A 56,525-nucleotide genomic window follows, 5' to 3' on the forward strand; every position below is an offset into this window, starting at 1 on the left:
ATGCGTGCTTTTGGCCAACGCTCTATCACTTCTCTCAGGAAAGTGAGAGAGCGCCGGCCGAAAAGGCACATTAAGTGAGAGAGCGTCCCATCATGCGGGAGGGTCTATGGCGGGACGGTGGGCGGACGACGGCGGCGGTGCGGCTTGCCCGGGGGAGCGGCACCGGGGCGGGCCGCCAAGCTGCCGTGCGTGACGCCGTCGTCCGCTTCGACCCTCTCTCACTTAATGCGTGCTTTTGGCCAACGCTCTATCACTTCTCTCAGGAAAGTGAGAGAGCGCCAGCCGAAAAGGCACATTAAGTGAGAGAGCGTCCCATCGTGCGGGCGGGTTTATGGCGGGTAGGCGGGCGGACGACGACGGCGGTGCGGCTTGCCCGGGGGAGCGGCACCTGGGGCGGGGCAACACGCTGCCCGGAGTAACGCCGTCGTCCGTCTTGCGGGGGAGCCCAGGCGGTGATATGGGGATGGGCGGAAAACGTGCTAAGATTTTGAGTTTGTATGGCGCCTTTCGCGCGCCGTCATCAAACCTCGTAAACAAGCGTGCCAAGGCATAGTGCCTCCTTGCGCCCGGGATTAACCCGGACCGGATGGAAGCAACTGCTGTTGGCACGGGCGTTTAGGCCTGGTCTGGCAAAATCCAGGCAGGTCAAGAGACACCCCGATCAACCGTTCCGCAAGGCTCATTCCGTAGGAAGATTTTCGGTCTGAGAACCGGCGCGACGCAAGGAGTAAATAGTGATTCAGCAGGAGTCGCGACTCAAGGTCGCCGACAACACGGGTGCTAAGGAAATCCTTACCATTCGCGTTCTCGGTGGATCCGGACGTCGCTACGCAGGCATCGGTGACGTCATTGTCGCCACCGTCAAGGACGCAATCCCGGGCGGCAACGTAAAGAAGGGCGATGTTGTCAAGGCAGTCATCGTCCGTACCAAGAAGGAACGCCGCCGTGCGGATGGTTCCTACATCAAGTTTGACGAGAACGCAGCTGTGATCCTGAAGGGCGACGGTGACCCCCGCGGTACCCGTATCTTCGGACCGGTTGGTCGTGAACTGCGTGACAAGAAGTTCATGAAGATCGTTTCTCTGGCTCCGGAGGTGCTCTAGTCCATGGCTGCAAAGATCAAGAAGGGTGACCTCGTTCAGGTCATCACTGGCGCCAAGGCTGAGCGCGGCGGCGACCGCGGCAAGCAGGGCAAGGTCCTGCGCGTGTTCACCGACACCAACCGTGTGCTGGTCGAGGGCATCAACCGCGTAACCAAGCACACCAAGGTCGGTCAGTCGCAGCGCGGCACCAAGACCGGTGGCATCGAGGTTGTTGAAGCCCCGATCCACATCTCCAACGTGGCACTGGTTGACCCGTCCACCAAGAAGCCCACCCGCGTTGGCTTCCGCACTGAAACCGTTGAGCGCAACGGCAAGCAGCGCGAAGTCCGCATCCGCGTGGCCAAGAGCTCAGGGAAGGACATCTAATGACTGAGACTCTCGAGACTCCGGCAACGAAGATCGTTCCTCGTCTGAAGACCAAGTACGCCGAATCCATCAAGAGCACGCTCATTGAGGAATTCAAGTACGAAAACGTCAACCAGGTTCCCCGCCTCGTGAAGGTCGTTGTGAACATGGGTGTTGGAGATGCCGCCAAGGACTCCAAGCTGATCGACGGCGCTGTCCGCGACCTCACCCAGATCACCGGCCAGAAGCCGCAGGTAACCAAGGCCCGCAAGTCGATCGCACAGTTCAAGCTGCGCGAAGGCATGCCCATCGGTGCACACGCTACCCTGCGTGGCGACCGCATGTGGGAATTCCTGGACCGCCTGGTCACGCTCGCACTGCCCCGTATCAGGGACTTCCGCGGCCTGTCCGGCAAGCAGTTCGACGGCAACGGCAACTACACCTTCGGTCTGACCGAGCAGGTTATGTTCCACGAAATCGACCAGGACAAGATCGACCGCACCCGCGGTATGGATATCACGGTTGTTACCACTGCAAAGACCGATGACGAAGGCCGCGCGCTGCTCAAGGCGCTTGGTTTCCCGTTCAAGGCCGAAGACTAATCTAACTACGTAAAAGGTCCGGCGGTACGGCTCCCATTTGTGGAAGCGGCACCGCGGAAACCGTTATGAGGAAGGGCAAGAGCCCACAATGACAATGACAGATCCTGTCGCAGACATGCTTACGCGTCTGCGCAATGCAAACTCGGCATACCACGACACCGTGTCCATGCCGTACAGCAAGCTCAAGGCACGCGTTGCCGACATCCTGAAGGCAGAAGGCTTCATCGCCAGCTGGAAGGAAGAGGACGCTGAGGTCGGCAAGAAGCTGACCATCGAGCTCAAGTTCGGACCGAACCGCGAGCGTTCCATCGCTGGCGTTCGCCGTATCTCCAAGCCGGGCCTGCGTGTTTACGCAAAGTCCACCAACCTGCCGCACGTGCTCGGTGGCCTGGGTGTCGCAATCCTGTCCACCTCTTCCGGCCTCCTGACTGACAAGCAGGCCGGCAAGAAGGGCGTGGGCGGCGAAGTCCTCGCGTACGTCTGGTAACGGGAAAGGAAGAGAATAATGTCACGTATTGGACGTCTCCCCATCACCGTTCCTGCCGGCGTTGAGGTCAAGGTTGACGGCTCTGTCGTCAGCGTCAAGGGATCCAAGGGCGAGCTGAACCACACTGTGGCCAGCCCGATCGAGGTCACCCTGGATGCAGACACCCTGACTGTCGCCCGCCCGAACGACGAGCGCGCCTCCCGCTCTCTCCACGGCCTGACCCGCACCCTGATCTCCAACATGATCGAGGGCGTAACCAAGGGCTACGAGAAGAAGCTTGAAATCGTCGGTACCGGTTACCGCGTTCAGGCCAAGGGATCTGACCTTGAGTTCGCTCTCGGCTTCAGCCACCCGGTCAATGTCTCCGCACCGGAGGGCATCACCTTTGCAGTTGAGACCCCGACCAAGCTCTCTGTTTCAGGTATCAACAAGCAGCAGGTCGGCGAAGTTGCTGCCAACATTCGCAAGCTGCGGAAGCCGGACCCCTATAAGGGCAAGGGCATCCGTTACGCCGGCGAAGTCATCCGCCGCAAGGTCGGAAAGGCTGGTAAGTAACCATGGCCATCTCAATTAACAAGAAGCGTACGAACAAGAGCAAGTCTGCTTCGCGCAGCCGCCGCCAGCTTCGTATCCGTAAGCGCATCTCCGGTACAGCTGTACGTCCTCGCCTGGTCGTCAACCGTTCCGCACGCCACGTATTTGTCCAGGTTGTCGATGACAGCATTGGCCAGACCGTAGCGAGCGCCTCCACTCTGGAAGCCGACCTTCGTGCATTCGACGGCGACAAGACTGCCAAGGCCAAGCGCGTTGGCGAACTCGTCGCAGAGCGTGCCAAGGCTGCCGGTATCGAAGCTGTTGTCTTCGACCGCGGTGGTAACAAGTACCACGGCCGGATCGCCGCCGTCGCTGACGGTGCACGTGAAGGTGGGCTGTCACTGTGACGGAAGCAAACAAGGAAAAGGACACTGTGTCTGCAGATCAGAAGGCTACCGAAACCGTAGCTGCCGCTGAGACCACTGCTCCCGCAGCTGCCGACGACCGCCGTGGCGGCGCTCGTCGCGGCGAGCGTGGCGACCGTGGCCAGGGCCGCGGCGACCGTGGTGGCCGTGGTGGCCGCGACGGCGGCCGTGAAGCCGAGAAGAGCCAGTTCGTAGAGCGCGTTGTCACCATCAACCGCGTCTCCAAGGTGGTCAAGGGTGGTCGTCGCTTCAGCTTCACCGCCCTGGTCGTCGTCGGTGACGGCAACGGTATGGTCGGCGTTGGCTACGGCAAGGCTAAGGAAGTTCCTGCCGCAATCGCGAAGGGCGTAGAAGAGGCCAAGAAGTCCTTCTTCCGCGTTCCCCGCGTTGGCAACACCATCCCGCACCGCGTTCAGGGTGAGGCCGCTGCAGGCGTTGTTATGCTGCGTCCGGCTTCCGCCGGTACCGGTGTTATCGCCGGTGGCCCGGTCCGTGCAGTACTGGAGTGCGTGGGCATCCACGACATCCTCTCCAAGTCGCTCGGTTCCTCCAACGCCATCAACATCGTTCACGCGACCGTTGATGCCCTCAAGCGCCTCGAAGAGCCGGCAGCAGTGGCAGCACGCCGCGGCCTGCCCCTCGACGAGATCGCTCCGGCGGCACTGGTGAAGGCCCTCCTGGCTCCGAAGGCAGGTGCATAGTCATGGCTAAGAACCTGGTCCCCTCCGACGCACAGTTGGAGATCACTCAGATCAAGTCCGCCATTGGCGGCAAGCAGAACCAGCGCGACACCTTGCGGTCCCTCGGCCTGAAGCGGATCGGACACACCGTTGTCCGCACTGCCGACGCCGTGACCGTTGGAATGCTCAACACGGTTCCGCACCTGGTTCAGGTAGAGGAGGCGAAGTAACAATGGCAGAGAACACTCCTGCAAAGGCTCAGGACGCCGCTGCTGAGAAGCAGAACGCACTGAAGGTTCACCACCTGCGTCCCGCCCCGGGTGCAAAGACCGCCAAGACCCGTGTTGGTCGTGGTGAAGCATCCAAGGGTAAGACCGCTGGTCGCGGTACCAAGGGTACTGCAGCCCGCTACCAGGTAAAGGCTGGCTTTGCCGGCGGCCAGCTGCCGCTGCACATGCGCCTGCCCAAGCTGCGCGGCTTCAAGAACCCGTTCCGCGTTGAGTTCCAGGTTGTGAACCTGGACAAGCTCAACGAGCTGTTCCCGGAAGGTGGCTCTGTCACCGTCGAGAACCTGGTCGAAAAGGGTGCCGTTCGCAAGAACCAGCCCGTCAAGGTGCTGGGCACCGGCGACATCACCGTCAAGGTAGACGTCACCGCCCACGCATTCTCGGCCAGCGCTGCTGAAAAGATCGCTGCAGCAGGCGGAAGCACCACCGCTCTCTAGAGCCGGTGGGTGAAAGCCCGTTGTTGAACTCCCGGTACCGGGGCCCAGGGCCCCGGTACCGGGAGTTTTTCACATCCGTCGGGCGTGTTTTTCCCGCCACCTGGCGCACGTGGACTTCCACGGATTGTTCGCATGGCGCATCCAACCGTTAGACTCGGTTGTTGGGATTCTTAGATCCCCATCACACACTCTTATCCACATCACCAGGAGGACGCTTGCTTAGCGCATTTGGCCGGGCCTTTCGCACGCCTGATCTGCGACGCAAGTTGTTGTTCACGCTGGGAATCATCACCATCTTCCGCTTGGGTGCTTTCATTCCCTCGCCCGGTGTGAACTACCAGAATGTCCAGCAATGCTTGCAGAACGGTCAGACCGCAGGCGGCCTGTACCAGCTCGTTAACCTGTTCAGCGGCGGCGCGTTGCTCCAGGTGTCCATCTTCGCGCTGGGCATCATGCCGTACATCACGGCGAGCATCATCGTCCAGCTGCTCCGGGTGGTTATTCCCCGGTTCCAGGAACTGTACGAAGAGGGCGCGTCCGGTCAGTCCAAGCTGACCCAGTACACCCGGTACCTCACCATCGCCCTGGGCCTGCTCAACGCCACCACACTGGTGTCCCTGGCGCGGTCCGGCCAGCTGCTTCCCGGCTGTAACCTGCCGATCATCCCTGATGACAGCGTGATCACCACCATCCTGATCATCATCACCCTGACAGCCGGCACCGGCCTGATCATGTGGATGGGCGAGCTCGTCACCGAGAAGGGTGTGGGCAACGGTATGTCCCTGCTCATCTTCACCTCGATCGCAGCCCAGTTCCCCACCTCGCTGGGCGCCATCTGGACCTCGCAGGGCCCGGGAACCTTCTTCATCGTTCTGGCCGTAGGCCTGCTGACGGTGGCACTGGTGGTCTTCGTTGAGCAGTCGCAGCGCCGGATCCCGGTGCAGTATGCCAAACGGATGATCGGCCGCCGCACCGTGGGAGGTACCAGCACGTACATCCCGATCAAGGTCAACATGGCCGGCGTTATCCCCGTTATCTTTGCTTCCTCCATGCTTTACCTGCCTGGACTGATTTCCCAGTTCAACCAGCCGAAGCCGGGCGAGCAGCTCCAGCCGTGGGTCGAATGGATCAACAACAACCTGACCCGCGGCGACCACCCGATCTACATGGCGATCTATTTCGTCCTGATCGTGTTCTTTACCTACTTCTACGTCGCGATCACCTTCAACCCTGAAGAGGTCTCGGACAACATGAAGAAGTACGGCGGCTTCATTCCAGGTATCCGCGCCGGTAAACCGACCGCTGACTACCTGCAGTACGTGCTCTCCCGGATTACGCTGCCCGGTGCCCTCTACCTGGGCTTCGTGGCACTGATTCCGCTGGTGGCACTGGTACTGATCAACGCAAACCAGAACTTCCCGTTCGGTGGCACCTCGATCCTGATCATGGTGGGCGTTGGCCTGGAGACCGTCAAGCAGATTGATGCGCAGCTACAACAACGTCACTACGAAGGGCTTTTGCGATGACGAGAATGCTGATTATTGGACCTCCCGGTTCCGGAAAAGGAACGCAGGCGGAGCGGATTTCAGAGCGCCTTGGCGTTGTGGCCATCTCCACCGGCGATATCTTCCGTGCAAACGTGAAGGGCGAAACACCGCTTGGCATCGAAGCCAAGAAGTACATGGACAACGGGGACTTCGTTCCGGACAGCGTCACCAACAAGATGGTGCGTGACCGCCTGAGCGAGTCCGACGTCGAAAGCGGCTTCCTGCTGGACGGTTACCCGCGCACCACGGCGCAGGTTGACTACCTCGACGAGATCCTCGCCAAGGGCGACGAGAAGCTCGACGTCGTCCTGCAGCTGACGGCCGATGACGAGGAACTGGTCCACCGGCTCCTGGGCCGGGCCAAGGAAACGGGCCGGAGCGACGACAACGAAGCCGTCATCCGCCACCGCCTTGACCTGTACCACGAGCAGACCGAAGCAGTGGTGGCCAAGTATGCCGAGCGCGGCATCCTCACCCAGGTAGACGGCATTGGGCCGATCGACGAAGTGACGGACCGCGTCATGCAGGCCATTAAGACCGCACAGGCGGCCTGATCCAGGCAAGTTTTTCCGAGGCTCCTCCCGGTACACGGGAGGGGCCTCAGCCATTTGAAAGGAAGCACCATGGCCTTTGGCCAGCCCCGCATCGAATACAAAACCAACGCCCAGATGCGCACCATGCACGAGGCGGGCCTGGTCCTGAGCCGTGCCCTGGATGCCGCTGTTGCAGCCGCCGTCCCTGGCGTCACCACCAAGCACCTGGACGACGTGTTCGCCGCTGTCCTCAACGAGGCCGGCGCCAAGTCCAACTTCCTCGGCTACCACGGGTTCCCGGCCACCATCTGCACCTCCGTCAACGAGGAAGTAGTCCACGGCATCCCCGGCAGCCGGGTCCTGAACGACGGCGACATCATCTCAATCGACGGCGGCGCCATCGTGAACGGCTGGCACTCCGACTCGGCGCGGACAGTCATCGTGGGCACCGCAGACCCCGAGGACCAGCGGCTTTCCGACGTGACCCACGCGGCCCTGTGGCGGGGGATCGCCGCGCTGGCCACCGGTAAGCATGTGGGCGATATCGGTGCCGCCATCGACGACTACGTATCCTCCGTGCCCGGCAAGCCGCTGGGCATCCTCGAGGACTACGTAGGCCACGGCATTGGCTCCGAAATGCACATGGCGCCGGACGTCCTGAACTACCGCACCAGCCACCGCGGCCCCAAGATCCGGCCGGGCCTCTGCCTGGCGATCGAGCCCATGCTGGTCCGCGGCGGCATCGACACCGCCGTGCTGGAGGACGACTGGACCGTCATCACCACCGACGGCGCCCGCTCCTGCCAGTGGGAGCATTCCGTCGCAGTCCACGAAAAGGGCATCTGGGTGCTATCCGCGCCCGACGGCGGTGCGGAGCACCTGGTGCCCCTCGGCGTCACCCCGGTGCCGATCCCGTAGGTTCCGCTCTCCCAGCCCAACCAGGTAGCGCCAAGTGTCGTTTTGACCCTTCAAAACGACACTTGGCGCTACTCAGTTGGGGGAGGGGGAACAATGGGTGCCATGGGAGCAATCACCGACGTGCCCGGGATCCGGGTTGGCCACGTACAGAAGACCGACGACGGCTGGCTGAGCGGGGTAACCGTGATCCTGCCGCCGCCGGGCACCATCGGGTCAGTTGACGTCCAGGGCGGCGGACCGGCCACCCACGAAACGGACGCGCTCGACCCCACCACCCTGGTCAGCGCTGTTCACGCCGTGGTCCTCACCGGCGGCAGCGCCTACGGCCTGGCTTCGGCAGCCGGCGCCCAGCGCTGGTGCGAGGAGAACGGCCGCGGGTTCCCCGTCCCCGGGGGAGTGGTGCCCATCGTCCCGGCGGCGGCGATCTTCGACCTGGGCCGCGGCGGCGACTTTTCGGCCCGCCCGACGCCGGACATGGGCTACGCGGCAACCGCCGCCGCTGCCGCCGAGAAGGACGGGCACGACATCGGACGCGGCAACGTGGGCGCCGGCACCGGAGCAGTCATCGCCCGGACGTACAAAGGCGGGGTCGGCACCTCATCGGTCACGCTCGATAACGGCGTTGTGGTGGGCGCGATCGCTGTCGTCAATGCTCTTGGTTTCCCGGTGGTTGACGGCGGGCGGGCTCCGCAGCCCTCCGCGCGCTCGGTCGTTCCGCCCCACGAGCCCCCTAACCTCGCAAGCTCGGCCAGGGAACCCGGCTCGCGTGGGCCCACCTTAGACGCGCCGTTGAATACGACCTTGGTCGTCGTCGCAACCAATGCCGTTCTCGACGTGGCCGAGTGCAAGCGGACTGCTTCGGCTTCGCATGCCGGGATTGCGCGGGCTTTGAATCCTTCGCATACTCTTGGCGATGGGGACACGGTCTTCTGCTTGTCCACCCAAGCTGTAGCACTTGACCGCAGCGACGAAGTTGCCCGGCAGATCAGCCTTATCACGCTGCAGAGTGCGGCAGCCGACGTCGTCCGTTTGGCCATCCTCGACGGCGTGGCCAGCGCCCGGGCCGTGAGCACTCCGGCGGGGGATTATGGTGTGTACGGCACCGGGTAGGTTACTATGGCCGATTTAACTTTTACGGCGATACAGAGTAGTGTTGTTTGTTGGTTGTCTGGACTGCCACGCCCTTTTGGGGCCTGAAGCTGACAATCGATCCAACAAAAACGTTCGTGGTCATGCCCGGTGCAATCCGGCGGGACTGCGGCAACAACAGTTAGCGGAGGGTATGGCCAAGAAGGACGGGGTCATTGAGATCGAAGGCGTTGTGACTGAGGCGCTGCCTAACGCGATGTTTCGCGTTGAGCTCACCAACAAGCACATCGTACTGGCACACATCTCTGGAAAGATGCGTCAGCACTACATCAGGATTCTCCCTGAGGACCGCGTAGTGGTGGAGCTGAGCCCGTACGACCTCACCCGTGGTCGTATCGTCTACCGCTACAAGTAAATTGCTGGGCGGCCTCAGTGTGAACTGAACGCCGCTCCAGTTGACCAACTGTTACACGCAAAGGAATGCCATGAAGGTCAAGCCGAGCGTCAAGCAGATCTGCGAAAAGTGCAAAGTGATCCGCCGTAATGGCCGGGTCATGGTGATCTGCGAGAACCCGCGCCACAAGCAGCGCCAGGGCTAAATTCCCTTCATCGGGAATTCCTGGGTTGCTAACCCACGCAAGTAAATAAAGGCAGCACAAGCTGATCTGGGACGTATGGAGCCCGGACAGCTAACCCCCGGTCGGAGGCTGGGGCCGCATGGAACATGCGGGTGTACTGCCTACGACCTCCGGTTTATCAAGGAGTACTGCCACTATGGCTCGTCTCGCTGGCGTAGACATTCCCCGCGAAAAGCGGCTGGAAATTGCGCTTACTTACATCTACGGCGTGGGCAAGACCCGTGCACACGAAACCCTGGCTGCCACGGGCATCAGCGCTGACGTTCGCGTCAAGGACCTGACTGATGCCCAGCTGGTTGAGCTGCGTGACTACATTGAAGGCAACTACAAGGTTGAGGGTGACCTTCGCCGCGAAGTAGCAGCAGATATCCGCCGCAAGGTTGAAATCGGCAGCTACGAAGGCCTGCGCCACCGCAAGGGCCTGCCCGTACGCGGACAGCGTACGAAGACGAACGCACGTACCCGCAAGGGCCCGAAGCGCACCGTCGCCGGCAAGAAGAAGGCCCGTTAAAATCCCGCACGGGATTTACGGACTTCCCCCCAATAACTTTCTGTAGGAGAAATAATGCCCCCGAAGACTCGTGGCGCGGTTCGCAAGCCGCGTAAGAAGGACAAGAAGAATATCGCGCTTGGCCAGGCGCACATCAAGAGCACGTTTAACAACACCATCGTTTCCATCACGGATCCGAGCGGCGCTGTTATCTCTTGGGCTTCCTCAGGTGAGGTTGGCTTCAAGGGCTCGCGTAAGTCCACCCCGTTCGCTGCCCAGATGGCTGCCGAGGCTGCTGCAAAGCGCGCCCAGGAGCACGGCATGCGCAAGGTTGACGTTTTCGTGAAGGGCCCGGGCTCGGGACGCGAAACCGCGATCCGTTCGCTGCAGGCTGCCGGCCTCGAGGTTGGCTCCATCCAGGACGTCACCCCCGCCGCCCACAACGGCTGCCGTCCGCCGAAGCGCCGCCGCGTCTAAGGCTTCCAGCGCCGCTTGAGCTTGCCCGGACCATCGATGGCCCGGGCAAGCCCAGCGCGTTAAGTCTTCAGACCGAATTTCCACCACCTGTGTTGCGTCATATAGCGGATGCTCGCCGAAAGGAAACCTAAGTGCTCATTGCACAGCGCCCCACCCTCTCCGAAGAGGTAGTCTCCGAAAACCGTTCGCGTTTCATCATTGAACCGCTGGAACCGGGCTTCGGCTACACCCTCGGAAACTCCCTCCGCCGTACCCTGCTCTCCTCCATCCCCGGTGCTGCCGTAACCAGCATCCGGATCGATGGCGTGCTGCACGAGTTCACCACGGTTCCGGGTGTCAAGGAAGATGTCACTGAGATCATCCTGAACATCAAGAGCCTGTCGGTCTCCTCCGAGCACGATGAGCCGGTTGTTGCTTACCTGCGCAAGCAGGGCCCCGGAGTCGTCACCGCAGCGGACATCGCTCCGCCGGCCGGCGTCGAATTCCACAACCCGGATCTGCACATCGCCACGCTGAACTCGAAGGGCAAGTTCGAACTCGAACTGACCATCGAGCGCGGCCGCGGCTACGTTTCGGCAGCTCAGAACAAGTCCGGCGACGCAGAGATCGGCCGTATCCCGGTCGACTCCATCTACTCGCCGGTGCTGAAGGTTACTTTCCGCGTGGAAGCAACCCGTGTTGAGCAGCGCACCGACTTCGACAAGCTGATTGTCGACGTCGAGACCAAGCAGGCCATCGCCCCGCGCGATGCTGTTGCTTCCGCAGGCACCACCCTGGTGGAGCTCTTCGGTCTGGCACGTGAGCTGAACACCGCAGCTGAAGGTATCGAGATCGGCCCGTCGCCCACCGACGCTGCCCTGGCAGCCGACATGGCACTGCCGATCGAGGATCTGGACCTCACCGTCCGTTCCTACAACTGCCTCAAGCGTGAGGGCATCCACACCGTGGGTGAACTCGTTGCCCGCTCCGAGGCTGACCTGATGGACATCCGCAACTTCGGTGCAAAGTCCATTGACGAGGTCAAGGCAAAGCTGGTTGAACTGGGCCTGTCCCTCAAGGACTCGCCTCCCGGTTTTGACCTCGCAGCACGCGCCGCAGCAATCGAAGAGGACGACGCCGCCTTCGGCGACGACGAACTCTAAACCAGACCTTGGCCGGCGGGCAGGCACCATGGTGTGCAGGGCCCACGGCTTCCATTTGAGGAGAAACAATTATGCCTACCCCCACTAAGGGTCCGCGCCTCGGAGGCGGCCCGGCTCACGAGCGCCTCATGCTCGCGAACCTGGCAGCATCCCTGTTCGAGCACAAGCGGATCACCACCACGGTGACCAAGGCCAAGCGCCTGAAGCCGTACGCAGAGCGCCTGGTGACTTTCGCCAAGCGTGGCGACCTCGCTTCCCGCCGCCGGGTCCTCGGCCTGATCAGCAACAAGGGCGTCGTCCACGAGCTGTTCACCGACATTGCCCAGGCAGTGGAGAATCGCGACGGCGGCTACACCCGCATCACCAAGATCGGCAACCGCAAGGGCGACAACGCTCCCATGGCTGTCATCGAACTGGTTCTCGAGCCGGTTTCCGCCAAGCAGGCTGTTGTAGCTGAGGCTACCGTGGCTGCCAAGCGCGATGCAGAGAAGGCTGCTCCGGCCGCCGAGGGAGCTCCCGAGGCTGAGGTCGCCGAGGCTCCCGCTGCTGATGAAGCTACGGAGGCTCCCGCCGCTGAAGAAGCTGCGACCGAAGAGGCTGCTACCGAAGAGGCTCCGGCCGCTGAGGAAGCTGAAGCTCCGGCAGCCGAAGAGAAGGACGCGAAGTAATTCGCTGATTTTCTTCGCATAGACTTGAGTCTATGAACGACCAAAAACCCGCGGCCCCCGTATTGGGGGGCGGCGGGTTTTTGCGTGTCCGGCTGGATTTGTCGTACGACGGCGGCCCCTTCAGCGGGTGGGCCCTGCAGCCGGGCCTGCGGACCGTCCAGGGCGCCCTTGAAGAGGCCCTGCAGCTTCTGATCCGGCGCCCCATCCGAGTGACGGTCGCCGGACGCACCGACGCCGGCGTGCACGCCCGGGGCCAGGTGGTCCACCTGGACCTCACGGAAGCCGAGTGGCAGGGACTGCCGCGAGGGCACGAACTGGATCCCGCCGTCGCCATGCTCCGAAGGATCCGCGGCGCCCTCAGCCGCATCCTCGGCGACCTGACCGGGGCAGTGGAGGTGCACCGCATCTCGCTGGCGCCGGAAGGTTTTGACGCCCGGTTCTCGGCGCTCTGGCGCCGCTACAGCTACCGCATCGCGGACGGGCCTGCGCTCTGGGATCCGCTGGGCCGGTACTCCACGCTGTGGCATAAAAACCGGTTGGACGTGTCGCTGCTGAACGAGGGCGCGTCGAAGCTGTTGGGGCTGCAGAACTTCCTGTCCTTCTGCAAGCCGCGGGAGGGCGCCACCACCATCCGTGAGCTGCAGCGTTTTGAGTTCGCGCGCGGGGAAGACGGCGTCATTGTGGCCACCGTCCAGGCCGACGCCTTCTGCCACAACATGGTGCGCGCCCTGATCGGCTCCGCCCTGTACGTGGGCGAGGGCGTGGAGGAGCCGGGCTGGTTGCATGAGCGGCTGTTGGCGCAGAAACGCGATGCCAAGTCCGTGCTGGCCGCCCCGCACCCGCTGGTGCTCGAGGAAGTGGCCTACCCGTCCGACGACGAGCTCCTGGCCCGCGCCGAGCTCACCCGGGCGCTGCGGGAGTACTAGTCCCCTGGATTTCGGCAAGCTCAATCACCGGTGGTTGAGCTTGTCGAAGCCTAGAAGGACGGCGGCGGACCCTCGGCCGGCAGGGTCAGGGTGAAGGTGCTGCCTTGTCCCTCGCCGCTGACGCAGGAGATCTGCCCGCCGTGGCGTTCCACAATCATCTTGGTGATCGACAGGCCGAGCCCGGCGCCGCTGATGGCCGCGTCCCGGGCGGAATCGGTCCGGAAGAAGCGCTTGAAGACCCTCTCCCTGTCCTCGCTGCTGATGCCCATGCCAGTGTCGCTGACGCTGAGCTGCACCCACTCCCTGGTGCTGCGGGCGCTGATGCTGACGTTGCCGCCGCCGGGGGAGTACTTGATGGCGTTTGATACCAGGTTGTCCAGGGCCTGGCCGATCCGGAGCGGGTCCGCGTACGCCCAGAGTGGCGAGGGAACATCCGCTGAAAGGTTGATGTTGGCCAGCTCGGCCTGGGCCTGGGCAGAGCCGATGGTGGTTTCCACGAGGCTCGCCAGGTCCGTCCGCTTCGGGTGGACATTGAGCGCCGCCGACGCCGACGCCGACAGGTCAGCCACCAGGGCCAGCAGCCGCTCGGCATTCCGCTGGACCACCAGGAGGCGGCGGGCCACCTGCGGCGGCAAGGCTGCGTCGTCTTCGAGCACCAGGTCAACGTTGCCGATGATGGAGTTCAGCGGCGTCTTGAACTCGTGGGTCACGTTGGAGACCAGCTCATGGTTGGCCGCCAGCGACTCCACCCAGCCGGTCACGTCGGTGTAGACAACGACGGCGCCGGTAAGCTGGCCGTCCTCATTCACCAGTGGGCGGGCGGCCGTGGACACTGCACGCTGGTCAGCTCCCTCGCCGGCCCACACCAGGTAGTCGGCGAAGGATTCACCGGCGATGGCACGGCTGATGGGCCGCTTTTCCGGAGGCAGCAGGGTCCTCCGGTCCGGTCCGAAAATCAGCTGGTGGCCCTGCCCGGGAACGGCGTCGTCGGCGCGGGTGGCCTGGCGGAAGTTCCGCTGCCGGCTGTTGGACACCAGGAAGTGGCCGGACCGGTCCACGGCGGCGATTCCGACGTCGGTGGCGTCCAGGACTGTCTCGAGCAGCTTTTCGCGCTCCCTGCTCGCCCGCAGCAGTTCGCGCAGTTCCCTGTCCTTCTCCGCCAGCTCACGCTGCTGCAGGCGGACGTGCGCACTCGCGAACCTGATGGCCAGGGACACCGCGAGCGTCATGAGGGGAAAGAGGAACGTACTGGTGATGTCCGAGGCGGTCAGGTTTGGGAACCGTCCGGCGAGGGTGGGGACCATGATGAACATGGGACCAAAAAAGCTCAGGACCAGGCTGCTGCGGGTGAGCATCCCCGAGGCGGAAAGCCAGATCACCGGGAATACAGCCAGGACGGCCAACCCTGGGAGCAGCGGGGCGGCGCCGTTCCGGAGCAGCCCGATGGAGACGAAGTCCAGGACGGGAATCAGCAGGTAGGGGCGGTGCGCCAGCCGCTCCCACGGGACCAGGAGGCAGCCGAGGAACAGTCCGCCGGACAGGATGATGCCGGCCAGATATAGCGGGCTGTGCAGCAAGGTGGGCCACGCAAAGGGCGTGGCTACAGCGAGGGCAGCAACGATCAGGGTCAGGGGCAGCTGGCACAGGGCCACTTGCGAACGTGGCCCAAGCCGCTGGAAAATCCTGGCTGACCGGCGGGGAAAGAGGCGGTCAGCCATTAACTATGCCTGGGCCATGCCGGACGATAATAGGACTTTCGGGCGCAGGTGCATACAAATTCCTGTAAGGCACCTTGGCACACATCCTCTCTGACTCGTAATCCACATGTTCTGTCATAATAATTGACTTTTCAAATGCCATGTTGAAACAGGTGTCATCAGCCTCGGTTACTTGTAGCGTATAAAGGGTTGGAGCGGGAATGGCATTGGCGCTGGGCCAATGGGGGGCCATCACCGCCTGGCGCAGGGATATCAATGGACGATCTTGGTGTGGCTGTAGTTATCGAAGACGACGCCGATGTGCGGAACCTCCTCGAGGGAGTGTTGAGCCAGGCGGGCTTTGAGGTGCATACAGCAGTTGACGGGCGGGCCGGTGTGGAAGTGGTCCGCAATAAGCAGGCCAACGTGGTGACGCTGGACATCGGGCTGCCGGACATCGACGGCCTCGAGGTGCTGCGGCGGATCCGCAACTTCAGCAACGCCTACATAGTGATGCTCACTGGCCGCACTGAGGAGCCGGACCTGTTGTCCGCCCTCAATGCCGGCGCCGATGACTACATTGCCAAGCCGTTCCGGCCGCGGGAGCTGCGGGCCCGCGTATCGGCAATGATGCGCAGGCCCCGGCATGAGATCACCGGGGAAAAGCCCGCGTTGGCGGGGTGGGGAGCCGCGCCCGCAGCGGCAGCCCGTCCCGATGACGCGGCAGTGCTGCACCATAATGGCCTGGAGCTGAACCACCGCACGCGCACCGTGGAAATCAAGGGGGAACCGCTTGGCCTCACCCGCAGCGAGTTCGACCTGCTGCACGTGCTCCTGCGCGGCGGCGGGGCAGTCTGCACGCGCCAAGACCTGGTGCGGGCAGTCCGCGGCGACTTCTACGAGGAAGATACCTACATCAGCGAGGCCGACGAGCGGGCTGTTGAAGTCCACATCGGCAACTTGCGGCGAAAGCTGAAAGAAGACCCCGTTGCACCCCGCTGGCTGCAGACTGTCCGCGGCGTGGGGTACCGACTGGCCCCCAGCAGGCAGGACGCGGCGCAGGGCTGACTTGGTGCCGTTCAGCCGTTCTTGAGAATGTACGTGGATTGGAGCTCGGACACTGTTTGGACCCCGTCCTGGGCAACCCGCGCCATCAGGACCTGTCCCTGGCCGAAGTCACCCTGCCGGATGAGCGTCTCCAGCAGCTCCGCAAGTTTTGCCAGCCGCACTCCGCCCACCATGGCTGAGCTGATCTTCAGGCTGATGGCGGCGTCCAGGGCGGATTCACTGTCCTGGCTGTGGACCGCGGCGGCCAGCCGGGCGCAGCGCTGGTCCCACATGGCCGCATAGTCGCGGGCGAACCTCTGGGCGAGCCCGGAGCCGGCCAGTTCGTCTTCGAGCTCCTCAAGCACGGCGGCGTCAACGAGCGGCAAGCGCCCGGCCGCTTCCTGTGAGAGCACGGAACCGGTTAGTGCTGTGATCCCGGGCCGCGGTGGCTCCGCAGCTGTGCTCCTGTCGCTGGAGCCGGGATCTGGACTTTGCATTCTTCAAGGCTACTTCCTGCAATTCGATGGTTGTCCTATTTCGGGTGATCCTGTGTAAACCTTGAGGGATCCTTGGGCCTGGTTCTGGGGCCCCTATTGTCCGCTGAATGTCGCGATGGTATTGATGACGGCCGGTCCGAGAATTGCGATGAACAGCACCGGGAAAATGAAGAACAACAGCGGGAACAGGATCATCACCGGAAGTTTCATGGCCTTTTCCTCGGCGCGCTGGCGCCGCTTTACCCGCATCACTTTCGCCTGCACCCGCAGCACCCTGCTGATCGCGATGCCGTATGTGTCCGCCTGCACCACTGCCTGCACAAAGCTGCGCAGCTCCGGTATGTTGGTCCGCTCGGCCAGGGCGAGGTAGGACTCGCGGCGGCTGCGGCCCACCTGCATGTCCTGCAGCGTCCGTACCAGTTCCTCGGCCAGGGGTCCTTTGCCGTTGTCGCCGGCGCGGGCCATGGCACCCTCAAAGCCCAGCCCTGCCTCAACAGAGATCAGCATTTGGTCCAGGGTGTTGGCCAGTTCCAGCTGGATGACCTTCTGGCGCTCCAGCCCCTTGCTGTAGAGCAGCAGGTCCGGGATGAAGTAGCCCAGGAACAGCAGGAACAGCCCCGCCAGCTTCATCAGGGGCGTGCTGCCCACCGAGCTCAGGTAGATACCGGCGGCAACGCCCGCCGCCCCGATGCCGAGCTTGGACCCCAGCACTTTGCCCAGTGGCATGGACACTGGCCTGCCGGCCAGGGCCAACAAGCGGTCAAGGAACGCGACATAGGCAGGAGGGGTGAGCCGGCGGCCGATGCCTTCGAGCAGGCCCGGTTTGGCGGCGGGAGCGGCGGCCAGCGGTGCGGCCCCGCGGGACAGCAGATCGCTGACCGCCATGCGGCCCTGCCTGTCCACCGTGAGGGCGGACCAGGCGAGGCCGGCCACGGGGACGCAGACCAGCAGGACGGAGAGGAGAACTACCAGGTTCATGGCGTCCTCAAAACTTCAGGTCGATGATCTTGCGCATCCAGAGTGCGCCGATGGTCATGAGGACAAACGATGCACCGATCATCACCCAGCCCAGGGGATGGGTGAACATGGAGTTCATGTAGTTCGGGCTGACAGCCAGCAGCATGGCCACGATGCCGAAGGGCATGGCAATGAGGATGTAGGCAGAGAACTTGCCCTCAGCCGCCAAAGCCTTGATGTGTCCCTTGATTTCAGCGCGCTCGCGGATGGTTTCGTTTACCTGGTCCAGGACGTCCGCCAGGTTGCCGCCCACCTCGCGGTTGATCTGGATGGCTTGGGATATCCAGACGAAGTCCTCGTTCTTCATCCGGTCAGCGGTGTCGTTGAGGGCAGCCAGCAGGTCCCGGCCCAGGCTGGTTTCGGTAATCACCCGACGCATCTCTTCCGACGTCGGCTTCTGGGACTCGGCGCCGGCTGCATCGATGGCGCGCAAAATACTGTGGCCCGCGCGGAGGCCGCCCGAGAGGAGCTGGAGGGTGTCGCCGAGCTGGCTGTCGAACGCGGCACGGCGTTTTCCGGCGAGGAATCCCAGGACCAGTTTCCCCACGAAGGGCGAAAGCAGCGCCAGCAGGATTCCCACCAGCGGTCCCACAGTGACCACACCCACCAGCATTCCGACGCAAGCGCCAATCCCCACCAGCAGGAAGAACTCGGCCTGGCTCAGGCGCAGCCCGGCGTTCTCGAGTTCGGCCCGGGAGAAGAGGCGGACGTTCCGCCCCTGCAGGAGCCGTTCGAAGGACCGCACACCGGAGACCGCCAGGCGGGAGATCGACGACGGCGGCTCGGGTTCGAAGGGCCGGCGGCGGTCCAGCGGCACGTCCGGAGTGCTGGGCAGCAGTACGGCCACGCCCAAGAGGGTGACGGCGAGCAGCAGGATAACTGCTCCAACAGCGAGGATCACGGCTGTGCCTATCTTCCGGGTGGTTGGTGTGCGGGGTTTTGGGGGCCGGCGAAGACGCTGGGGGAGACGTGGATGCCCAGGTCCTCGAACCGGTCAATGAAGCGGGGCCGGATACCGGTAGCAACGGGCTTGCCCAGGAAGCGGCCGTGGGCGTCCACTCCGGCCGAGTAGTCGAAGACGAACGCATCCTGGAGGGTCACAATGTCCCCTTCCATGCCCTGGACTTCGGTGACGTGGGTGATGCGGCGGGAGCCGTCACGAAGCCGGGAGATCTGGACGATGAGATTGACGGCGGAGGCGATCTGCTCGCGGATGGCCCGCAGGGGAAGGTCCATGCCGGCCATCAGCACCAGCGTCTCAAGTCGGGCAACGGCGTCGCGGGGCGAGTTGGAGTGGACTGTGGAGAGGGAACCGTCGTGGCCGGTGTTCATAGCCTGGAGCATGTCCAGCGATTCCCCGCCACGGACCTCACCCACCACGATCCGGTCCGGCCGCATACGCAGGGAGTTGCGCAGCAGCTCGCGGATGGTGACTTCACCCTTGCCTTCGGTGTTCGGCGGCCGGCTTTCGAGACGGACCACGTGCTGCTGCTGGATCTGGAGTTCCACGGCGTCCTCGATGGTGACGATGCGTTCGTCGGACGGGAGGAAGGAGGACAGGACATTGAGCAGCGTGGTCTTGCCGGTGCCGGTACCGCCGGACACGATGATGTTGAGCTTGGCCTTGACGCAGGCGTTGAGAAGCTCGGCCATTTCCGGGGTCAGGGTTCCGAAGTCGATCAGGTTGCGGACCGTTAGCGGAGTCTTGCTGAATTTTCGGATGGTCAGCGAGGAGCCGCCGACGGCCAGCGGCGGGATCACGGCGTTCACACGGGAGCCGTCCTCGAGGCGCGCATCCACCAGAGGCGAGGATTCGTCAATGCGGCGGCCCACCTTCGAGACGATGCGCTCGATGACTTTGCGGAGGTGCTCTTCGGAGCTGAACCGGGATTCGGTGAGGGTCAGCTTGCCTTTGCGCTCCACGTAGATCTGATCCATGCGGTTGACCATGATTTCCGTGACGGCGGAATCGTCCAGCAGGCGCTGGAGGGGTCCGTAACCCAGCACGTCGTCCGCGACGTCGCGGACCAGCCGGGTGCGTTCCTCGGGGGAGAGGGGTACCTGCTCGGCGTCGATGATCCGGGTCAGTTCCTCCTTGGCGGTGGCCCGGAGTTCCTGCTCGGTGACGGCCGCGTCGTTGAAGCGCGTTCCCATCCGCTCGAACAGGGCGGTGGCTGCCCTGTCCTTCATGGCTGCGAAGACATCCACCTTCGGTGAGGTGGGCACTGAGGGGGTGCCGGCGTCGTAGGTTGGCGTCAGGGGAGCCTGTTGGGCCGGAGTGTGCCGCACCCCGCCGTCTTGAGAGGGGGGCACGACGGCGGGACGCGGCGGCTCGAGCACGGCAACGTTGCTGCCGCTCGCCTGGGCGCGGTCCTGGACTGCGCTGATCCGTTCGGAGAGCTTCATCAGATGACCACCCTTCGGTGAAGTTTGCGCTGGGCCTGGGCACGCCAGGCCGGGTTGAACCTCTCCACGAGCTGGCGGAGGCTTTTCACGGCCGGGTCCTTTTTGGATTCCTGGAGGACGGGGATGCCGCGGTTGGTGGACAGTGCCACGGCGCGGGACCGGGGAACGCTGACGTCCACGGGCGCGCCGATGGTGGATTCGACGTCGCGGACGTTGAGCCCTGCCTTGGGGTCCGCCATGTTCAGGACAACGTGGCGTGATTCGGGCATGATCTCGAGCTGGCGGAGCACCTCGAGGCCGGAGCGGAGGCCGCGCAGGCTGGGGATGTCCATGGCGCTGACCCACACCACGTCTGTGCACTGCTCCATCGCGGCGAGGCCGATTTCGGGCATGCCGGGGGCGGTGTCCAGGACCACGTACTGGAATTCGTGGGACAGTTGTTCCACCAGGCGGCTGACCTGTTCCGGGGTGATGTGGTCCGCGTCCACCGGGTTCGGCGGTGCGCAGAGGGCGTAAATGCCGGCCGGGTGCACGGTGAGGAAGGCCTTGAGGACCAGGGAGTCCTGGGCTGCTGCCGGCGTGACGGCATCCGTAACGGTGTGCTGGGGGTTGAGGTAGAGGCCGGAGGCGACGTCGCCGAACTGGAGGTCCAGGTCAACGATGACCACGCTCATGGGCGCGATCTGCCCCAGGCCGATGGCGATATTCGTGGCCAGCGTGGTTTTGCCGACGCCGCCTTTGGGGGAGAAGACGCCGATCACCAGGCCCTTGCCGTTGGTTTCCTGGTTGCTTTCGGGGCCGCGGTGGCGGGTGGCGAAGGACTGGCAGGCCCGTTCGAGCAGCACCCGGATTTCTGCGGCGTCCGCCTGCGGGCTGAGGATGTCCCGGATGCCGGCGCGCATGGCATTGAGGAGGTGCCCGGGATCCACGTCGCTGACCAGCACCAGGCTGAGGCCGGGGACCTGGACGTCGAAGACCTTGGCGAAGCGCAGAGCTTCCTCGTAGGGCACGTCCGGTCCGATGATGAGGACTTCGGGCTGTTCCTGGTTGAGGAGGGCGAAGAGTTCATGCGGGCCGGCCGGGAGGATGTCCGAGGCGATGGTTTGGACGGAGCCGCGCAGGCCGTTGGCGACGGCGGCGCGCAGCTTCTGGTCAAAGTCTCCGTTGGGGGAGAGCAGGACGAAGCGGCTCACTTGTACACCACTTCCTTGCGTTCGATCCGGGGGCCGTTGTCCTGGGCGTCCAGGGGTTCCTTGGTGAGCCAGAGGCTGCCGTTGATGGAGGTGAAGATGATCTTGCTGGCGTCAACATCGCTGACTGCGACGGTGAGCATGAGGGAGCCCTCCGGGAGGGTGGTGTCTGCGGGATCCGTTCCGTCCGCCGGCTTTTCCGCGCTCGCGGCCTGCGGAGCACGCTGGACGGCGGTGACCAAGACCTTGCGGAGGGTGAGCTGGGTGGAGGCGTCTCCTGCGGCGGCCTTTACGGCGCCGTTTTCGAAGTTGAGCGAGATACCCACGTGGTCACCCACGTTGATGCGCCCGCCCACGACGCGCTTGGGCTCTACCTCGAACGAGACTTCCTGAAGACCGGCCGGTACCTCGACCGCCCCCTTGGCTTTCACATCCGCCGGCGCGACGAGTCGTTCTGCCAGGAGCTGTTCACCGGGCACGAGGTCCACAGCGCTGACCGTGCCAGCCTTGTTGTCCAGGGTGCTGAGGGCACTGACCGACACTCCTGCTGAGGGGATCTTCTCTACAACCAGGGAGGCGGTCATGTCGTTTACTGGCGTGCCGGCCGGGATAGCGTTCTTTACTACCAAGACGTTCTTGGGTTCCGTGGAGGCCAATGCCCGGGCGTCCGCGCCTTGGGCGTAGAAGACGATGAGGAGGGCTCCTACAATCGCCAAAGCGACCGCGGCCGTTCCGGCGAGCAGGCGAGACTTCACTTTCAACTCCTGGATAAGGGGTGGTTCTAGGTGATCAGAGGGTGAGGCGGGCAATCGAAGCCCCGTAATCCGGGGTGCTGCCAAGTTCAAAACCTTCGGCCAGGGAAACGAACTTCACGAAGTAGCCCCTGATGGCCTTGTTTGCCACAGCCGTCCCGGTTGTCCAGCTGATGGATGCGAAGTGGTATCCGGTGACGTGGAACGCTGCAAAACCTTTGATGTAGTACTTGCCGCTGGACCCGGTTCCCGTAGCTATGTCGTACAAGGGCAGGAGGACGGTCTGGTCGTTCATCTGGGTGAAATCAGCTGCGGCGCACGTTGAGGGGACGCTTGCTCCTGTGTCACTGGCGAACCAGATGCCCGAGTTGGTAGATACGCCCGCTGTGGCGGTTATGGAGCATTTTGCTGAAGTGGTCTGGATCCAGCCGAATCCGCCAGGTATTCCACCGCATCCGTTCACTGACTGCTCCAGCACCTGCTCGGGGCCCTTGACGCCCCCGGCAGGAATGTTCAATTTGCAGTGAGCGATGGCCAACGGCAGGATAATGGGTCCTTTGGACGGAGTTCCCCACACGGCCGACGAACGGGCGCCGACTTCCTTGGTTGGGATGCCGATCGCCTTGGCGAAGAAGAGGGAAACGGAGTTGTCCTTGCCCCCGGCTTCCTTGGCAGTGGTGGTGACGCTGACCTTCCGGGCTGTCTTATCGAGCTCGATGCTGTACACCTTGCTCAGGCCGTCCAGGGCGTTCTGGTTCGCGAGGCTGGTCGCGAGGCTTGACGTCGTAGCGCAATCCGCATCGGCAGCGTTCCGCGCGCATTTCTGTGCGAGGGCGACGGCGGCTGCGTCGGCTCCGTTCTGGAGTTGCGCGCGTTCTGAATAAATGACTCCGACGTCGACGGCGATCGCCACGAAGCCTAGGAGAGTTACCAGAAGGATGGCGACGATGACCGAGACGGCGCCGTGCTCCCGCCCTGCCTTGTCTGTCTTCAGCCGCCGCACAACATGACTCCCTTGCCTGTCATGGGGAAGGGCCCGGCGATGCCGGTGATGGTAGGCAGCGTGTAGCTGATGGTGAAGGTGGTCTGCGGGCTGGCCCCGGCGGGAATCATTGAAGGGCACGCTGTGCCGAACTGTATGTTGGTGTCCTTTAACCCGGGATTCAAAGAAGCTGCAGCGCTCTTCGCAGCCGAACGTGCGGCTGCCTGGTTACCGGAAATGGCCATGACCCGGGCGCCGTCGCGGGCAGCGTTGGTCAGGGTGATTTGTGCGTTGTAGGCGCGCCCGAATTCGATGGTGCCCAGAACAAGCATTAAGAGGAGGGGCAGCAGGATTGCGAATTCGACGGCGGCCGCGCCGCGCTCCGAATCGTGTGACACCTGCTGCACCTCCTCTTCAATGTCTCGTTTTGTCGCCCCCGTTTGAGGCGGTGCGGTTCCGATATGGGGTCCGAAACCGGACTTTCTGCTTTACTACGGGGAGGGGATGGCGGTGGTGGTGGGGTGAGCGATGTCGCTCGTGACACCGGTGAAGAGGGTGCCGAGCTGGCCGCCGAGGGTGCTGACAGCGACGATGATGACAACGGCGATCAGGGCGACCATGATGCCGTATTCAACGGCGGTGGCGCCCTTTTCTTCGTTGCGAAGGCGGATCATGAGGTTGGTGTAAAGAGAAAGCATTTTGTACTCCTGAGCGAGACGGATTGGCTGGCCCTGCACCAGCACTGATACGAAGTTAGCAACCAGAATTGGCCCTAAACCTGGATCTTGGAGCATCCTGCGCAAAGGCTTTCCGCGGTGTTCTTTTCCTGCGTTTTCGCTTGGTTTTTGCTGCGCCTACGCTGGGAATTGAATTCTCGTGGGCACACAAACGGACCCCCTCGGTTCTGGGTGCCGAGGGGGTCCGGTCTTTGGGGCGCCGAGTAGGCGCGAGAGGCATGGGACGGCTAGGGGATGCCTAGTGCCGTGGTGATGCCGGTAGAGAGAAAACCGAAAAAGGAGTTGAGCGCGACACCGAAGAGACCCACGCCGGCAACAATGACAATGGCAATGAAGCCGGCCAGAATGCTGTACTCAGTGGCAGTGGCGCCGCGTTCCTGGTTGTGGAAGGCGGTAAGTAATGCAGAAGCGCCTGCCAGAAGCCGCGTCAGATACTTCACGAATCCTCCTAGGAGAATGCTGCAACGATGTTCATGACTGCCGGCCCCAGCAAGATGATGAAGAGGGTCGGGAAGATGAAGAAGATGAGCGGAAAAAGGATCTTTACTGGAATCTTCATCGCATGTTCCTCCGCTCGCTGACGGCGCTTAAGTCGCATCTCGTGGGCCTGAACCTTCAGAACTTTAGCGATGGCAATGCCGTACGCGTCTGCCTGAACAATGGCCCGGATGAAAGATCGCAGGTCCGGGACATCAACACGGTCAGACATCGACAGGTAGGCCTCCTTCCGGGAACGTCCAACTTGCATATCCTGCAAAGTCCGGGTCATTTCGTCCGCGAGCGGCCCGCTTCCATTCTGCGCCGTGCGGGCCATCGCGGCCTCGAACCCCAAACCGGCCTGTACGGAAATCAGCATTTGATCCAGGGTGTTGGGCAGTTCCTGCCTGATCTTGGCCCTTCTTTTCTCGGCATTGGTTCGCACCAGGAGATCCGGCGCGAAGTAGCCGAACGCAATTGCGGCGAGGAGAATGGCAAAGCGAGCTGGTTCCGGGGACGCGAGGAAGAAGAACAATCCGAAGGCCGCTGCTCCCAGCGCCAACATCGGTTTGACCACCAGGAGGCGCTCCAGCGGCCACTCTTTCGGCCGCCCCACCGCCGCAAGCTGCTTGTCCAGCCAAGCGACGTAACCCACTGGAGTGATTTTGCGGGCGATGGCGCTCGCGTCTATAGACACGCCCTGCTGGGACGCGTTCCTGGCCCTTTGTCCCAAGTTTGCCTGGATGTTGCGAATGGCAACCCTGTCGACAGCGAACACGGACCAAACCAAATAAGAGATGGGAATAACGATTGCCAGCATCGCGCCTAGTGCTATCGGTGACATGTCATTGCTCCTAGTACTTAGGTTTGATCAGACGGCTGAGCCAGAAACCCCCGGCGGTCAGCATGACAGCGGCGGCCCCCAACATCAGATAACCGGGCACAGTGCTCGTAAAAGTCTTCGAGTACGAGGGATTGATAAAGATCAACGCGAAGAAGAGCACTACTGGAAGGCCCATGAGGACCGCGGCAGACATTTTGCCTTCAGCGCTCAAAGCCTTTACTTGCCGTCTAATTTGGTTGCGGTCTCGAATTGTCTCGCCAACATGATCCAATACCTCCGCCAAGTCTCCGCCCACTTCACGGTGAATCTCGATCGCTTGTGAGATCCAGGAGAAATCCTCGCTGCCAGTGCGCGCGGACACGTCCAGCATGGATTCGCCGAGGTCCCGGCCGATCCTGGTCTCGTTGACGATTCGGCTCAGCTCTTCGGACATCGGAGCGTCAGATTCGCGGGCCGAAGCATCAATGGCCCTAAGCAGGCTGTGGCCGGCACGCATGCTGCCGGTGAGCATCTGCAGAGTATCGGGCAACTGTTCGTCAAACTTGCTCTTGCGGCGTGATGTCAAGACGGTGAGATAGGCGAGCATGCCCCCGGGAACGATCGCGAACGCCAGGATTGCGAAGAAGAGGCCACCCAACATGAATGCCAAGACGGCGCCGACCAGTGAGCCGGCCCCCATCATCAAGAGGAAGTCGGCCGGCTGGGCCTTCAGCCCCGCACGCTCAAGCCGTTCCCGACTGACAAGGAAGTCATTCTTCCCTTTCAACTTCTTGTTGATCGCGCCGACAGCAGTATCGGTGAGAAGGGTTAGCTTGGAGGCGGCTGCCGCGACGTCCGGGCGGCGCCTCTCGATCGGAATCACGTGCTTGGATTTGAGGACCACGGTGAACAGGAGGATGACTGCCGCGAAAAGCAGCAGCACTCCCAACAGCATGGGTGCTACTGAGTCCTCTGGTACGGTCATCACCGGCTCCTGACTGCCTGGGCACCGAACACGGCGGGAGAAATCTTGATGCCAAGTTCCTCGAACCTGTCAGTGAACCGAGGACGGACTCCTGTGGGTATTGGCTTCCCCATGAAGCGACCGTTGGCATCGATGCCGGCAGAGTAATCGAAGACAAAAGCGTCTTGCAGTGTGACGATGTCCCCTTCCATCCCCTGTACCTCGGTCACGTGTGTTACTCGTCGGGATCCGTCCCTAAGCCGGGAGATATGCACGATGAGGTTTACCGCCGAAGCAATCTGCTCCCGAATAGCCCGTAGGGGAAGATCCATACCGGCCATCAGCACGAGAGTTTCCAAACGGGCTACAGCATCTCGCGGTGAATTGGCGTGAACAGTTGAGATCGAGCCGTCATGACCGGTGTTCATCGCTTGAAGCATGTCCAGCGACTCACCTCCACGGACTTCGCCGACGACGATCCGGTCAGGCCTCATACGCAACGAGTTGCGGACCAGGTCGCGAATGGAAACTTCGCCTTTCCCTTCAATGTTGGCCGGCCGGCTTTCAAGCCTGACGACGTGATCCTGTTGAAGCTGCAGCTCGACTGCGTCCTCAATAGTGACGATTCGGTCCGAAGCCGGGATGAAGGAGGACAGAACGTTCAACATGGTTGTTTTGCCTGTGCCGGTACCGCCGGAGACGATGATGTTCATCCTGGCCAGCACACATGCTCTGAGGAGCTCCGCCATCTCGGGGGACAAGCTTCCGAAACCAATGAGCTTCTCTACTGTGAGTGCTTCGCGCGAGAATTTCCTGATCGTCAAGGAAGCACCGTTCACAGCCAACGGCGGAATGATGGCGTTCACACGGGAACCGTCAGGGAGCCGGGCGTCTACCAGTGGCGATGATTCGTCAATACGGCGGCCAATGCGCGTGACGATGCGCTCGATGACCCGCCGCAGGGCGTCTTCGCTGGTGAACTTGGTATCTGTAAGGAACAGCTGGCCGTGGCGCTCCACGTAAATCTGGTCCGCCCGGTTCACCATAATTTCCGTGACGCTTGGATCGTCGAGATAGCGCTGCATGGGACCGTGACCGAGGACGTCGTCAATGATTTCGCGGGTCAGCCGCTGGCGTTCGCCCTGTGACAGGGGGACCTGTTCTTCATCGACGACTGCCCGCAGCTCATCCTTGACGAACTGATGAAGCTCAGTTTCTTCCAATGACGAGTCAGTGATCCTGGAGCCGAGCCGTTCATACAATGCCTGGCTCGCCCGCTCCTTAAGCCCAGCCAGCGCTTCACTCGCGCTTCCTTCTGTGAGCTGCACGTGTGTCGAAACCTGAGACTGTTCGGCCGCTTGCGCCTGCTGTAAAGCGCTCAGGGTAGCTGTCGGGGCCTGCGGGGCCGAGGAAATTGGCTCGCTCACTTCGGGCGAGTTGCTTCCATCGGAGCGCAGCCTGGCAAATCGGTTTGAGAGTGTCACTGCACTACCGCCCTTCGGTGGAGCTTCTTGCGGGGAGCTTCCCAGTTTGGTTTGAAGCGCTCGACCAGGTGCCGGAGGCCTTTGGCTGCAGCGTCACGGCTGCCGTCCTGCAGGAGAGGAACGCCCTTGTTTGTTGAAAACGGAACTGTCCGCGAACGGGGGAGCACGATGTCGACGGGAGCACCGATGGTGGCCTCTACGTCCTGAACGGTGAGGCCGGTCTTGCGGTCAGCCATATTGAGGACAACATGCCTGTTATCGGGGAGGAGGTCGAGCTCCGAGAGGATCTGGAATCCCGTCCTTAGGCCGCGGATGCTGGGAATGTCCATTCCGCAAACCCACACTGCATCTGTGGCCTGCTCGAGGGTTGCCAGGACGTGCTCGCCAAGACCTGGGGCCGTGTCCACTACTACATACTGGAATTCAGCCCGCAGTTGACGCAGGAGATGGCTTACGTGTTCCCCTGTAATTCGGTCCATCTCAATCGGGTTGCGAGGGGCGCACAATACGTAAATGTTTCCAGGGTGAAGAGACAGATACGTCTTGAGAACCATCGCGTCCTGGCTCGCTGCTCCCACTACGGCATCGGTGATAGTGAAATCGGGGTCAAGCATGAGGCCACTGGCGATGTCTCCAAACTGGAGATCGAGGTCCACCACCACTACGCTCATCGGAGCTATCTGGCCCAAACCGATGGCGAGGTTGCTGGCGATTGTGGTCTTGCCAACGCCACCCTTGGGTGACATGACCGCCACCACCCGGCCGCCTTCGGTAGTTGGACGCTCTGCAGTATTGGGGCTGAGCCCACGCCTGCGCCCCGCGGCTGCCAGGCTCGCCCGCTCTACCAAGGCGCGGACCTGATCCATATCTGCCGAAGGTGGGATGAGGTCCCGGATACCGGAGCGCATGGCATTCAAGGCCAGTTCGCCGTCGTCATCCGCGGCTAGCACGATGCTGATTTCCGGATACTGGAGGTCCATTACTGCGGCGAACTTGAGTGCCTCGTCCTGCGGTAGGCCAGGGCCCAGAATCAGTACCTCGGGCGGTTCACCAGCCTGCTGCCGAAGGATGTCGTCGGGAGATTCGGGCAGGTATGCGGCCTGGAAGAACTGCAGCGATCCGCTAAGCGGAGCAACAGAGGCCCGGACCTTCCGCTCGTAGTCAACGGACGGGGAGATCAATATGAAGCGGCTCATTTGAATACCTTTGTCTGATTGACAACTCCGTTGGTGCCCTCAGTGGCATCAGCCGGCTCCTTGGAGAGGTAGACCTTTCCGAACTCCGCTGCGTAAACCAGCTTCTCGGTGTCGACAGCGTCACGTGCGAAGGTGATCAGGTAGGCATCGCTGGAAGTTTGCGCGTCCTTGTTGGCGTTCAATGAACCAGTGGAGCTCGCTTGCGTGGCCTGCGCCTGTGTCTGGGCGGCGGCCCCCGAACTGAACTGGACAGCTGTCACGAGGACCTTATGGAAAGTCAGTTGCGTCCCGTTTTCGCCAGCGGCGCCAGCCATGGAAATGAAGATGCCCACCGTGTCACCGGCCTGGATCTTGCCACCTACCACTCGTTCAATTCCAAGGCGGAGGGTGATTTCCTGTAGTCCCGCAGGTACCGCAACCCGTGATGGCCCGAGGTACGCGTTTGCGTCGACCAAACGGCTGCTGAGCAGTTGCTCGCCGGGGACGAGTGCGACTGAGGTGACCATTGAACCTACGGCGCCCAGATCTTGGACGCCGTCAGCCGCGACGGCGGTGCGCGGCACCGGCTTTGTGGTGACGTACTGCGAGAGTTGACTGGCCGGCGTTCCCGCCGGCACTTCCTGTTTAACAACCAGGACGTCCTGAGTTTCCGTATTCGCCAGGGCGCGGCGGTCGGCGCCCTGAACGTAATTGAAAAGGAGTACAGTGCCTAGAACTGCTACAACCAGCGCGGCGATGCCTCCCAGTAGGCGTGCTTTCATTACTTTCCCCTTAGTTGGAACTACTTGATGAGTCGGATTTCCGAGGTGCCGAGGTCCTCGCCGCCCGGAATGTAGTTTCCGGAGCCAATGACCGTGTACTTGACGAATTGACCGATAACGCAGCGGTCGTTGCCGCCTGTGCAGGCCAGAGAACTTGTCATCCCGGGGTCGCTGCCGGTGTTCCGGAACTCGTAGACTCCGTTATTGCCGAATTTCCAGCCCCATATCTTGAAGGTGGCGTAACCAATGACATGGAAGGAGCCGCCCTGACCGGTACCTGAAGAAGTGTCGAAAACGGGAAACTCGACCTTGACTTCTCCCCCTGCCAGCAGCGTCGTCTTCCAGGTGCCAAGGATGGTGGCGCAGCCACTTGGAGGATTGTTACCGGGGTCGGAGCCCATGTCGTTGGTGCCCACTTGCGTATTGGCGACACAGGGCGAATCTTCATCAAGCCAGCCCCAACCACCTGGAATCTGTGTACCGGAGGGTCCCGTGCACGTTCCCCCGGGTTTGTAGGAAATTTTCTGGGCCTCTGCCGTCTGGCTCCCTGAGGCCAGGTTGTAGCAGTTGTCCGATAGAGCAAGAGGGAAACCAGAACCGCCACCAGGGGGACCCACAGCTGCCGTCGCCTGGGCTCCCACAGTTACGGGGCCGGCGTTGATGGCATTTGCAAAAAGGTTGGTCAGGAAACTGGATGAACCGTTCTTGGTTGACGTTGTCACTGTCACCTGGCCGGGGACGGAAAGGTCTACGGAGGCGGTGCTCGCGGCATCATTGGAGTTCGAGTTTGCCAATCCGTCAGCTAAGGCAGGAAGGCATGTGCCGTCTTTGCAACTTTTGGCGACAGCCAAGGCACCCGCGTCGGCCCCGTTCTGCAGCTGTGAGCGTTCAGCATAAATCTGGCCAACGTCAACTGCCATGGCGCCTGCGCCTATGAGAACAAGCATCATGACGGCGACTGTTACGCCCGCCGCTCCGCGCTCGCCTTCCGCGACCCTTGCCTTCTTAACTAGCCGCCACATTGCATGGCCCCTTTGCCTGTAACTGTGAGTGTGGATCCGAAGAAGCCTGTCAACGATGAGCCGTTGTACTTGACGGTCACAACGGCGGTCGATGCCGGCGTTGCTGCTGGGCAAGTCGCCGCGGTGTAGTCGAAAGTAAGTAGCGAAGAGTTGATAGAAGGAGCCCCGGCTTTGCCGGCGGCAGTTGCCTTTGTCGCGTCCTTGGTGATGGCCATGGTGCGGGCAGCCTCGCGGGATGCCTGAGTCACCGACACCTGGACGTTGTAGGCGTTGGAGAACTCGACGATCGCGATGATCAAAGCGATCAGGATCGGAGCAACAAGGGCGAATTCGACGGCTACTGCGCCTCGCTCGTCATGCTTCCGGGTTTTATGGCTGCGTTTCAACGGGTCCCCCTGGACGGTTGCAGCGTGGACTTTAAGTGCGGTGTGCCGCGCTGATAAGGCGCGGCACACCGGTTGGGACTGGGCTCTACCAGGTGCCTACGGTCATGGCAAGGCTACTGAAGAAGATTTGCAGATTTCCTCCGAAGAGGGTTACGCCAGCGACAATCACCAGTGCAATGAGACCTACCAACAGTGAGTATTCGGTCGCCGTGGCGCCCTTCTCGTTGGAGAACATCGCTCTGACTGTGATTGCAATTTGCTGGAATGCTGACTTGAAAGAAGACATGAGTCCGGCCTTTCTGATCCGACAGTTGGCTCTACCAGGTTCCGACCTTCATGGCGAGGCTGCTGAAGAAGGTCTGAAGGTTGCCGCCGAAGAGTGTTACGCCTGCGACGATTACGAGGGCGATGAGTCCCACGAGCAGTGAGTATTCGGTCGCCGTTGCGCCCTTTTCGGAGGAGAATCGATCCTTGATGCCGGCGACGAAAGCCATCATCGAGACCATGAGAGAAGTCATTGTATTTTCCTTAATTCGGTGAAATGGATTGAAATGATTTCAACGAATTTCCAGCTGCCCCCATAATTCCTTAGCGGCTGGACTTCGCTAAGAAGAGATTGTCAGTAGGGGTGCAGAGGCAACAATGCGTAGTGGTACTCGACTTTTTCAAAGCGCAGCAGAAGTACGTACTCGGAGGAGGGCAGTAGTACTCAGCAGGCGAGCTGAGTACACGGCTGACTACTTAGAGCGAGCGTTTGGCGCACTGGGCATAGGGGAAGCCCGGTCGTGGACGAGCTAAAGAAGTAAGAGGGTGACGGCCGCGGTAGCGCCCAGCATTGAGGGGCCGTGGGCCACCTCTGCCACTGTTTTTCGACCTTTTTTGTTGAGAAGTGCAGCAGTGACCAGGCCGTTGAGTATGAACCCGAGGAGGCCGCCATATAGCAGCTGACTCCAACCTAGGTACCCGAGGTAAAGGCCGATGGGCGCGGCAAGCTTCACGTCACCCATCCCGATGCTTCTTGGGGAAATTAGACCCAAAATGAGGTAGCTTCCGAACAAAATAACGGCACCAGCCAGTGCGCGCAGCAGATCGTCAGCATACCGATTAAGAATGGCTGGCGTTATAAACAGCAAGAGCCCGCCGGCTAGGAGCATTAGAACGAGTGGATTCGGCAGCAAGTGCAGTGAAATATCGATGCGGGCGAGCTGTACGCCGACTACTGCAAGGAATAGAAATGCGGGGAAGTCAAAAGCAATTCCCAAACGCAGTGCAAAAGCTAGGCATGAGATTCCGGTGACCGCCGCCGTCGTAATCCGCACTGGCGGGCCGGGAAGTCCGCCAAGTCTCGGAAGGCATTTGGCGATGAGGATCTCAGCTGCGGGGGAGAGCATCAAGCCTAGAAGGCCCGCCCCAAGGGCGAGGAGCCACTCGGAACCGACATTACCTGCTGCAAACACCGCGACCCCCTGCGTCCATGCCGGCGGGAGCTGAGACGCCGTCCGGCTACCCCATTTTGACCCTGAACGCCTTAACGCGCTAATCTTGGTAGTCGTTGTGCGTGTCCTATTCCGATGGTGCGTGCCCGCTTGAGAATCCGGTTGCAGGATGACTACTCAACGTGCACATTCGGAACCTCAGGATGACTGGTTACATAGAGCCCTCACCTCTGTTCCGGTAGCGCGCAGACAGTAGGTGCACGAGCTAGTGACACCTAAAAAAGAACGCCAGAACAAGAACGAGGCAAACACCGTGCGTACGTACACCCCGAAGCCCGGCGATATCAACCGCCAGTGGCACGTCATTGACGCCACAGACGTTGTCCTTGGTCGTCTTGCAAGCCAGACCGCAATCCTGCTGCGCGGCAAGCACAAGGCCACCTTTGCGTCCCACATGGACATGGGCGACTTCGTCATCATCATCAACGCTGAGAAGGTAGCCCTGACCGGCGCCAAGCTGGAGCAGAAGCGCGCATACCGCCACTCCGGCTACCCGGGCGGCCTGACCTCCGTCAACTACGCGGAGCTGCTGGAATCCAACCCGGTCCGCGCCGTGGAGAAGGCCATCAAGGGCATGCTCCCCAAGAACTCCCTCGCTGCCCAGCAGCTGGGCAAGCTGAAGGTGTACCGCGGTGCAGAGCACCCGCACGCCGCACAGCAGCCCAAGACTTTCGAAATCACCCAGGTCGCCCAGTAGTCCTGGCCACCAACAACTTATCTATACAAGGAGAATCGTGGCTCAGAACGAAGAGACCACCGAGGCCGTCGAGGCCGAGGAAACCCTGACCAGCTACACCTCTGAAAGCTCAGCTGCCGAAGCTGCGCCCAAGAAGGAGCGTCCGGCACTGACCGTTGCCGGTGCTGCAGTTGGCCGTCGCAAGGAAGCCGTTGCACGCGTTCGCGTTGTCCCCGGCTCCGGCAAGTGGACCATTAACGGCCGCGCGCTGGACAACTACTTCCCGAACAAGCTGCACCAGCAGGACGTCAACGAGCCCTTCAAGATCCTCGATCTCGAAGGCGCCTACGACGTCATCGCCCGCATCCACGGCGGCGGCATCTCCGGCCAGGCTGGCGCCCTGCGTCTGGGCATCGCCCGTTCGCTGAACGAGATCGACGTCGAGAACAACCGCGCCACCCTGAAGAAGGCCGGTTACCTCTCCCGTGACGCCCGCGTCATCGAGCGTAAGAAGGCCGGTCTCAAGAAGGCCCGCAAGGCTCAGCAGTACTCCAAGCGCTAAACCCGCTTGCACAGAAGCCCGCCCCGCCGTTTGGCGGGGCGGGCTTTTTAGTTAGGCGTTGGGTTACAAGTCCTTGAGCCGATATACGGTGGTAGTCCCAAGTACTTCTGGAGCATAATTCTCGCGAACCCAAGTTGAGATGGCAGTGACTGGAGCGCCAGGTGCTTGGACGTCGAGGAATGCCTCTTGCTGTACCAGATAACAAATGTCCCCTCTTGCGACCATACGCTTGAAGTCCTCGAGCGTTGGAGAAGGATCGCTTCCCGCGAAGCCCCCGATAGGCATCACAGGGCGCCCTGACTCCAATTGCAGTCGCGCAGCTGTTTGGCTCGCGTAGCTGGCTGCAGCCCACTTGCAGTGGCTGGCTTCTGTCAAAACGTCCACCACCCCAATTTCGGGGACTCGTCCGTAGGCAATGTCGTGCGCCCACGGTAGGTCGTTCTTGCGCAGTGAATTCAGAAGGTGACTGATGCTGCCCGGATTTTTTGACAACCCGCCAGAGAGAGGATTGGATCCGTTGAAACCCACAGTGACATTATGAATTGATGTCATGCCCTGCCCAAACAAGAGGCTAGCTCCCAGGAGTAGCGCAGCTACAGCTTCAACCTTGCGGTTGGGAGGCCGGATTGCGAGAGCAGACACAGAAGCGATGCCAGCACCCAGAACTATTGTTGGCAACCAGTCAGGCCACAATATTGTGCCCCCCATGATAAGCCATGAGGTCAGCAATCCTGTCAGTGCAACAGCTGCCCCGATAGCGCGAACCAGCCGTGAGCTGCGCGTCCGAGTAAAGGCTGCAAGAGCAATTCCTAGGACTAACGCCATCGCTGGCCCTAAAGCAGCAGTGTAGTACGTGTGAATTTGATTACCCATAAAACACAACAACAGGAATGTTGTCAGCAGCCACAGTCCCGACAGGAGAATAAGCGCACGGGTTGCACCCGTTTTGGCAATACTGCGCCAAGTAACGGCTAGCAGAACGAGGGCCAGAAGCGCTGCGAAAAGCAACCAACTTGCTTCCTGATTGTAATTTGCGTTTAGTAGCCTAAATATGCCCGCGTCGCTATCAACGCTACGGAACTGATCGGGAATTTGCTGGGTTGTCGGGTCTTGCTCACTCCCGGCGATGCGCTCGATGCCGTTATAGCCGAGAGTAAGCTGCAGAAAACTGTTCACCTTGGATCCACCCACATATGGGCGATGTTCGGGGGATACAAGATCAACTACAGTCATCCAAAGACCGCCCGTAACGGCCAAAGCGCATAGTCCGACAGATATCGTTCCCAGCCTGCTGAGGAGTCGTTGCGGACTATATAACAGGTAGGCAAGACCCAAGGCGGGCAGACCTAGTAGTCCCTGTAGCTGTTTCGTCATGAATGCCAAGCCGAGGAGCGCTCCGGCCATTACAAAGAAGCGTCCTTTCCCCGTCTCGATGCTTCTTAAGACAAACCAAACAGAGGAGGTCATCAATAGCAGCATCAGAGGATCGGGATTGTTGTAGCGGGACATAAGCGTGACGATAGGCGTTGTATAGAAGACGAATCCAGCAAACAGTGCGGCCGGTGTGCCGAAATGCTTTCGAATAATTTTGTAGATAAGCCACGTGGTAAGGACGCCCATGACGGCCTGGGGGATAACCACGGCTCCAGGGTTGAAACCGAACAGCCGAACGGATAGCCCCATTACCCATAGGCTGAGAGGCGGCTTGTCCACGCTGATGGAGTTGCCCCAATCCGAGGAACCGAAGAAAAAGGCCACCGGGTCCTTGCTCCCGGATTGAACCGCCGCGCTGTAATAGTAGTTTGCCCACCCGTTGATACCAATGTTGTAGACGTAAAGTACGGTATTCGACAGTAGAAGTAGTAATAACGCCAGACGTTCCCGCGCAGCAGAAGCCGGTGGTCCAGTGGGGCTGACTCCACCTGCCCAGGAAGGTTTCAACAACGAGGGTAGCCGGAGGCTACTGCCGGAGGTCGTAGATGCGGACGCCGTCAATGGTCTGCTCCTCGAAGTTGTCCTGCACCCATTTCGAAATGCTCATCGTCTCCGTGCTCAGCTCTGCCCTGTCTAAAAGATCTTGTTGCCAGATGAAATATCCAATCCTGCCATTTGACACCAGAGCCTTGAACTCAGAGGCCGTGGGCGTCGGATCTGTACCGAGCCAGCCGCCCACGGGAATTACAGGTCGCCCTGACTCAAGTTGATACAAAGCTGCGTTCTGCGCTGAGTACGTTGCCGCCGCCCATTCTGGTGCGCCGGCTTCACGAAGGAGGGTGACGACGCTAGGTGAGGGGGGTGCGCCAAATGCAGTCTGGGTGGCCCACGCGGGCGTGCCGGCTTTGACTCCGACCATGTGCCTTGAAATAGCCCTGGGATCATTGGCCACTGGTCCCGACTGTGGGTTCGTCCCCTTCTGCGAAGTGGAAATCGTATAGGCGTTGGCACCAATAGGCCCCAGGAGCAGAGTTGCCGCTACAAGAGCCAGCGAGAGTCGTTTGGACCCGTGCCCCTTGCTGAGGAACCATCCAGCCGCAGAGGCTGCACTACAACAGATCAGTAGAGCGCGGAACCAGTTCGGCCATTCATCGCTGTAAGAAAGGATCCTAACCGCCATGTACCCTGACGCCCCGATTAGCACTGCTCCGGTGAGACGGAGCACCCACCTTTCTCTGGAGCGCCATAGTACCGAGAGGCCGATGGGCACGACTAAAGAGATAGGGGCAGCAAGAGAGTAGGTGTAGTAGGTGTGAATCGCTGTTCCCATAAAGGAAAGTAATAGAAAGGCCGTGAAAAGCCATATGAGCGATAAGAGTGCGATCTGTTTTTGGCCCGGATCGAGGGACATCGCTCGATTGAGTGCCAAAAGGATGAGCCCGACAGCAATAGCTGAGAACAACAACCACGCTATTTCTGGAGCGAAGTTGCCGTCGAACATTCGAGGAAAGCCGCCATTGTATGGCGCCAGTTCGTCGTTACTTGAAGTCGGTCGGTCGCCGGCTACGGTGATTGGAACCTGAATGAAACGGCCAAGTCCGTTGTAGTCGAGAGTTAATTCGAGCGCGCTGTTGGTCCACGATCCCCCAATATATGGCCGTTGCGAAGGTGGTGTGAGTTCAACCGCCGCAATCCACGCCGCTGCAGTCATGACGAGAGTTGACGCTGCCAAGGCTATCCGGCGAAGACGTGCTCCAGCGCTTCCTTGCCCGAAGACAATGATGGTGGCGAATAAGGCAGGAATGACTACGAAGGCCTGAGCCTGTTTCGTCATGAAGCCTAGCCCCAGAAGGATCCCGACCGCCGCGAAGGAGATCATCCTCCAGCTGGACATTGCGCGTAATGAAACATAGACAGCAACGAGGGTAACCAGACCCATCAATGGCTCTGGGTTGTTGAACCTTGACATAAGGAAAACAACTGGCGTGGTGGCGTAAATTGCACCACCCAGAAGCGCAGGTGCAGGGCCATATCCCCGCCTGATAATGCGGTAGGTGAAATAGGTGCTTGCCACGCCCATGACAGCTTGGGGTGCCAGGATCGCCCACGAGTTCAGACCGAACAGCCTCACACTCAGCGCCATGATCCAGATGCTAAGTGGTGGTTTGTCAACCGTGATTAGGTTTCCCCATTCAAACGATCCGAAGAAGAACGCCTTCCAGTCTTTAGACCCCGCCTGCGCCGCAGCGGAGTAGTAGGGGTTTGCCCACCCATTGTTGTCCAGTGCCCAAAGGAAAGAAGCTGCCGTCGTGGTCAGGAGGACCAGTAGGCCAACCCGTTCCCAGCTAATGGTCCTCCGAGAACGGGTCCCAGGCCTGGGTGTGACGGTCACGGCGCTTGTAGCGATTGTCAACGTGCTACCTCCCCTACGGAAATCAGTGCGAGCAATGTGGACGGCTCGTCGGTCCGTCGGACCCGGAAGACCCAGATCCTGAGAAGGATGAACCGCATCAAGGTTGCCAGCACATTGGCGGCGGTCAGGGTGAGCAATTCAGTGCTTGGGGTGGCATCCGCAGTAATGGAATGCAAAACCAGCAGTGACGAAGAAGTGATGGTCCATGCAAGAAGAAAGACGAGGAGCCCCTGGAATTGCTGGGTGAACAGTTTTGCGGGCCCGCTGATGCCGAATGTAAACCTTCGGTTGGCCGCCGTATTGCCCATTGCTGTTAGCAGGAGGGCCAGGAAATTGGCCTCCTGCGCGCCGAAGGGGCCTTGCATGACGAGATAAAGTAGGGCAAAAGCAAGTGTTGAGATAGCCCCCACGAGTCCGAATCGGACCACTTGGCCAAAGAAGCTCGGCCGTACCTCTGGCGCAATCGGCCGGCGTCCCAGTTCCGCGTAAATCGCCTGAACTGGTATCACTCCCTTAACCAAAGACCCGGTTACCCGTACCATGCCCCGGAGATCGTCAAGGGCAGTCTGCTTGATGTCCACCCGGCTATCCGGGTCATCTACCCAGTCGACGGGGATTTCATGAATGCGGAGACCTGACCGCTCAGCAATGATTAGCAGCTCGGTGTCGAAAAACCATCCGTTGTCCTCAACGTGAGGGAGTAGACGCTTGGCAACATCAGCGCGAATTGCTTTGAAGCCGCATTGAGCATCGGAAAAACGCACCTGCATCGTCCGGCGAAGGAGGAAGTTATAGGACCTGGAAATGAATTCCCGTTTCGGGCCTCGACTCACCCGCGCGTTCTGCCCCAGACGCGTGCCAATTGATATGTCTGAGTGTCCGGACAAAAGCGGAGCGACCAAAGGCGGCAAGGCTGCAAGGTCAGTGGAGAGATCCACGTCCAAATACGCAAGAACCTTGGCTTTGGAAGCTCCCCACGCGTCTCTCAGCGCGTATCCCCGTCCTTTTACCTCGAGGCGGCGATATTCAATGTTCGGCAAGTGCTCGCTGAGTCGAGCGGCAATCACCGGGGTCCGGTCGGTGCTTGCATTATCGGCGATGGTTATTTTCCACGTCGACGGCATTTCGTGCGTCAGATATTCGGCGAGCCTTCTGATGCTGTTTTCGAGTACCGCTTCTTCATTGAAGACCGGTACAACAATTTCGAGCGCCAAGCCCCCATAGCTAGGTGTCATGCATGGATCGTAGGGCCGGCGAAACAGGACTGGCGAGGCTTTTGAGCAAAGACAGGTACTCGAACGCAAGAACCAAGTAGTGGAGTACTTGAGTCAGCCTAAAAGGTAGTGGAGTTGTTTGTTTACGGGTGCTGTACTTGCTGAGGCTTCCGAGAGGGGTATTGTTGCCGAAGCCATCGCTCCGCCGGTTTCTCCACGAACTCGTGGAGCAGCCCCGACAAGGAAACCGACATAAGAACGACCAGGGCAGCCAACACAAACCCCTCGCCCATAGATAAGCTGGCGGAGTACTGCCTCGCCACCCTGATTACCAGCTCATGAACAAGGTACAGGGCATAAGACCATTGGCCGAGTCGAACCAGTACAGATGAACGAAGCAGTCCTGTCTTACCCGACAAATCACCATCAGCGCAGGTGGCGATCAACGCCAGGAACCCGGGGACCATCACGAGGTTAGCAATCGTCACGGGTACGGGGCCTGCGAGGCCGTTTGTGATCAGTGAGGCGACAAAGAGCCCAACGGTCAGGGTGACTAGTAATAGGGTTGCGTGCCAAGTATGGAAGGGTGGACGCCAGCCCCCTTTCATGAGCTGGGCAAGGCACATCCCCAGGATGAATTCGCCAAGTCTATACAGTGGCATAGTTCCCAACAGATAATCTGCTGTGGCCACTGATGAGACCGCAGCCAGACTGCCTGCCAAGACGAGCAAGACTGCGGGTATGGTGACGAACGCTCGAGCACGCCACTGGGCGGAAGCAACTTTCTTGCACAGGAATGGGAATGTTAAGTAAAAAAATGCCTCGCATGACAATGACCAAGAGACCCCATTGAAGGCATTCAGGAACGGGCTGGCCGGAATCCATGCTTGGGTCAAGGACAGAACGAATGGAACGGCCAGCCATCCAGAGCCTGATGATGTTGGCAACTGCGGAGCCCAGATGGCGAGCATCATGGTGAAAATGTGGAGAGGCCAAATTCGTGCAAGTCGATTCCAGTAAAAGGCGCCTCGGCGCACATCTTCCCGGCCGGACCATGTCAGCACAAAGCCCGAAAGAACAAAGAAGAAGCTCACTCCGGTAAAGCCGTAACCAAACAGGGTCAGACTGTCGCCCAATGGACTGATATAGAGGCGCAAGTGATACGTCACCACCGCCAGCGCTGCGAAGAACCGAAGTCCTGTCAGGCTAGACAAATGATTGCTTCGTGTGTGCATACTCCCCCCAATTCGCGGCGCTCAGCACCGCTGGTGTGAGCATACCCAACGGCTGGCGAGGGAGCATCCTAATCCTTCTGCTATTTATCGTGGGTGCAGGAAGGAATCCAGCCTCGCGACCCCCATCCTCTAGACTTGACCGGTGTCTAGATTATTTGGAACTGATGGTGTCCGGGGGCTGGCGAACGGTCTGTTGACTGCGGAGCTTGCCATGCAGCTGGCCCAGGCGGCCGCCGTCGTGCTCGGCCACGACCGCAACTCCAACGGCTCCCGGCCGCGCGCTGTGGTGGCCCGCGACCCGCGTGCCAGCGGCGAGTTCATCGCCGCCGCCGTGGAAGCAGGGCTCTCCAGCTCCGGCGTTGACGTCTACGACGCAGGTGTCCTTCCCACGCCCGCGGCGGCCTACCTTGTGGCCGACCTGGACGCCGATTTCGGTGTGATGATCTCCGCCTCGCACAACCCGGCGCCGGACAACGGCATCAAATTCTTCGCCCGCGGCGGCCAGAAGCTCCCCGATGACGTGGAGGACGCCATTGAGGCCCAGATGACCAAGGAAGCTGTCCGTCCGGTCGGTGCCGACGTCGGACGCATCCAGCGCTTCTCCGACGCCGAGGACCGGTACATCGTCCACCTCCTGCAGACCCTGCCACACAACCTCGAAGGACTCACGGTCGTCCTCGACTGCGCGCACGGCGCCGCGAGCGGCTGCTCACCCCAAGTCTTCAAGGACGCCGGCGCGAATGTCATCGTTATCGGGGCTGATCCGGACGGCCACAACATCAACGACGGCGTCGGCTCCACCCACCTGGGTCCCCTCAAGGAGGCCGTGGTGAAGTACGGCGCCAACCTCGGCATTGCTCACGACGGCGACGCTGACCGCTGCCTCGCGGTGGACCACGAGGGCAACGAAGTGGACGGCGACCAGATCATGGCCATCCTCGCAGTCGCGCTGAAGAAGTCAGGCAAACTCAAGGACGACGTCCTGGTTGCCACCGTGATGAGCAACCTCGGCCTGAAGATTGCCCTCCGCGAAGCCGGCATCAGCATCCGTGAAACGGCGGTGGGGGACCGGTACGTTCTCGAGGAAATGCGTGACGGCGGCTTCAACCTCGGCGGCGAACAGTCCGGTCACGTCATCTTCGCTGACCACGCCACCACAGGCGACGGCGTCCTCACCGGGCTGCAGCTGGCCGCCCAAATCGCCCTGACCGGGACCCCGCTCAAGGAACTCGCCACCGTGATGACCAAGCTTCCCCAGGTTCTCATCAACGTCAAGGGCGTGGACCGCACCAAGGTGGGCAGCAACGACGTCCTCGCCCAGGCAGTAGCATCGGCGGAAGCCGCACTGGGCGACACCGGCCGCGTCCTGCTCCGCCCGTCCGGAACCGAGCCCGTGGTGCGTGTGATGGTGGAAGCCGCCGACGAAGAGACGGCGCAATCCATCGCCGAGCACCTCGCCCAGGTGGTCCGGTCCGAGCTGGCCCTGGAACTCGTTACGGACTAGCGGCCACCAAGCGTCGCTCCCAGGGATCGCGGTTCTTCGCTAAACAGAGAAATAGCAGGAAGACTCCCAAAGCCTGGACGACTGACGCAATCATCAGCGGCCATGCATAGTGGTTGCCACCAAAATAGAGAAGGTAAACCGTAAGCCCAGTCACTGAGAAAACCCACGGAATCATCCGGACGCTGCTCGCTCGTAGTAGTAGGAGCGACATGACTTCGGCCGTGAAGAAGTATCGGTCGTGCATTTGTGGCAGCAGCAGGGGGCAAACGGCGACAGTGCATACCGCGAGGAGGATACGACTTTCTGCTGTGTCTTTCCGGCGCCAGTACGCCAGGGCGATCAAGACAATGACGACAGCACACGACAGGATCCCCCACCCTCTACCCTGGGTGACGCTGGCATAAGGAAACCAGGCGAAGACGTTAGCGGCGCCTGATAGAAGGCGGTCCCCTTGGGTTTGTTCAAAGTAGACACCTAATGCGCCGCCCGCAGGACGCCCGAACACTACAGGTGGCAAGCTAAGCACGGTCCAGACAGCGGTTGCCAAGACGGGAAAGAACAGGCTGTAGCGGTTTCGCAACGAGACCATCGCGAGCACCGGCAGTAAAAAGACGGATTGCAGCTTGAATGAGAACGCAACGGCCCAAAAAAGCCATGCGCTGCGGCCATCGTCCTGGAGAAGGCTTCTTAGTGAAAACAGCAGGAACGCCGTGTAGATGGCATCACATTGGCCCCACATGCTGGCATTGAGTAGGACGGTAGGCAAGAAGAGCGCGATTAGCGCTGCCAGCTTCGGTGCGACTCTTGCCTGAGGAAACTGAGCGGCGAGTGCTGCAACGGAGAATGCAAGGAAAAAGTCGCCGGCCAGAGAAACGATCTTGATGGCGATCAAGGGGTCCGCCGGCAGCAGGCTGGCCAGGAACATCAAGAACAAGTAAGGGAAGTTGTAGTTGGAGAACTCTCCGGCCAGCGCGCCAACACCACGATCTCGGAATTCCTGCATCCAGGGCAGAAGAAAAAGTGCGGAGTCTTCACTGACATATGGCAAAAATGCCGCCCGGGCTGCTACTGCGACGGCAGCAAAACACCAGAAAACGCTGCGGGGAATTTCCCAGTTCGTATGACGGACCTGCGTGTCCTCGGCTGTTGGTGATTCCCCCATTGGGCCATCATTTGGCTCGGTGGCCGGTATGTCAATGAAGCTGGTCTCGGAAGACCACAGTGGCCCGCCTCCATCAGGAGACGGGCCACTGTGATCAGAAAAACTTACGGCGTGCGCTCCTTCAGCGCATCGCGGATTTCCGTTAGCAGTGCAACCTGCGGATCCTCGGCCGCATCCTCTTTCACGTCTTTGTTGATCCCCAGACGGCGGTTCCGGCGCTCGATCATCATGTTCATCGGCAGCACCACCACAAAATAGATGGCCGCGGAGATCAGCAGGAAATTGACGATCGCCGTCAGCAGCACGCCGAACTCGATGGCGTTGCCATTGAGCTCAACCTTGGCGAAGCTGTCAAAGTTGGGGGAGCCCACAACGGCCGCGACGAAGGGCATCAGCACCTTGTTCACCAGCGCAGTGACCACCGCGCCAAAAGCGGTGCCGATCACGACGGCCACGGCAAGGTCAACAACGTTGCCCTTCATAATGAAATTCTTGAATCCAGTCAGCATAGGAACCAAGCTAGCCCACCTGCGTTAGCGCCGCATGACCGGCCAGTAAATTCTTGCGCCGAGTTGCGACCAAAGCAGGGTTCACGGATACCCGGGCGCAGCGTCCACGCCGAAGTACTCCTCCAGCGTGTTGATGCCGCGGTTCACCATATCCGTAGCCGCCTCGACACCGACATACCGCAGGTGCCACGGCTCGTAGTAGTACCCAGTGATCGGGTGGAACATCCACGGATACCGCACCACAAACCCGAACCGGTGCCCGTTCGCTTTGGCCCACACAGCTGCGGGCTGGTCCGCAAAGCACGGCTGGAAGCTGCACGCGCCCCCGCCGTCACCGATATCGAACGCCCAGCCGGTCTGGTGTTCCGAATAGCCGGGCCGGGCGCTGGCCGTGTCAGCGTCGGCCTGGCCGCGCGAGGTTACGTACCCGTTGTAAGTCGCCACCTGCGTCGAATAGGAACGGTAGCCGCTCGCCAGGACCATCGCGACGCCGTCCTGCGCGGCCGCCGCGAACATCGCCTCGGCGGCCGCCGCCGTCGTGCTGTTCAGCAGTGCCGCCTCACCGGACGCTGTGGTCGCGACGGCGGGCTGCACCAGGTCAGCCGGCACATAGTCGGCGGGAACCAGCGGCCGGTGCTTGTTGACCACCAGCCACGGACTTGTGGGGTCGGTGAGCGAGTGCTGGCGCGGCAACGCAGAGGAGGGCGACGGCGTGGGGGACGGCTCCGAAGGTGGGGGAGCCGCCGTCGCGCCCCCCGCCGTCGTCATTGCCGAAGAGACGGAAGGCGACGGTGACGCAGTGGGGGAGGCCGACGACGGCGCCGCCGCCTCAGGTGCCGCCGGCGCGCAGGCAGCCAGGACAGTGAGCCCTGCTCCCGCCGCGAGGAAGCGGGCGAAGCTTCGCCGGCTGGTCGCCGTCCCTGCAGATCCGGCAGCAGGAGCGCACTCGTAGCACACCTGTGCTAGACCTTCCGGAGCAGCATGCGGCGGATCGAGTGGTCCGCATCCTTGGTGAGCACCAGCTGGGCCCGGCCACGCGTGGGGAGGACGTTCTCCTCCAGGTTGGGCTCATTGATGCGCTTCCAGATGTCCCGCGCGGTGCTCTCGGCCTCGTCATCGGACAGGCTCGCATACCGGTGGAAGTAGGACTCCGGCTGGGCGAAGGCCGTGGTGCGGAGCTTGCGGAACCTGTCCACGTACCACTCTTCAATGTAGGAGGTCTTGGCGTCCACATAAATGGAGAAGTCGAAGAAATCGCTCAGCGCCAGCCCCTGCTTGCCGTCATGCCGCGGCCGGGCCGGGGCCAGGACGTTGAGCCCCTCCACGATCAGCACGTCCGGGCGGCGGACCACCACTTCCTTGCCCGGAACAATGTCGTACGTGACGTGCGAGTACCAGGGCGCCCGGACTTCCTCGGCGCCGCTCTTGATTTCGCTCACAAAACGCAGCAGCGCCCGGCGGTCGTAGGACTCCGGAAAGCCCTTGCGCTCGAGCAGCTGCCGGCGTTTCAGCTCTGCCAGCGGGTACAGGAAACCGTCCGTGGTGATCAGTTCCACGTTCGGGGTGCCTGGCCAGCGCCGCAGCATCTCGCGCAGCACGCGGGCAATGGTGGACTTTCCAACGGCCACCGAGCCCGCCACGCCGATCACAAAGGGCGTGCGCTGGGTCTGCTCGCCCAGGAAGGTGGTGGTGGCGGCGTGCAGTTGGCCGGCGGCCTCAACATACAGGTGCAGGAGCCTTGAGAGCGGCAGGTAAACCTCCCGGACTTCCTTCAGGTCCAAGGGGTCGCCAAGGCCGCGGAGACGGAAGATATCCTCCTCGTTAAGAGGCTGTTCCATCTCGTCTGCGAGCCGGGACCAAGTCTGCCGGTCCAGCTCGACGAACGGGGAGACACCCTCTCCGTTCGCTTCGTTGCGTTGCACAGTCACTTTAGAGATTCTGCCCCCAGCCCGGCTGAGAGCGAAATGCGTGTGCGCTGGAGCACAGTCTCCCGCGCAACAGAAGCGGCCGGTGCGCCGCGTCCCGGTTTAAGTCCCGGGCACCCCTGCCGATAGTCTTGAGCCTATGTGTGGAATCGTAGGATACGTGGGCCGTTCTGGTAACGGCGGAAGTCACAGTGCGCTGGATGTGGTCCTTGAAGGGCTGCGCCGCCTGGAGTACCGGGGCTACGACTCCGCAGGGGTCGCTGTTGTGTCCCAGGGTTTGATTGAGTCCCGGAAAAAGTCGGGCAAGCTGAGCAACCTGATTGCCGAGCTGGAAGCCCGTCCGCTGCCGGAGACGGCCACCGGGATCGGCCACACCCGCTGGGCCACGCACGGCGGTCCCACCGACCGCAATGCGCACCCGCACCTGGCAGATGACGGCAAGCTCGCCGTGATCCACAACGGCATCATCGAGAACTTTGCCGAGCTCAAGCTTGAGCTGCTGGACAAAGGCGTTACCTTCCTTTCCGAGACGGACACCGAGGTGGCCGCGGCCCTGCTGGGCGACATCTTCCGGAACAAGCTCGGCGGCGACGCTTCCGACGGCGGCCTGACCCGGGCCATGGAGCTGGCCTGCCAGCGCCTGGAAGGCGCCTTCACCCTGCTCGCCGTCCACGCCGACCAGCCAGACGTCGTAGTGGCCGCCCGCCGCAACTCACCCCTGGTGGTGGGCCTGGGCGAGGGCGAGAACTTCCTCGGCTCGGACGTGTCCGGGTTCATCGACTACACCCGCCGCGCAGTGGAGCTGGGCCAGGACCAGATCGTCACCATCACCGCGGACACCGTGCAGATCACCGACTTCTTTGGCAAGCCGGCCGAGGGCAAGGAATACCACGTGGACTGGGACCCGGCCTCCGCGGAAAAGGGCGGATTCAGCTCCTTCATGGAGAAGGAAATCCATGACCAGCCCGACGCCGTGGCGCAGACCCTGCTGGGCCGCTCGGACATCAACGGCAAACTGACGCTGGATGAGCTGCGGATCGATGTTGAACGGCTGAAGCAGGTCAACAAGATCATCGTGCTGGCCTGCGGCACGGCCGCCTACGCCGGCACCGTGGCCAAGTACGCCATCGAGAACTGGTGCCGCATCCCCACCGAGGTGGAGCTCGCGCACGAGTTCCGCTACCGCGACCCCATCCTGGATGAGAACACCCTGGTGGTGTCCATCAGCCAGTCGGGCGAGACCATGGACACCCTGATGGCCGTCCGCTACGCCCGCGAACAGGGCGCCAAGACCATCTCCATCTGCAACACCAACGGCTCCACCATCCCGCGTGAGTCCGACGCCGTGCTCTACACCCACGCCGGCCCGGAAATCGCTGTGGCCTCCACCAAGGCCTTCCTGGCCCAGATCACCGCCGCATACCTGCTGGGCCTGTACCTGGCACAGCTGCGCGGGAACATCTTCTCCGGCCAGATCAAGGACGTCCTCGCGGACCTGAACAAGATCCCGGCCAAGATCCAGACCATCCTGGACAACGCAGGCCCGCTGCGCGAGCTCGCCCGGAGCATGGCCAACGAGAAGTCTGTGCTGTTCCTGGGCCGCCACGTGGGCTATCCGGTGGCCCTCGAAGGCGCGCTGAAGCTCAAGGAAATCGCTTACATCCACGCCGAAGGCTTCGCCGCGGGCGAGCTCAAGCACGGCCCCATCGCCCTGATCGACGAAGGCCAGCCGGTGTTCGTGGTGGTCCCGTCCCCCCGCGGCCGCGAATCGCTGCACGCCAAGGTGATCAGCAATATCCAGGAAGTCCGCGCCCGCGGCGCCCGCACCCTGGTAATCGCCGAGGAAGGCGACGAAGCCGTGAAGGCCTACGCCGAGCACGTTTTCTACGTCCCCGAAACGCCCACCCTCCTGATGCCCCTGCTGACCACCGTCCCGCTGCAGATCTTCGCCGCGGAACTTGCCGCAGCCAAGGGCTACGACGTGGACCAGCCCCGCAACCTCGCCAAGAGCGTCACGGTGGAGTAGTTCGTCCGCGGACAGCGAAACCCCGGGTTCACCAACCCGGGGTTTCCGCTTTTAACCCCTCCTGCCGCAGCGCCGTGGTCCGGCCAGTAACATGCGTCACCGTAGAATAAGCCGCATGATTGTTGGCATTGGCGTAGACGTTGTAGACATCGAGCGGTTCGGCCGCCAGCTTGAGCGCACCCCCGGCCTCCGGGACCGTTTGTTCGTTCCCGCCGAGCGCGAGCTGAACACCAGGTCCCTGGCCGCACGGTTCGCCGCCAAGGAAGCAGTAGCCAAAGTCCTCGGTGCGCCCGCCGGCATGAACTGGCAGGACTGCTGGATCGGCCTGGACCACAACGGCCCCACCGTCCAGGTCAAGGGCACCGTGCTGGCCGTCGCCGAGGCCAAGGGCGTCAAGCGCTGGCACCTTTCCATCAGCCACGACGGCGGCATCGCCACCGCCACGGTCCTGGCCGAAGGCTGAACCGGCGGCCCGCGCCACTGACACCGTGATCAGCGCCTACACAGGAAAACAGGTCCGGCAGGCCGAGGAGCCACTCCTCGCTGCCGGGCTCGCTGATGTCCTGATGCAGCGCGCCGCGAACGGGTTGGCGCACGCCATCATCCGGGAGCTCAAAGTCCGCAGCCTCCGGACGTACGGTGCGCGCGTTGTGGTCCTCGCCGGTAAAGGAAACAACGGCGGCGACGGGCTTTATGCCGCAGCGTTCCTCGCAGCCCGCGGCATGCGTACGACGGCGGTAGTTACCGCAGATTCCGCCCACCCCCAGGCATTGGCTGCTTTTGAACGCGCAGGCGGGCGGGCCCGTCACCTTACTGATGTGGCACTCGGCGAGCTGGCCGCAGAAACGGCGCGCGCCGACGTCGTCATTGATGCGGTGCTGGGAACAGGTGCCAAAGGCGGGCTGCGGGGGAGTGCCGCCAGCCTGATCAACGCCATCAACGAGGCACGCTCCCAAACCGGCACCTCGGGCTTTGTGGTCGCGTGTGACCTGCCCAGCGGCGTGGACGCGGATACCGGCGGGGTCTCCGAACCGGTTATCTCCGCAGACCTCACAGTGACCTTCGGAGCAGCCAAAGCAGGACTGCTGGCCGACCCCGGCGCTGACCATGCCGGCAGGGTGGAAGTGGTGCCCATTGGCATCGAAGAGCACCTCGGCAGGCCGGAGTTGCGCAGGCTCGAGGAGGCTGACATCGCCTGCCTCCTGCCGAGTCCCGCGCGTCGGGCCCATAAGTATTCACGTGGAGTGCTGGGAGTGGTGGCCGGCTCGGCAGACTATCCCGGCGCAGCCGTCCTTGCCTGCCGGGGTGCCCTGGCCGCTGGAGTGGGGATGGTCCGGTACCTTGGGCCGGCCGAGGTGGCGGATCTGGTGCGCCAATCCTGCCCCGAGGTGGTCTGCAGTACCGGCGCTGTGGCGGACAACCGGGTCCAGGCCTGGCTGGTGGGCTCCGGTATGGGGCCGAATGACCATGACCAGCTGCAGCGCGCCAGGGACGCCATCGCGTCGGGCCTGCCTGTGGTGGCGGACGCCGGCGCGCTGCCCGTCCTTCCCGAAGTCCTGGCGCCGCATGTGGTCCTGACCCCGCACGCCGGGGAGCTCGCCGCACTGCTGAAGAGGCTGGGCGGCGACGAGGACCGTGCGGCCGTGGAAGCCGGAACCCTTGCCGCCGCGCGCCGGGCAGCCGCCCTGACCGGTGCCACGGTCCTGCTTAAGGGGGCCACCACGCTGGTGGCCGCGCCCGGCGGGGACGTGTTCAGCCAGGCCGACGGGACTCCCTGGCTCGCGACTGCAGGCAGCGGCGACGTCCTGGCCGGTGTTATCGGTGCACTGCTCGCCCAGTCGGGTCCCGACGTCGGACGCTACAGTGAGGTGGGCGTGGAACCTGACGTGCGCTGGGCTGCGGTGGCGGCGCTGGGAGCGGCGCTGCACGGCAAAGCCGGGAGGGCGGCGTCGGACGCTGTCAGCGGCGGCCCGATCGCTGCTGGCGGAATCGCGGCGGCCTTGCCTGGCGTATGGGGTAAAGTAAGCACGCTTAGTAACTCTGGGGTCCGGAAACGTAATAGTCACACCTTGCCGTTACGGTAGGCATTAGTTCGCACCTGCAGTAGGGGCCCTTGGTTTTTGCTGTGGAATCACAAAGAGGAGCATTATGGAAGTCTGGCCTGGATCGGCTTATCCCCTTGGCGCCACGTACAACGGAACCGGCACCAACTTTGCCCTGTTCAGCGAACGAGCAGAAAAAGTCGAGCTCTGCCTCTTCGACGACGACGGCAAGGAAACCCGCATTCCCCTGGACGAGGTGGACGGGTACGTCTGGCACTGCTACATCCCACAGATCCAGCCGGGCCAGAAGTACGGCTACCGCGTCCACGGCCCCTACGACCCCGCGTCCGGCAACCGTTTCAACCCCAACAAGCTCCTGTTGGACCCGTACGCCAAGGCCGTCCACGGCCAGGTGGACTGGGATCCGTCGCTGTTCACCTACAACCTGGGCGAGCCGGATTCCATCAACAACGAGGACTCCGCCAGCCACATGATGATGGGCGTGGTGATCAACCCGTTCTTCGACTGGGATGGTGACCAGAACCTCCGGATTCCCTACCACCAGTCGGTCATCTACGAAGCCCACGTCAAGGGGCTCACCCAGCTGCACCCGGAAATCCCCGAAGAGCAGCGCGGCACGTACGCCGGCGTGGCCCACCCCGCCGTCATCTCACACCTCCAGAAGCTCGGCGTCACCGCCATCGAGCTCATGCCGGTGCACCAGTTCGTCAATGACGGCACCCTGCAGGACAAGGGCCTGAACAACTACTGGGGCTACAACACCATCGGGTTCTTCGCCCCGCAGAACACCTACAGCTCCACCGGCGATACCGGCCAGCAGGTCCAGGACTTCAAGGCGATGGTCCGTTCGCTGCACAAAGCTGGTATCGAGGTCATCCTGGACGTGGTGTACAACCACACTGCCGAAGGCAACCACCTGGGCCCCACGCTGTCCTTCAAGGGCATCGACAACGCCGCCTACTACCGGTTGATGGAGGGCGACGAAAAGCACTACATGGACTACACCGGCACCGGCAACTCCCTGAACGTCCGCCAGCCGCACTCCCTGCAGCTGCTGATGGACTCGCTGCGCTACTGGGTTTCCGAAATGCACGTGGACGGTTTCCGCTTCGACCTCGCCTCCACCCTGGCCCGCGAGTTCTACGATGTGGACAAGCTCTCCACCTTCTTCGAACTCATCCAGCAGGACCCGGTGGTCTCCCAGGTCAAGCTCATCGCCGAGCCCTGGGACGTTGGTCCCGGCGGTTACCAGGTGGGCAACTTCCCGCCGCAGTGGACAGAGTGGAACGGCAAGTACCGCGACACCGTCCGCGACTTCTGGCGTGGCGAGCCTGCCACCCTGGGCGAGTTTGCCTCCCGCATCACCGGCTCGGCGGACCTGTACGAGCACTCCGGCCGCCGCCCCGTGGCGTCCATCAACTTCGTCACCGCGCACGACGGCTTCACCCTTTCAGACCTGGTGTCCTACAACGAGAAGCACAACGACGCCAATGGCGAGGGCAACAACGACGGCGAATCCCACAACCGTTCTTGGAACTGCGGTGTGGAAGGCCCCACGGACGATCCCGAGGTCCTGTCCTTGCGGGCCCGCCAGCAGCGGAACTTCATCGCCTCGCTGCTGCTGTCCCAGGGCGTGCCCATGCTCCTGCATGGCGACGAGCTGGGACGTACCCAGCAGGGCAACAACAACGGCTACTGCCAGGACTCCGAGCTGACCTGGATCAACTGGGAATCCATTGACCAGCCGCTGGTCGAGTTCACCGCCGCCGTCAACGCCCTCCGCGCCAAGCACCCCACCTTCCGCCGCAGCCGCTTCTTCGACGGCCGGCCCGTCCTGCGGGGCGAGGGCGAGCGGCTGCCGGACATCGTATGGCTCGATCCCGACGGCGAAACCATGAAGCCCGAGGCTTGGGAAGCCGGTTTCGGCCGTTCGGTGGGCGTCTTCCTGAACGGAGACGGCATCCAGGGCAAGGACGCGCGCGGGCGGCGGATTACCGACGTCAACTTCCTGCTGTACTTCAACGCGCACGATGACACCGTCAAGTTCACGCTGCCCTCGGACGAGTACGCGCCGGCCTGGGACATCATCATCGACACCGCCGGGCAAAACGCTGACACCGAACCTGTCAACGCCGGACAGCCACTGCCTGTGGAGGCCAAGTCCCTGGTGGTCCTGCGCGCCCACACCATCGAGGAAGTTGAGCCGGACCACTCGGTGGCGGCATCCCTGGCTGCCCTGACCCAGACGTCCACCAGCGAGACTGAATCCCTCAGCACCCCCATGGTGGCAGAGCCGGGGAAAACCACGAAGGTGGGCTCGCGAAAGGCTACGAAGAAATGAGGGTCCCCGCCTCCACCTACCGGCTGCAGATCCGCCGCAGCTTCACCCTGTTCGATGCTGCGGAGCAGGTTCCGTACCTGAAATCGCTTGGCGTGGACTGGGTGTACCTTTCGCCGATCCTCACCGCGGAGCAGGGCTCGGACCACGGCTATGACGTGACCGACCCCTCCGCTGTGGATCCGGAACGCGGCGGCCCGGAAGGGCTGCTGGCCCTGTCCAAGGCTGCGCGCGAGCACGGCATGGGTGTCCTGGTGGACATCGTGCCCAACCACGTGGGCGTCGCGACTCCGGCGCAGAACCCTTGGTGGTGGTCCCTGCTCAAGGAAGGGCAGGGTTCGCCGTACGCCGAGGCATTCGACGTCGATTGGGAGCTGGCCGGCGGGAAGCTCCGGCTGCCCATGCTGGGTTCGGACGAGGACCTGGACAAGCTGGAGATCAAGGACGGCGAGCTCCACTACTACGACCACCGCTTCCCGATCGCCGACGGCACATATTCCGACGGCGATTCGCCGCAGCAGGTGCACAGCCGCCAGCACTATGAGCTGATCGGCTGGCGCCGGGCGGATGCCGAGCTGAACTACCGGCGTTTCTTCGCCGTCACCACGCTGGCCGGTATCCGGGTGGAAACCCCGCGCGTGTTCCAGGAAGCCCATGCCGAAGTGGGCCGCTGGTTCAAGGAGGGGCTGGTGGACGGGCTGCGGGTGGACCACCCGGACGGCCTGGCCGACCCCGCCGGCTACCTGCGCTGGCTGAAGGACCTCAGCGGAGGCGCCTACATTCTGGTGGAGAAAATCCTCGAGCCGGGCGAAACCCTGCCGCAGGACTTCGCCACCGAAGGAACCACCGGGTACGACGCCCTGGCTGACGTGGACCGGGTATTTGTTGACCCCGCGGGCGAGCAGCCCCTCAACGAGCTTGACGCCAAGCTCCGGGAGTCTGCCGCACCCGCGGACTACGCAGAGATGATCCGGGGCACCAAGCGGATGATCGCTGACGGCATCCTCCGGTCCGAGGTGCTGCGCCTGGCCCGCCTGGTTCCCGAGTCCCACGGGCTTTCGGTGGATCAGGCGGCTGACGCCCTGGCGGAAATCATCGCGGCCTTCCCGGTGTACCGGACCTATCTGCCCACGGGGGCGGAGATCCTCAAGGAGGCCTGCGAGTCCGCCGCGGCCTACCGGCCGGAGTTGGAGGTTGCGGTGGGAACACTGCTGCCGCTGCTCCTGGACCCGGCCAACCCCATCGCGGTCCGGTTCCAGCAGACCTCCGGGATGGTCATGGCCAAGGGCGTGGAGGACACCGCCTTCTATCGCTACACCCGCCTTGGCACGTTGACGGAGGTGGGCGCCGAACCTACCGAATTCTCCGTGTCCACCGAGGAGTTCCACCAGCGGATGCTGCGCCGGCAGGAACAGCTTCCGCTCTCCATGACCACGTTGTCCACGCACGATACCAAGCGCAGCGAGGACGCCCGGGCCCGGATCTCCGTCATCGCCGAACTGCCCCAGGAGTGGGCGGCCGCCCTGAACACCCTCCGCGAACTGGCACCGATTCCGGACGGCCCGTACGAAAACCTGCTGTGGCAGGCCATCATCGGAGCCTGGCCGGCAAGCAGGGAACGGCTCCAGGGTTATGCCGAGAAGGCTGCCCGGGAAGCCGGCAACTCCACCATGTGGACGGACCCCAACGAGGAGTTTGAGTCCAGCGTCAAGGCGGCTGTAGATGCGGTGTTCGACGAGCCTCGGGTCACGCAGGTGGTGGAGGACTTCGTTTCACGGATCGACGCCTTCGCTGCGTCCAACTCCGTTTCCGCCAAACTGGTCCAGCTGACCATGCCCGGCGTCCCGGACGTGTACCAGGGCAGCGAGTTCTGGGAACGTTCGCTGACTGACCCGGACAACCGGCGGCCGGTGGACTTTGCAGTCCGCCAGCAGGAGTTGGCAAAGCTCGACGCCGGTACGTTGCCGGAGGCGGGAACGGAAACCAGCAAGCTCCTGGTCACCTCCCGCGCACTCCGGCTGCGCCGGGATAGGCCCGAACTGTTCCAGGGCTACACCCCGGTGAACGCGTCCGGTGCTGCTGCCGGGCACTTGCTAGCGTTCCACCGCGGCGCATCAGATGTTCCGGGAGCACTGGCGCTGGCCACCCGGTTGCCTGCAGGACTGGCGGCCGGCGGCGGCTGGCGGGACACCGCCGTCGAACTTTCCGCGGCCATGCGTGACGAGCTGACGGGGGCCGCTTACGGTCCCGGCAGCGTTTCGGTTGCGGATGTGCTGGGTACCTACCCGGTGGCTTTGCTGGCACCGGTGGATGGAGAACAGGCATGACCCTCGTCAACAGCGGCCCCGGACGTTTCGACGTCTGGGCGCCGGACGCGCATTCGGTGATCCTGCAGGCGGACGGCCGGCAGTATCCGATGCTGAAGAAGGAGACGGCGCCCGGGCACGAAGGGTGGTGGACCGCGCCGGATGCACCCGGTGAGGGCGAGGTGGACTACGGTTACCTGCTGGACGGGGACGGCCACCCACTGCCCGATCCACGCTCGCGCCGGCTGCCAGCCGGCGTCCACGAGCTGTCCCGCACCTTCGACCCCGCCGCGCACAACTGGCAGGACGGCGGTTGGAAGGGCAAGGACCTGCAGGGCTCCGTCATCTACGAACTCCACGTGGGCACGTTCACTCCCGAGGGGACGCTGGACGCCGCCGCCGGAAAATTGGACTACCTGGCGGACCTCGGCGTCGACTTCGTGGAACTGCTCCCGGTCAACGGCTTCAACGGCACCCACAACTGGGGCTACGACGGCGTGCAGTGGTACGCGGTCCACGAGGGCTACGGCGGCCCGGCGGCCTACCAGCGGTTTGTGGACGCGGCCCATGCGGCCGGCATCGGCGTCATCCAGGACGTGGTGTACAACCACCTTGGCCCCAGCGGCAACTATCTGCCCAAGTTTGGCCCGTACCTGAAGCAGGGGGACGCCAACACCTGGGGTGATTCGGTGAACCTGGATGGCCCCGGCTCGGACGTGGTGCGCGAGTACATCCTGGACAACCTCGCACTGTGGCTCCGGGACTACCACGTGGACGGGCTCCGGCTGGATGCCGTGCACGCCCTGCGCGATGAGCGGGCAGTGCACATCCTGGAGGAGTTCGGTGCCTTGGGCGATGCCATCTCGGCTGAAACCGGGCTGCCTAAAACCCTGATCGCTGAGTCGGACCTGAACAACCCGCGCCTGATCTACCCCCGCGACGCCAACGGCTACGGCCTGGACGGACAGTGGAGCGACGACTTCCACCACGCCGTGCACGTCAATGTCAGCGGCGAAACCACAGGGTACTACTCTGACTTTGAGTCCCTAGCGGTTCTGGCGAAGGTCCTGAAGGACGGGTTCCTGCATGACGGCAGCTACTCCAGCTTCCGCGGCCGGCACCACGGCCGTCCCATCAATGAGGCGCTGGCTCACCCTGCGGCGCTGGTGGTGTGCAACCAGAACCACGACCAGATCGGCAACCGGGCCACCGGGGACCGGCTCTCGCAGTCGCTGTCCTACGGGCAACTGGCCGTGGCCGCCGTGCTCACGCTGACGTCTCCTTTCACGCCGATGCTGTTTATGGGTGAGGAGTTCGCGGCGAGCACGCCCTGGCAGTTCTTCACTTCGCACCCGGAACCTGAGCTCGGCAAGGCTACGGCGGAAGGCCGGATCAAGGAGTTCGAGCGGATGGGGTGGGATCCCGCCGTCGTTCCCGATCCCCAGGATCCCGAGACCTTCCGCCGGTCCAAGCTCAACTGGGACGAAGCATCGGGCGGGGACCACGCGCGCCTCCTGGAGCTGTACCGGTCACTCACGGCGCTGCGCCGCGAGTATTCCGAGCTTGCCGGCCTTGGCTTCGGCGAGACGGACGTGACGTTCGACGACGACGCCGGCTGGCTGCGGTTCCGCCGGGGAAGCGTCGAGGTGGTGCTGAACTTCTCCGACGCCAAGCTGCGGCTGGACGACGTTTCGGGGACAGTCCTGCTGGCTACCGACGAGGGAACAGGCCTTGACGGCGAAGCCCTCGCCCTGGCGCCGTGGAGCGCAGCAATCCTGAAATCCTGATTCCTGCTGGGAAGTTACGCCGCGGGTGGGCTCTGTCAGCCCGCGGCGTAACTTTTCCCGCCACCCTCTGTAGCGCCGGTCACAACTGGCAGGATGGAACGTATGACTTATTCCGCGGCGGAAGACCGCTACGAGACCATGCCCTACCGCCGGGTGGGCCGCAGCGGCCTGAAGCTCCCGGCCATCTCGCTGGGCCTCTGGCACAACTTCGGCGACGACAAGCGCTTTGACGAACAGCGCGCCATCCTGCGGCGTGCCTTCGACCTGGGCGTTAACCACTTCGACCTCGCCAACAACTACGGCCCGCCGGACGGCTCAGCCGAAACCAACTTCGGCCGGCACCTCAAGGACGACTTCAAGCCGTACCGCGATGAGCTGGTCATCTCCACCAAGGCCGGCTACTACATGTGGCCCGGACCCTATGGCGAGTGGGGCTCCCGCAAGTACTTGATCTCCAGCCTGGACCAGTCACTGCAGCGCATGGGCCTGGACTACGTGGACATTTTCTACAGCCACCGGCCGGATCCCGAAACACCGCTCGAAGAGACCATGGGTGCCCTGGATTACGCCGTGCGTTCGGGCAAGGCCCTGTACGCGGGGATCTCGTCCTACACCCCGGAACAGACCCTGGAGGCAGCCCGGATCCTGAAGGAACTGGGGACGCCGCTGCTGATCCACCAGCCCAGTTACTCCATGCTCAACAGGTGGACCGAGAACGGCAGCCCCAACCTGTACGAGGCATTGGACCAGGTGGGGGCGGGTTCCATCGCCTTTTCGCCGCTGGCTCAAGGCATGCTCACCAACCGCTACCTCAACGGCATCCCTGCTGACTCCCGGGCGGCCAAGGCCCGGTTCCTGTCCGAGGACGCCATCACGGACGAGAAGCTGGAACGGATCCGAGGCCTGCACGCCATCGCCGAGGGCCGCGGCCAGACGCTGGCGCAGATGGCCATCGCCTGGATCCTGCGGGACCAGCCCAAGGGTTCGCCGGTTACCTCGGCACTGGTTGGCGCCTCCAGTGTTGCACAGCTGGAGGACACCCTGTCCGCCATCAACAACCTCGAATTCACCGCCGACGAGTTGACTGCCATCGACGAGTTCGCTGTGGA

The 56,525-nt window shown here is 62.3% G+C and carries 60 protein-coding genes (1 of these 60 running past the window's edge); 31 read left to right on the forward strand and 29 right to left on the reverse strand.

All coding sequences use genetic code 11. The features are described 5' to 3' along the window. Positions 1-734: 734 nt before the first annotated feature. From rplN to QRN11_RS00485, 20 genes are all read left to right on the forward strand, one after another. Entirely contained in the window at positions 735-1,103 is a 369-nt protein-coding gene (gene rplN / locus QRN11_RS00390) for a 50S ribosomal protein L14 (protein WP_009358299.1), read from the forward strand. A gap of 3 nt (positions 1,104-1,106) precedes the next feature. Next, a complete protein-coding gene (gene rplX / locus QRN11_RS00395) occupies positions 1,107-1,469 on the forward strand; it encodes a 50S ribosomal protein L24 (RefSeq protein ID WP_013601824.1) in 363 nt (120 codons plus the stop codon). After that, positions 1,469-2,050 (forward strand): 50S ribosomal protein L5, encoded by a 582-nt coding sequence (gene rplE, locus QRN11_RS00400; protein WP_050054317.1) that lies wholly within the window; start codon positions 1,469-1,471, stop codon positions 2,048-2,050. Before rplX ends, rplE begins: the two co-directional genes overlap by 1 nt. A gap of 88 nt (positions 2,051-2,138) precedes the next feature. Further along, positions 2,139-2,537 carry a 30S ribosomal protein S8 gene (gene rpsH / locus QRN11_RS00405; protein WP_090950922.1) on the forward strand — a complete coding sequence of 133 codons (399 nt, stop codon included), beginning with the start codon at positions 2,139-2,141 and terminating at the stop codon, positions 2,535-2,537. 18 nt (positions 2,538-2,555) lie between these two features. Continuing rightward, on the forward strand, positions 2,556-3,092 hold the full coding sequence (gene rplF / locus QRN11_RS00410) for a 50S ribosomal protein L6 (RefSeq protein ID WP_050054319.1): 537 nt from the start codon (positions 2,556-2,558) through the stop codon (positions 3,090-3,092). Between the two features lie 2 nt (positions 3,093-3,094). Then, entirely contained in the window at positions 3,095-3,478 is a 384-nt protein-coding gene (gene rplR, locus QRN11_RS00415) for a 50S ribosomal protein L18 (RefSeq protein WP_091415067.1), read from the forward strand. Continuing rightward, positions 3,475-4,197: a 30S ribosomal protein S5 gene (gene rpsE / locus QRN11_RS00420; protein WP_091415069.1), complete on the forward strand. Its 723-nt coding sequence runs from the start codon at positions 3,475-3,477 to the stop codon at positions 4,195-4,197. Before rplR ends, rpsE begins: the two co-directional genes overlap by 4 nt. Before the next feature lie 2 nt (positions 4,198-4,199). After that, positions 4,200-4,406, forward strand: coding sequence for a 50S ribosomal protein L30 (gene rpmD / locus QRN11_RS00425; protein ID WP_050054322.1), 207 nt, complete (start codon positions 4,200-4,202; stop codon positions 4,404-4,406). Between the two features lie 2 nt (positions 4,407-4,408). Continuing rightward, entirely contained in the window at positions 4,409-4,900 is a 492-nt protein-coding gene (gene rplO / locus QRN11_RS00430; RefSeq protein ID WP_142057503.1) for a 50S ribosomal protein L15, read from the forward strand. A 215-nt stretch (positions 4,901-5,115) separates the two neighbouring features. After that, on the forward strand, positions 5,116-6,426 hold the full coding sequence (gene secY, locus QRN11_RS00435; protein WP_091415074.1) for a preprotein translocase subunit SecY: 1,311 nt from the start codon (positions 5,116-5,118) through the stop codon (positions 6,424-6,426). Positions 6,427-6,431: 5 nt separating this feature from the next. Then, positions 6,432-7,001, forward strand: a complete 570-nt coding sequence (locus QRN11_RS00440; RefSeq protein WP_181762524.1) for an adenylate kinase — start codon at positions 6,432-6,434, stop codon at positions 6,999-7,001. 69 nt (positions 7,002-7,070) lie between these two features. Beyond that, positions 7,071-7,898 (forward strand): type I methionyl aminopeptidase, encoded by an 828-nt coding sequence (map, locus tag QRN11_RS00445; RefSeq protein WP_142057507.1) that lies wholly within the window; start codon positions 7,071-7,073, stop codon positions 7,896-7,898. Between the two features lie 102 nt (positions 7,899-8,000). Then, entirely contained in the window at positions 8,001-9,008 is a 1,008-nt protein-coding gene (locus QRN11_RS00450; RefSeq protein ID WP_285249423.1) for a P1 family peptidase, read from the forward strand. Between the two features lie 172 nt (positions 9,009-9,180). Further along, on the forward strand, positions 9,181-9,402 hold the full coding sequence (infA, locus tag QRN11_RS00455; RefSeq protein WP_009358723.1) for a translation initiation factor IF-1: 222 nt from the start codon (positions 9,181-9,183) through the stop codon (positions 9,400-9,402). Positions 9,403-9,472: 70 nt separating this feature from the next. Then, complete coding sequence (rpmJ, locus tag QRN11_RS00460) at positions 9,473-9,586, forward strand: 50S ribosomal protein L36 (protein ID WP_009358722.1); 114 nt, start codon at positions 9,473-9,475, stop codon at positions 9,584-9,586. 175 nt (positions 9,587-9,761) lie between these two features. Beyond that, entirely contained in the window at positions 9,762-10,136 is a 375-nt protein-coding gene (gene rpsM / locus QRN11_RS00465) for a 30S ribosomal protein S13 (protein ID WP_003803743.1), read from the forward strand. Between the two features lie 54 nt (positions 10,137-10,190). Beyond that, the gene (gene rpsK, locus QRN11_RS00470) at positions 10,191-10,592 is read left to right on the forward strand and encodes a 30S ribosomal protein S11 (RefSeq protein ID WP_018760435.1); all 402 of its coding nucleotides are present in this window, start codon (positions 10,191-10,193) and stop codon (positions 10,590-10,592) included. 131 nt (positions 10,593-10,723) lie between these two features. Further along, complete coding sequence (locus QRN11_RS00475) at positions 10,724-11,734, forward strand: DNA-directed RNA polymerase subunit alpha (protein ID WP_013601812.1); 1,011 nt, start codon at positions 10,724-10,726, stop codon at positions 11,732-11,734. A gap of 71 nt (positions 11,735-11,805) precedes the next feature. Next, on the forward strand, positions 11,806-12,402 hold the full coding sequence (rplQ, locus tag QRN11_RS00480; RefSeq protein WP_285249424.1) for a 50S ribosomal protein L17: 597 nt from the start codon (positions 11,806-11,808) through the stop codon (positions 12,400-12,402). A gap of 32 nt (positions 12,403-12,434) precedes the next feature. Then, positions 12,435-13,328: a tRNA pseudouridine synthase A gene (locus tag QRN11_RS00485; RefSeq protein ID WP_285249425.1), complete on the forward strand. Its 894-nt coding sequence runs from the start codon at positions 12,435-12,437 to the stop codon at positions 13,326-13,328. Between the two features lie 50 nt (positions 13,329-13,378). Here the strand turns inward: QRN11_RS00485 and QRN11_RS00490 are convergent, their stop codons facing one another. Next, positions 13,379-15,046: a sensor histidine kinase gene (locus QRN11_RS00490; RefSeq protein WP_285249426.1), complete on the reverse strand. Its 1,668-nt coding sequence runs from the start codon at positions 15,044-15,046 to the stop codon at positions 13,379-13,381. A 255-nt stretch (positions 15,047-15,301) separates the two neighbouring features. Between QRN11_RS00490 and QRN11_RS00495 the strand changes: the two genes are divergently transcribed. Continuing rightward, positions 15,302-16,093, forward strand: a complete 792-nt coding sequence (locus tag QRN11_RS00495) for a response regulator transcription factor (protein WP_285249427.1) — start codon at positions 15,302-15,304, stop codon at positions 16,091-16,093. Positions 16,094-16,104: 11 nt separating this feature from the next. On the opposite strand, the gene QRN11_RS00500 is transcribed toward QRN11_RS00495, so the two are convergent. The 20 genes from QRN11_RS00500 to QRN11_RS00595 form a co-directional block, all read right to left on the reverse strand. Beyond that, entirely contained in the window at positions 16,105-16,569 is a 465-nt protein-coding gene (locus QRN11_RS00500) for an Hpt domain-containing protein (protein WP_285249428.1), read from the reverse strand. 93 nt (positions 16,570-16,662) lie between these two features. Then, a complete protein-coding gene (locus QRN11_RS00505) occupies positions 16,663-17,547 on the reverse strand; it encodes a type II secretion system F family protein (RefSeq protein ID WP_285249429.1) in 885 nt (294 codons plus the stop codon). 7 nt (positions 17,548-17,554) lie between these two features. Then, positions 17,555-18,487, reverse strand: coding sequence for a type II secretion system F family protein (locus tag QRN11_RS00510; protein WP_285249430.1), 933 nt, complete (start codon positions 18,485-18,487; stop codon positions 17,555-17,557). Between the two features lie 8 nt (positions 18,488-18,495). Further along, positions 18,496-19,992 carry a TadA family conjugal transfer-associated ATPase gene (locus QRN11_RS00515; protein ID WP_285249431.1) on the reverse strand — a complete coding sequence of 499 codons (1,497 nt, stop codon included), beginning with the start codon at positions 19,990-19,992 and terminating at the stop codon, positions 18,496-18,498. Next, positions 19,992-21,185, reverse strand: a complete 1,194-nt coding sequence (locus QRN11_RS00520) for a CpaE/TadZ family protein (RefSeq protein WP_285249432.1) — start codon at positions 21,183-21,185, stop codon at positions 19,992-19,994. Before QRN11_RS00520 ends, QRN11_RS00515 begins: the two co-directional genes overlap by 1 nt. Then, a complete protein-coding gene (gene cpaB / locus QRN11_RS00525) occupies positions 21,182-21,937 on the reverse strand; it encodes a Flp pilus assembly protein CpaB (protein ID WP_285249433.1) in 756 nt (251 codons plus the stop codon). The genes QRN11_RS00520 and cpaB (QRN11_RS00525) overlap by 4 nt, the downstream gene beginning before the upstream one ends. Before the next feature lie 34 nt (positions 21,938-21,971). Continuing rightward, complete coding sequence (locus tag QRN11_RS00530; RefSeq protein WP_285249434.1) at positions 21,972-22,937, reverse strand: pilus assembly protein TadG-related protein; 966 nt, start codon at positions 22,935-22,937, stop codon at positions 21,972-21,974. Continuing rightward, positions 22,925-23,314: a TadE family protein gene (locus QRN11_RS00535; RefSeq protein ID WP_091415979.1), complete on the reverse strand. Its 390-nt coding sequence runs from the start codon at positions 23,312-23,314 to the stop codon at positions 22,925-22,927. Before QRN11_RS00535 ends, QRN11_RS00530 begins: the two co-directional genes overlap by 13 nt. 93 nt (positions 23,315-23,407) lie before the next feature. Next, complete coding sequence (locus QRN11_RS00540) at positions 23,408-23,614, reverse strand: Flp family type IVb pilin (protein WP_091415107.1); 207 nt, start codon at positions 23,612-23,614, stop codon at positions 23,408-23,410. A gap of 266 nt (positions 23,615-23,880) precedes the next feature. Further along, a complete protein-coding gene (locus QRN11_RS00545) occupies positions 23,881-24,093 on the reverse strand; it encodes a Flp family type IVb pilin (RefSeq protein WP_285249435.1) in 213 nt (70 codons plus the stop codon). Positions 24,094-24,101: 8 nt separating this feature from the next. After that, positions 24,102-24,974: a type II secretion system F family protein gene (locus tag QRN11_RS00550; protein ID WP_142057533.1), complete on the reverse strand. Its 873-nt coding sequence runs from the start codon at positions 24,972-24,974 to the stop codon at positions 24,102-24,104. 10 nt (positions 24,975-24,984) lie between these two features. Further along, complete coding sequence (locus tag QRN11_RS00555; protein WP_091415111.1) at positions 24,985-25,938, reverse strand: type II secretion system F family protein; 954 nt, start codon at positions 25,936-25,938, stop codon at positions 24,985-24,987. Continuing rightward, entirely contained in the window at positions 25,938-27,299 is a 1,362-nt protein-coding gene (locus QRN11_RS00560; protein WP_502686261.1) for a TadA family conjugal transfer-associated ATPase, read from the reverse strand. The genes QRN11_RS00555 and QRN11_RS00560 overlap by 1 nt, the downstream gene beginning before the upstream one ends. A gap of 98 nt (positions 27,300-27,397) precedes the next feature. Next, a complete protein-coding gene (locus QRN11_RS00565; RefSeq protein ID WP_285249437.1) occupies positions 27,398-28,597 on the reverse strand; it encodes a CpaE/TadZ family protein in 1,200 nt (399 codons plus the stop codon). Continuing rightward, complete coding sequence (gene cpaB, locus QRN11_RS00570) at positions 28,594-29,358, reverse strand: Flp pilus assembly protein CpaB (protein ID WP_091415118.1); 765 nt, start codon at positions 29,356-29,358, stop codon at positions 28,594-28,596. Before cpaB (QRN11_RS00570) ends, QRN11_RS00565 begins: the two co-directional genes overlap by 4 nt. Before the next feature lie 20 nt (positions 29,359-29,378). Then, positions 29,379-30,380: a pilus assembly protein TadG-related protein gene (locus QRN11_RS00575; protein ID WP_142057541.1), complete on the reverse strand. Its 1,002-nt coding sequence runs from the start codon at positions 30,378-30,380 to the stop codon at positions 29,379-29,381. After that, positions 30,368-30,766 (reverse strand): TadE/TadG family type IV pilus assembly protein, encoded by a 399-nt coding sequence (locus tag QRN11_RS00580; RefSeq protein WP_285249438.1) that lies wholly within the window; start codon positions 30,764-30,766, stop codon positions 30,368-30,370. Before QRN11_RS00580 ends, QRN11_RS00575 begins: the two co-directional genes overlap by 13 nt. Positions 30,767-30,851: 85 nt before the next feature. Beyond that, positions 30,852-31,052: a Flp family type IVb pilin gene (locus QRN11_RS00585; protein WP_285249439.1), complete on the reverse strand. Its 201-nt coding sequence runs from the start codon at positions 31,050-31,052 to the stop codon at positions 30,852-30,854. Positions 31,053-31,083: 31 nt separating this feature from the next. Next, entirely contained in the window at positions 31,084-31,284 is a 201-nt protein-coding gene (locus tag QRN11_RS00590; protein ID WP_285249440.1) for a Flp family type IVb pilin, read from the reverse strand. Positions 31,285-31,560: 276 nt separating this feature from the next. Next, positions 31,561-32,223, reverse strand: a complete 663-nt coding sequence (locus QRN11_RS00595; protein WP_285249441.1) for a prepilin peptidase — start codon at positions 32,221-32,223, stop codon at positions 31,561-31,563. A gap of 292 nt (positions 32,224-32,515) precedes the next feature. Here QRN11_RS00595 and rplM point away from each other — a divergent pair, with 292 nt between their 5' ends. After that, a complete protein-coding gene (gene rplM, locus QRN11_RS00600; RefSeq protein ID WP_015937805.1) occupies positions 32,516-32,959 on the forward strand; it encodes a 50S ribosomal protein L13 in 444 nt (147 codons plus the stop codon). A gap of 37 nt (positions 32,960-32,996) precedes the next feature. Next, complete coding sequence (rpsI, locus tag QRN11_RS00605) at positions 32,997-33,500, forward strand: 30S ribosomal protein S9 (RefSeq protein ID WP_050054349.1); 504 nt, start codon at positions 32,997-32,999, stop codon at positions 33,498-33,500. Positions 33,501-33,563: 63 nt separating this feature from the next. Here the strand turns inward: rpsI and QRN11_RS00610 are convergent, their stop codons facing one another. The 4 genes from QRN11_RS00610 to QRN11_RS00625 all read right to left on the reverse strand — a co-directional run bounded on the left by QRN11_RS00610 (position 33,564) and on the right by QRN11_RS00625 (position 39,796). Then, positions 33,564-35,441 (reverse strand): ArnT family glycosyltransferase, encoded by a 1,878-nt coding sequence (locus QRN11_RS00610; protein ID WP_285249442.1) that lies wholly within the window; start codon positions 35,439-35,441, stop codon positions 33,564-33,566. Between the two features lie 19 nt (positions 35,442-35,460). Continuing rightward, entirely contained in the window at positions 35,461-37,326 is a 1,866-nt protein-coding gene (locus tag QRN11_RS00615; protein ID WP_285249443.1) for an ArnT family glycosyltransferase, read from the reverse strand. Between the two features lie 17 nt (positions 37,327-37,343). Beyond that, entirely contained in the window at positions 37,344-38,582 is a 1,239-nt protein-coding gene (locus QRN11_RS00620; protein ID WP_285249444.1) for a bifunctional glycosyltransferase family 2/GtrA family protein, read from the reverse strand. A 122-nt stretch (positions 38,583-38,704) separates the two neighbouring features. Then, a complete protein-coding gene (locus QRN11_RS00625) occupies positions 38,705-39,796 on the reverse strand; it encodes an acyltransferase family protein (RefSeq protein WP_285249445.1) in 1,092 nt (363 codons plus the stop codon). Between the two features lie 142 nt (positions 39,797-39,938). Between QRN11_RS00625 and glmM the strand changes: the two genes are divergently transcribed. After that, on the forward strand, positions 39,939-41,300 hold the full coding sequence (gene glmM / locus QRN11_RS00630) for a phosphoglucosamine mutase (RefSeq protein WP_285249446.1): 1,362 nt from the start codon (positions 39,939-39,941) through the stop codon (positions 41,298-41,300). On the opposite strand, the gene QRN11_RS00635 is transcribed toward glmM, so the two are convergent. The 4 genes from QRN11_RS00635 to coaA all read right to left on the reverse strand — a co-directional run bounded on the left by QRN11_RS00635 (position 41,290) and on the right by coaA (position 44,899). Beyond that, positions 41,290-42,462, reverse strand: a complete 1,173-nt coding sequence (locus QRN11_RS00635; RefSeq protein ID WP_285249447.1) for a putative hexosyltransferase — start codon at positions 42,460-42,462, stop codon at positions 41,290-41,292. The two genes, glmM and QRN11_RS00635, sit on opposite strands and share 11 nt — an antisense overlap. A 104-nt stretch (positions 42,463-42,566) precedes the next feature. Next, positions 42,567-42,971, reverse strand: coding sequence for a large conductance mechanosensitive channel protein MscL (gene mscL / locus QRN11_RS00640; RefSeq protein ID WP_285249448.1), 405 nt, complete (start codon positions 42,969-42,971; stop codon positions 42,567-42,569). Between the two features lie 81 nt (positions 42,972-43,052). Continuing rightward, complete coding sequence (locus tag QRN11_RS00645) at positions 43,053-43,928, reverse strand: M15 family metallopeptidase (RefSeq protein WP_285249449.1); 876 nt, start codon at positions 43,926-43,928, stop codon at positions 43,053-43,055. 5 nt (positions 43,929-43,933) lie between these two features. Then, complete coding sequence (gene coaA, locus QRN11_RS00650; RefSeq protein ID WP_091415145.1) at positions 43,934-44,899, reverse strand: type I pantothenate kinase; 966 nt, start codon at positions 44,897-44,899, stop codon at positions 43,934-43,936. Positions 44,900-45,035: 136 nt separating this feature from the next. Between coaA and glmS the strand changes: the two genes are divergently transcribed. From glmS to mgrA, 7 genes are all read left to right on the forward strand, one after another. Beyond that, positions 45,036-46,922 carry a glutamine--fructose-6-phosphate transaminase (isomerizing) gene (gene glmS / locus QRN11_RS00655; protein WP_285249450.1) on the forward strand — a complete coding sequence of 629 codons (1,887 nt, stop codon included), beginning with the start codon at positions 45,036-45,038 and terminating at the stop codon, positions 46,920-46,922. Positions 46,923-47,037: 115 nt separating this feature from the next. Further along, positions 47,038-47,385 (forward strand): holo-ACP synthase, encoded by a 348-nt coding sequence (locus QRN11_RS00660; RefSeq protein WP_013601780.1) that lies wholly within the window; start codon positions 47,038-47,040, stop codon positions 47,383-47,385. Between the two features lie 25 nt (positions 47,386-47,410). Next, the gene (locus QRN11_RS00665) at positions 47,411-49,006 is read left to right on the forward strand and encodes an NAD(P)H-hydrate dehydratase (protein ID WP_285249451.1); all 1,596 of its coding nucleotides are present in this window, start codon (positions 47,411-47,413) and stop codon (positions 49,004-49,006) included. 64 nt (positions 49,007-49,070) lie between these two features. Continuing rightward, positions 49,071-51,326: a glycogen debranching protein GlgX gene (gene glgX, locus QRN11_RS00670; RefSeq protein WP_285249452.1), complete on the forward strand. Its 2,256-nt coding sequence runs from the start codon at positions 49,071-49,073 to the stop codon at positions 51,324-51,326. Beyond that, entirely contained in the window at positions 51,323-53,650 is a 2,328-nt protein-coding gene (gene treY / locus QRN11_RS00675; protein ID WP_285249453.1) for a malto-oligosyltrehalose synthase, read from the forward strand. Before glgX ends, treY begins: the two co-directional genes overlap by 4 nt. After that, positions 53,647-55,416, forward strand: coding sequence for a malto-oligosyltrehalose trehalohydrolase (treZ, locus tag QRN11_RS00680; protein ID WP_285249454.1), 1,770 nt, complete (start codon positions 53,647-53,649; stop codon positions 55,414-55,416). The genes treY and treZ overlap by 4 nt, the downstream gene beginning before the upstream one ends. A 102-nt stretch (positions 55,417-55,518) precedes the next feature. Then, positions 55,519-56,525, forward strand: partial view of an L-glyceraldehyde 3-phosphate reductase gene (gene mgrA, locus QRN11_RS00685; RefSeq protein WP_142057567.1) — the 5' portion only. The gene runs 34 nt beyond the window's last position; 1,007 of the gene's 1,041 nt are visible here — the first part of the coding sequence; it begins with the start codon at positions 55,519-55,521; the stop codon falls past the right edge of the window.

Origin of the sequence: Pseudarthrobacter sp. fls2-241-R2A-168 (genome assembly GCF_030209335.1) — a bacterium.
Classification (GTDB): Bacteria; Actinomycetota; Actinomycetes; order Actinomycetales; family Micrococcaceae; genus Arthrobacter.

What these genes read in the sequence shown, in the direction of transcription:
- QRN11_RS00575 (WP_142057541.1), bottom strand. Translation starts at nt 30,380, where the DNA reads ATGTGGCGGCTAGTTAAGAAGGCAAGGGTCGCGGAAGGCGAGCGCGGA.
- QRN11_RS00540 (WP_091415107.1), bottom strand. Translation starts at nt 23,614, where the DNA reads ATGCTTTCTCTTTACACCAACCTCATGATCCGCCTTCGCAACGAAGAA.
- rpmJ (WP_009358722.1), top strand. Translation starts at nt 9,473, where the DNA reads ATGAAGGTCAAGCCGAGCGTCAAGCAGATCTGCGAAAAGTGCAAAGTG.
- treY (WP_285249453.1), top strand. Translation starts at nt 51,323, where the DNA reads ATGAGGGTCCCCGCCTCCACCTACCGGCTGCAGATCCGCCGCAGCTTC.
- rplO (WP_142057503.1), top strand. Translation starts at nt 4,409, where the DNA reads ATGGCAGAGAACACTCCTGCAAAGGCTCAGGACGCCGCTGCTGAGAAG.
- QRN11_RS00625 (WP_285249445.1), bottom strand. Translation starts at nt 39,796, where the DNA reads ATGCACACACGAAGCAATCATTTGTCTAGCCTGACAGGACTTCGGTTC.
- QRN11_RS00550 (WP_142057533.1), bottom strand. Translation starts at nt 24,974, where the DNA reads ATGTCACCGATAGCACTAGGCGCGATGCTGGCAATCGTTATTCCCATC.
- QRN11_RS00440 (WP_181762524.1), top strand. Translation starts at nt 6,432, where the DNA reads ATGCTGATTATTGGACCTCCCGGTTCCGGAAAAGGAACGCAGGCGGAG.
- QRN11_RS00585 (WP_285249439.1), bottom strand. Translation starts at nt 31,052, where the DNA reads ATGTCTTCTTTCAAGTCAGCATTCCAGCAAATTGCAATCACAGTCAGA.
- QRN11_RS00515 (WP_285249431.1), bottom strand. Translation starts at nt 19,992, where the DNA reads ATGAAGCTCTCCGAACGGATCAGCGCAGTCCAGGACCGCGCCCAGGCG.
- QRN11_RS00490 (WP_285249426.1), bottom strand. Translation starts at nt 15,046, where the DNA reads ATGGCTGACCGCCTCTTTCCCCGCCGGTCAGCCAGGATTTTCCAGCGG.
- QRN11_RS00635 (WP_285249447.1), bottom strand. Translation starts at nt 42,462, where the DNA reads ATGGGGGAATCACCAACAGCCGAGGACACGCAGGTCCGTCATACGAAC.
- QRN11_RS00495 (WP_285249427.1), top strand. Translation starts at nt 15,302, where the DNA reads ATGGACGATCTTGGTGTGGCTGTAGTTATCGAAGACGACGCCGATGTG.
- QRN11_RS00660 (WP_013601780.1), top strand. Translation starts at nt 47,038, where the DNA reads ATGATTGTTGGCATTGGCGTAGACGTTGTAGACATCGAGCGGTTCGGC.
- treZ (WP_285249454.1), top strand. Translation starts at nt 53,647, where the DNA reads ATGACCCTCGTCAACAGCGGCCCCGGACGTTTCGACGTCTGGGCGCCG.
- rpmD (WP_050054322.1), top strand. Translation starts at nt 4,200, where the DNA reads ATGGCTAAGAACCTGGTCCCCTCCGACGCACAGTTGGAGATCACTCAG.
- QRN11_RS00565 (WP_285249437.1), bottom strand. Translation starts at nt 28,597, where the DNA reads ATGAGCCGCTTCATATTGATCTCCCCGTCCGTTGACTACGAGCGGAAG.
- rplE (WP_050054317.1), top strand. Translation starts at nt 1,469, where the DNA reads ATGACTGAGACTCTCGAGACTCCGGCAACGAAGATCGTTCCTCGTCTG.
- infA (WP_009358723.1), top strand. Translation starts at nt 9,181, where the DNA reads ATGGCCAAGAAGGACGGGGTCATTGAGATCGAAGGCGTTGTGACTGAG.
- rpsM (WP_003803743.1), top strand. Translation starts at nt 9,762, where the DNA reads ATGGCTCGTCTCGCTGGCGTAGACATTCCCCGCGAAAAGCGGCTGGAA.
- QRN11_RS00620 (WP_285249444.1), bottom strand. Translation starts at nt 38,582, where the DNA reads ATGACACCTAGCTATGGGGGCTTGGCGCTCGAAATTGTTGTACCGGTC.
- QRN11_RS00555 (WP_091415111.1), bottom strand. Translation starts at nt 25,938, where the DNA reads ATGACCGTACCAGAGGACTCAGTAGCACCCATGCTGTTGGGAGTGCTG.
- rplX (WP_013601824.1), top strand. Translation starts at nt 1,107, where the DNA reads ATGGCTGCAAAGATCAAGAAGGGTGACCTCGTTCAGGTCATCACTGGC.
- glgX (WP_285249452.1), top strand. Translation starts at nt 49,071, where the DNA reads ATGGAAGTCTGGCCTGGATCGGCTTATCCCCTTGGCGCCACGTACAAC.
- QRN11_RS00500 (WP_285249428.1), bottom strand. Translation starts at nt 16,569, where the DNA reads ATGCAAAGTCCAGATCCCGGCTCCAGCGACAGGAGCACAGCTGCGGAG.
- QRN11_RS00485 (WP_285249425.1), top strand. Translation starts at nt 12,435, where the DNA reads ATGAACGACCAAAAACCCGCGGCCCCCGTATTGGGGGGCGGCGGGTTT.
- rpsK (WP_018760435.1), top strand. Translation starts at nt 10,191, where the DNA reads ATGCCCCCGAAGACTCGTGGCGCGGTTCGCAAGCCGCGTAAGAAGGAC.
- rplR (WP_091415067.1), top strand. Translation starts at nt 3,095, where the DNA reads ATGGCCATCTCAATTAACAAGAAGCGTACGAACAAGAGCAAGTCTGCT.
- QRN11_RS00590 (WP_285249440.1), bottom strand. Translation starts at nt 31,284, where the DNA reads ATGACTTCTCTCATGGTCTCGATGATGGCTTTCGTCGCCGGCATCAAG.
- QRN11_RS00505 (WP_285249429.1), bottom strand. Translation starts at nt 17,547, where the DNA reads ATGAACCTGGTAGTTCTCCTCTCCGTCCTGCTGGTCTGCGTCCCCGTG.
- mscL (WP_285249448.1), bottom strand. Translation starts at nt 42,971, where the DNA reads ATGCTGACTGGATTCAAGAATTTCATTATGAAGGGCAACGTTGTTGAC.
- rpsH (WP_090950922.1), top strand. Translation starts at nt 2,139, where the DNA reads ATGACAATGACAGATCCTGTCGCAGACATGCTTACGCGTCTGCGCAAT.
- cpaB (WP_091415118.1), bottom strand. Translation starts at nt 29,358, where the DNA reads ATGAAAGCACGCCTACTGGGAGGCATCGCCGCGCTGGTTGTAGCAGTT.
- map (WP_142057507.1), top strand. Translation starts at nt 7,071, where the DNA reads ATGGCCTTTGGCCAGCCCCGCATCGAATACAAAACCAACGCCCAGATG.
- rplQ (WP_285249424.1), top strand. Translation starts at nt 11,806, where the DNA reads ATGCCTACCCCCACTAAGGGTCCGCGCCTCGGAGGCGGCCCGGCTCAC.
- QRN11_RS00450 (WP_285249423.1), top strand. Translation starts at nt 8,001, where the DNA reads ATGGGAGCAATCACCGACGTGCCCGGGATCCGGGTTGGCCACGTACAG.
- glmS (WP_285249450.1), top strand. Translation starts at nt 45,036, where the DNA reads ATGTGTGGAATCGTAGGATACGTGGGCCGTTCTGGTAACGGCGGAAGT.
- rplF (WP_050054319.1), top strand. Translation starts at nt 2,556, where the DNA reads ATGTCACGTATTGGACGTCTCCCCATCACCGTTCCTGCCGGCGTTGAG.